This is a genomic window from Marivita sp. (genome assembly GCF_020055635.1).
Taxonomy (GTDB): Bacteria; Pseudomonadota; Alphaproteobacteria; order Rhodobacterales; family Rhodobacteraceae; genus Marivita.
In genome coordinates this window covers 112532-165567 of the sequence record NZ_JAIPUT010000004.1, presented here as the reverse complement: position 1 = coordinate 165567, position 53036 = coordinate 112532, and the positions used below count along the sequence as shown (strand labels likewise).

The window sequence follows — 53036 nt, the reverse complement described above, 5'->3', positions numbered from 1 at the left end:
AAAGTGCATGGTATGACCTTTGGACACCAGAAACAATTCAAGCAATAGAACGTTCTTTAAGAAGTATCGTATTGCCGCAAGAAGCTGGCGATATGGTCGTCTATTCTTCCACCCAGCACCCCACCGAAATTCAGCACAAAGTGGCGGAAGCGCTGGGCAAGCCCATGAATGCCGTGCGCTGCGAAATCCGTCGGATGGGTGGTGGGTTTGGCGGAAAAGAAAGCCAGGGCAATCACTTGGCGGTGTCCTGCGCCGTTGCGGCATCTCTGACGGGCAAGCCCTGTGCGATGCGTTATGACCGCGATGACGACATGATGATCACCGGAAAACGGCATGATTTCCGCATAGACTATCGCGTAGGCCATGACTCCGAAGGTCGCATTTCCGGATTGTCGTTCCTGCAGTTGTGTCGTTGCGGTTGGTCGATGGATTTGTCTCTTCCGGTTGCAGATCGCGCGATGCTGCACGCCGACAACGCCTACTGGCTGCCGGCGGTGCGGATCGTCTCGCACCGGCTGCGCACCAACACCCAGTCCGCCACCGCCTTCCGCGGCTTCGGCGGGCCGCAGGGCATGCTGGGGATCGAGCGGGCGATGGACCAGATCGCCCATGCCCTCGGGCGCGACCCGCTGGGGGTGCGGCGCGTCAACTTCTATGGCGCCATCGGCGGCGGCGCGGGGGGCCAGCCCCCCGCCGGCCCGTCCCGGGCCGACTCCCACCGGGATATTTCCGGCACAATGAAGCAGGGGGCGGAAGCGCTGGCGGCGCCGCAGGACGACCTGACCAGCCGGGGCGCGGTGCAGGCGGTGGCCGAGCCCGCCGCGCCCCGGCGCGAGGTGCCGGGGTGGACGACGCCCTACGGACAGGTGGTGGAGGATTTCATCCTGCCGGAACTGGTCGACCGGCTGGTGGAGACGTCGGACTACCACGTCCGGCGGCGGGCGATCGCGGAGTGGAACGCGGCCGAGCCGGTGTTGAAGCGCGGCATCGCGCTGACGCCGGTGAAGTTCGGCATCTCCTTCACCCTGACGCATCTCAACCAGGCCGGCGCGCTGGTGCATGTCTACGACGACGGTTCCATCCACATGAACCACGGCGGCACCGAGATGGGACAGGGCCTGTTCCAGAAGGTGGCGCAGGTGGCCGCCGACCGGTTCGGCGTGCCGCTGGAGAGGGTCAGGATCACCGCGACCGACACCGCCAAGGTGCCCAACACCTCGGCCACGGCGGCGTCCTCGGGCAGCGACCTGAACGGCATGGCCGTCAAGGCCGCCTGCGACACGATCCGCGACCGGATGGCCAATCATCTGGCCAGCCTGCATCAATGCGATGCGCAGGACGTGGTGTTCGCCGATGGCAACGTGACCGTGATGGGCGAGACCTACAGCTTTGCCAAGGCCGCGCAGCTGACCTACGAGGCGCGCATCAGCCTGTCGGCAACCGGGTTCTACCGCACGCCGAAACTCAGCTGGGATCGGATCAAGGGCCAGGGCCGGCCGTTCTTCTATTTCGCCTATGGCGCGGCGGTGAGCGAAGTGGCGGTGGACACGTTGACCGGCGAGTACCGCATCCTGCGCACCGACATCCTGCATGACGCGGGATCGTCGCTGAACCCGGCGATCGACATCGGGCAGGTCGAAGGCGGCTTCGTGCAGGGCGCGGGCTGGCTCACCACCGAGGAACTGGTCTGGGACGAGGCCGGACGCCTGCGCACCCACGCGCCCTCGACCTACAAGATCCCCGCCTGTTCGGACCGGCCCGACGTGTTCAACGTGGCGCTTTGGGATGGGCGCAACCGCGAGGACACGATCTACCGCTCCAAGGCGGTGGGCGAGCCGCCTTTCATGCTGGGCATGTCGGTGTTCCTCGCGTTATCCGACGCGGTGGCGTCCTGTGGCACCGGCTATCCGGCGCTCAAGGCGCCCGCCACGCCGGAACGGGTTCTGGCAGCCATCGAAAGGGTCCGCGATGGCGTTTGACCTTCAAAGCCTGCGCGCGGCGGTGACGGCACATGGCCGCGTTGCCCGCGTGGTGATCGCCGAGGTGCAGGGCTCCTCCCCGCGCGAGGTGGGCGCGGCGATGCTGGTCTGGGAGGGCGGGCAGTCGGGCACCATCGGCGGCGGCGCGTTGGAGTATCAGGCGGCACAGCAGGCCTTTGCCCGTGACGGGTTCAGCCGCCATCCCTTGGGGCCGGAACTGGGCCAGTGCTGCGGTGGCGCGGTCACTTTGCTGACCGAGGTTTACGATGCCGCGCGGCTGACCGAACTGGAGGATCAAACCGTCATCTCGCGCGGCCCGGGGGACATGCCCTTGGCGGTCAAACGCCTCACCACCTGCGCCCGCAACCAGGGCGTCGATCTGCGCCCGCGCATGGTGCAGGGCTGGTTCGTCGAGCCACTGGCCCGTCCCACCCGCGCGCTCTGGATCTGGGGCGCGGGCCATGTCGGGCGCGCGCTGGTCGATGTGCTGCACCCGATCCCCGAGATCGGCATCACCTGGGTCGACACCGCGCCAAACCGCTTTCCCGACGCCATTCCCGACGCGGTGAACGCCCTGCCCGCCAGCGATCCGCTGCGCGTCGTCCGACATGCGCCGGAAGACGCGGCGCACCTGATCCTGACCTATTCCCACGCGCTCGACCTGAGCCTGTGTGACGCGCTTTTGCGCCACGGCTTCGGCTTTGCCGGGCTGATCGGGTCCGACACGAAAAAAGCGCGGTTTTCGTCACGCCTGCGCAAGATGGGCCATTCCGACGCCCAAATATCTCGCATTTGCTGTCCGATTGGGCAAAAATCCCTTGGCAAACATCCGCAAGCGATTGCCGTGGGGGTTGCCGCACAGCTATTGAGCCTTTCAACGATCAACGCAGGTGTTCAGTGTCCTCCAACACGCCAGACGACCTCCTTCGCCTCTCGGGGCTGACCAAGGCCTATCCCGGCGTCGTCGCCAATGACGAGGTGTCCTTCGACATCCGCGAAGGCGAAATCCACGCTTTGCTGGGCGAAAACGGTGCGGGCAAGTCCACGCTGGTCAAGATGATCTACGGGCTGGTGAAACCGGACAAGGGCAGCATGACCCTGCGCGGTGCGCCCTATGCACCGTCCGAACCAAGTGCGGCGCGCAAGGCTGGCGTGGCGATGGTGTTCCAGCATTTCTCGCTCTTCGATGCGCTCGACGTGGCGGAAAACGTGGCGCTTGGCATGGAAAACCCGCCGCCGCGCCGCGATCTGGCCAGGCAGATCCGCGAGGTGTCGGAGACCTACGGGCTGCCGCTCGATCCGGCGCGCACCGTCGGCACGCTGTCGGCGGGCGAACGGCAACGGGTCGAGATCATCCGCTGTCTGCTGCAAGAGCCGCGCCTGCTGATCATGGACGAGCCGACCTCGGTGCTGACCCCGCAGGAGGTCGAGATCCTGTTCGAGACATTGCGCAAGCTGAAATCCGAAGGCACCGCGATCCTCTATATCAGCCACAAGCTGGAAGAGATCCGCACGCTCTGCGACCACGCGACGATCCTGCGGCTGGGCAAGAAGGTTGCCACCTGCACCCCGTCCGAGACCACCGCACGGGCGATGGCCGAGATGATGGTCGGGTCGAGCTTTGCCGCGCCCGCCGCCAAACACACCACGCCCGGCGAGGTGCTGCTGCGGGTCGACAACCTGACGATGCCCGCGCCGGGCGCCTTCGGCACACCTTTGCGCGGGATCAGCTTTGAGGTCCGCGCGGGCGAGGTGCTGGGCTTTGGCGGGGTTGCGGGCAACGGTCAGGACGAATTGCTGCTGGCGCTTTCGGGCGAACGCACGACACCGCGCGGCACGATCTGGGTCAAGGGTGCGGATGTGAGCCGCGACGGACCGGTCGCGCGCCGCGCCGCCGGGTGCCTGACCGCGCCGGAGGAACGGTTGGGCCATGCCGCTGCTCCGAACATGAGCCTGACGGAAAACGCCGTGCTGACGGCAGGACGGCGTCAAGGGCTGGTCAAGAACGGCTTCATCAATTGGAAACGCGCCGATGGGTTTGCGGGCGACGTCATCGAGCGGTTCGACGTGCGCACCCCCGGCACCCATGTGGCGGCGCGCGCGCTTTCGGGGGGCAATTTGCAGAAATTCGTCATCGGGCGCGAGGTGGCGCAGAACCCCGACATCCTCGTGGTCAACCAGCCGACCTGGGGCGTCGATGCCGCCGCCGCCGCCGCGATCCGGCAGGCGCTGCTGGATCTTGCCTCGAAAGGCGCGGCGATCCTGGTGGTCAGCCAGGATCTGGACGAACTGCTGGAAATCGCCGACCGGTTTGGCGCACTCAATGAAGGGCGGTTGTCCTCGTTGAAGCCGGTTGCGGATCTGAACATGGAAGAGATCGGCCTGATGATGGGCGGCGCACATGACATGGAGGTGGCGCATGTCGAGGCGTGACGCGTTTTCCCGGCGGCTTTGCAAACTTGCAAAACCGGATTTGCATATTTTTGAAGAGAAGAAGCCGGGATGGGGTGCCGACCGGTCCGCTTCTTCTCTTTCCAAATATGCCCTTGCCGCGGCATGCCACACGCGACGCCGCGAGGGCGTCGCATGATCCGGCTGGAAAAGCGGCCGCAGCCCTCGAAGGCCTGGACGGTGGCGACGCCGATCCTGGCGGTGATCCTGACGATGCTCTTCGGTGGCATCATGTTCGGGCTGATCGGCACCTCGCCTTTCGAGGCGATCCGCACGATCTTCTGGGACCCGCTGTTCCATCCGCAATTCGCGGCGTTCTCGCGGCCGCAACTGCTGGTGAAGGCGGGGCCGCTGATCCTGATCGCCATCGGCCTGTCCATCGGGTTCCGGGCCGGCATCTGGAACATCGGCGCCGAGGGGCAATACATCATGGGCGCGATCTGCGGGGCCGCGGCGGGGCTGGCGCTCTATCCGATGGAGTCGGTGCTGATCCTGCCGCTGATGATCGTGGCGGGCGCCCTTGGCGGCTGGGGCTGGGCGATGATCCCGGCGCTTCTGAAGGTGCGCTTCGGCACCAATGAAATCCTCGTGTCGCTGATGCTGGTCTACGTCGCCGAGAACCTCTTGGCGTCGGTGTCGTCGGGCCTCTTGCGCAATCCCGAGGGCATGGGCTTTCCCGGATCGCGCAACCTGTCGCAATGGTCGTCGTCGCAGAACCTCGAGCTGATCCCCGGCACCGGCATGCATCTGGGCGTGCTGACCGCCTTCATCGCGGTGATCCTCGCCTATGTGCTGCTGACGCGGCACATCCAGGGCTACAACATCCGCCTGACCGGCGAAGCCGCGCGGGCCGCAAAATTCGCCGGTGTGTCGCCGGCCCGCACGATCCTGTTCTGCCTCGGCCTTGCAGGCGCCTTGGCCGGGATGGCCGGTCTGTTCGAAGTGACGGGGCCTGCGGGCCAGGTCTCGATCGATTTCGGCTCGGGCTACGGCTTTACCGCGATCATCGTGGCCTTTCTTGGCCGGTTGCATCCGGTGGGCATCCTGCTGGCGGGGCTGTTGATGGCGCTGACATATATTGGCGGCGAACTGGCGCAGTTGATGCTGGGGGTGCCGGGCGCGTCGATCCAGCTGTTCCAGGGCATGCTGCTGTTCTTCCTGCTCGGGGTGGACGTGTTGACGAACTACCGGGTGCGGATCGGCAAGGGAGAACTGGCATGAGACATACGGGCTGGATGCCGATTGGCATGGGAGTCATGATGGGCGCGATGGCGCTGATGATGCTGCACGGTGTTCTGACCGGAGACACTGGCGCGTCGGCTGCTCCGTTCGTTCTGGCCCATGTGGCGGTGATCGCGCTGGCCGCGCTGGGTGTCGCGCTTGGAGTGCACCGGCGCTGGCCCGTACTGGCGCGGGGTCTGGCACACCGTCCGTCGCTGCGGCATGTCGGGCTGATGCTGGCGGTGGCATTGGCAACGGCGGGCATTGTCCATCTGGTCCACGGAGCCCCGACATGGATCTGAGCAACATCAACCCCATCCTGCTGGTCGCCTCGATCATGATCTCGGCCACGCCGATCCTGCTGGCGGCCATCGGCGAGATGGTGGTCGAGAAATCCGGCGTTCTGAACCTCGGGGTCGAGGGCATGATGATCACCGGCGCGGTGATCGGCTTCATCGTCGCCATCAACACCGGGGCGCCGCTGCTGGGCTTTGCGATGGCAGCACTGGCGGGCGCGCTCCTGTCGCTGGCCTTCGGCGTGCTGACGCAGGTCTTCCTGTCCAACCAGGTGGCCACCGGCCTGGGGCTGACGCTGCTGGGTCTGGGCCTGTCATCACTCCTGGGCAAACCCTACGAGGGCATGAAGGCCGAGACCCTGCCAAAGCTCGACATTCCCCTTCTGGGCGACCTGCCCGTGGTCGGCCGGATGTTGTTCAGCCATGACATCATGGTCTATCTCAGCCTGTGCATCGTGGTGGCGGTCTGGGCCTTCCTGAAATACACCCGCGCGGGGCTGATCCTGCGCGCGGTGGGCGAAAGCCATGACAGCGCCCATGCGCTGGGGTACAAGGTGATCCGCGTGCGCCTGCTCGCGATCATGTTCGGCGGGGCTTGTGCCGGGCTTGGCGGTGCCTATCTGAGCCTTGTCCGCGTGCCGCAATGGACCGAGGGCATGACGGCGGGCGCGGGCTGGATCGCGCTGGCCATCGTGGTCTTCGCAAGCTGGCGCGCCGGACGTGTGCTGATCGGTGCCTATCTTTTCGGCGGCATCTCGGTGCTGCAACTCAATCTCCAGGCCGCCGGATTGACCTGGGGCGTGCAATACTTGTCGATGTCGCCATATCTGATAACCATCCTCGTGCTTGTTTTCATCTCGTCCAACCGCAGCCGCAGCAGTCATGATGCGCCGGCGAACCTTGGACAGACCTTCCACGCGACCCGTTAGGAAAACCGGGCGCATCACAACCAACGGGGGCGCTGCCGCCCCTCCAACCGGGAGACTATCTATGATCCGCAGAACCCTACTTGCCACCGCTGCCGCCGGCCTGACACTGGCCTTCGGCGCGCCCGCCATGGCGCAGGACACCACCAAGGCCTGTTTCGTCTATGTCGGGCCCATCGGCGATGGCGGCTGGACCTATCAGCACCACCAGGGCGCGTTGGCCGTCAAGGAAGAATACGGCGACAAGGTCGAGATCGCATGGCAGGAAAGCGTGCCGGAAGGCGCCGATGCCGAGCGCGTGATCACCCAGATGGCGCTGTCGGGCTGCAACATCATCTTCACCACCTCCTTCGGCTACATGGATCCGACCAACAATGTCGCGGCCAAGTTCCCGGATGTGAAGTTCGAACACTCCACCGGCTACAAGCGCGAGCATCCGAATGTGTCGACCTATAACGCGCGCTTCTACGAAGGCCGCGCCGTGGTCGGCCACATCGCGGGCAAGATGACCGAGACCAACAAGATCGGCTATATCGGGTCCTTCCCGATCCCCGAAGTGATCATGGGCATCAATTCGTACTATCACCACGCCAAGCTGGCCAACCCGGATGTCGAACTGGTCGTCACGTGGGCCTACACATGGTTTGATCCGGCGAAAGAGGCCGACGCGGCGCGCGCGATGCTCGACCAGGGAGTCGACGTGATCACCGCGCATACCGACTCCACCGCGCCGCTGGCCGAGATCGCCAAGGAAGGCGGCTCTGCATGGGGTTTCGGCCAAGCGTCCGACATGGCGGCCTTCACCACCAATGACGACGGCACTCCCGGGCCGCGCATCGCGTCGATCATCGACGAATGGTCGCCCTACTACATCAAGCGCGTGGGCGCGCTGATGGACGGCACCTACGAGCAGATCGACAGCTGGGCGGGCATGCCCGAAGGCGAAGTGGTGATCGGCACGATGAACGACGCCATCCCCGACGACGTGAAGGCCGAAGCGCAGGCGATGATCGACGCCATCTCGGCGGGCGAGTACCACCCGTTCACCGGCCCGATCAACAAGCAGGACGGCTCTGCGTGGCTCGCCGAGGGCGAGACCGCCGATGACGGCACGCTGCTGGGCATGGACTTCTACATCGAAGGCATCACCGGCGACATTCCGAACTGATCGCGGTGCAATGTCTCCCTCCCTGGGTTTGACAGGGGTCGGGGGAAAAGAGAACGCCCGGGGGTTTCCTCGGGCGTTTTTTATGTAACAGGGCGAACGCGCGGTCCACAACCTGCGATGCCGGCGAGACAAAGTCATCCGATCGGGGCGTCGCGTTTTTCGTCAGCAAGCCCCGGCCGCGAGATTTCGGCGGTGCCCCAGCGGCTGCCTGACCAGACTGCGGCGTTCTCACACTGCTAGGTCAACACGTGCAAGCTGGTCGAAAACCTTCCCCACAATGGTCGGAAGTTCGCCTGATTTCCCATTCAGATACGTGCCATGAGACATTTGTTGTTCTTCTTTTCGTTCCTCAGCCCTCCGATCTTGTTCGGGGCGACATTGATGCTCGCCATAGGCTTCAAGGGTGATCCGATGAACATGACACTCGCGTTCTACGGGGTAGTGATGATGCTGTTGGGCGCTTTGGCGTTTCCGCGCCAAGGGCACCCGATTTATCGCGCCATCGAACGGATGACCGCGCCATCGAAGCAAGAGCCCGAGGACATGCTGAAACAGATGGTGGACTTCAATATGGCTGCCGTCGATTTTGAGCCGAACGCCCAGCCTTTCCATGCAGGATGGAGCCGGCTTGACCTGATCCTTGTTGCGCCGGAGAATCCGTCAAGCTGGATTGGCGGACTGCCAGAAATGCCGCCAGGTGTCGACTGGCCTCAAACCGACGGGAACGCCGCATTGTTTCTGGCACAGATCGCGCTGTCGGATCTGCCTGACGACATCTGGGGCGGACTGGGGCCAAAATCAGGTTGGTTGCTGTTTTTTCTTGCGCCGCGTGACTGGGGCGGCCTTCGGGTGCTTCATGTCAAGCAACGCGGCGCGCCGCGTCCCTACCCGAATGGAGCGTGCATCGAGAACTATCTCGACCATGATGATCTGGCGGCGATGAAGGAGATCGGGCGCGCCGCAGGCGATTTCCGCCCGCCCAGGATCGCGCTTGCGGTATCGCCGACAAACACTCAGCCGGCGGACTCATATCTTCATATCGATGAACTTCGTGCGCTCCGCGAGCGCCATCGATCAATCGACTTGTCGGATCCGCTATTTGCCCCCTTCGACATCGGGCCAAATCCCACACGCCTTTCCGTAGAGATGCTGGCGCGCCAAACGTATTTTCAGAACCCGGACGACGTTTCCCCCGAAATACGCGAAATCTTCGAGCCGACCTGGACGTTTCAGGCGTCGCTGGAGGCCGCAACCATGAGCGGGCCGGTCAGGGAGGAATTCTTTTACACAGCCCCCGAGGATCCGGTTCTCCTCTTGCAGCTTCACAGTTCGAAATTGCTTGGCTGGACGTTCGGTGGAAATGAGTCGTTGGGCATATTCATTGCGCCCAAAGACCTCAGACGACGGAGATGGCACAAGGCCTGGTTTGACTACACAGGCTGACGAAAGCGGCACATGGGCCTGCAGCTAACGCCAGTCGCCTGACCCCGCGCATCGTGAAAACCCGGCCGCATGTCACAATGACATGGCACAGGCTTGCAACCCCTGTGCCCGCAAGGCGGAACGCGCCGCGCCTCCGGACCGAGCAGCGCGACGGCTATTCCGCGTTCTGGACCGATTGCAGATACACGACCAGGTCGGCCATCGGCTCTGACACCATCATCGGCTGGCCGCTGGGCAGTTTCATGCCGGTATTCGCCACGCCCTCGAAATACGGGCCAAAGACCGGCATCGGGGATCCGTGGCTGACCAGCGGGTCCGTGCCGTCGATCCGCTTGAGAACGCGCTCCAGCGGGAAGATGCCGTCATTGCTCAGGGCCAGCCGGGTCAGATCGGGCGGCTGCAGGACAAGCGCGCCGGCCAGCGGGCCATTGCCCGCCGCGTCGGCGCCGTGGCAGGTTGCGCAATGGGTCTGGAACAGGGATCGGCCTTGATCGACATCCTGCGCCGACACGGATGTCGTCGCAAGGGCCAGGGCCGCGAGGCAGGCGAAAGACGGGCGCATCAGAAGGATCCTTCCATATTCAGGGACCTTCAGTCTGCCGCAAGGTCAGACCCTTGGCGTTGATCCGGATCAATCCTTTGGCACTCGGTCGCTCGCGCCCTAGCTTTACCCAAAGTCACTCACGGAGGACCGCGATGCGTTTTCTGACCTTTCTTGTCACGATGGCCTGGTCCCTGCCCGCCCTGGCGCAGGACACCGATCTCGAACTTGTGCTGCTGGCCGACGCGTCCGGCTCCATCGACCAGCGCGAGATCGACTTTCAACGACAGGGATATGCGCAGGCGATCACCGATCCCGAGGTTCTGGCCGCGATCGCCGATACGGCCTATGGCTCGATTGCCGTCACCTACGTGGAATGGGCCGCCAACCAGGCGGTGGTGGCCGACTGGATGCGGATCGACGGACCCGACAGCGCGGCAGCCTTTGCCGCCGAGCTTCTGGACAAGCCGCGTCAGGCCTATGGCAGCAATGCCATCGGGGCGGCGCTTCTGGAGGGGTTGCGGCTGATGGACACCAATGCGTTCGACGGCTGGCGGCGGGTGATCGACTTTTCCGGTGATAGCGTGCGAAATTATTCAGGCCCGTCCATCGCCGAGGCGCGCGACACCGTTGTCGCTGCCGGCGTGACGATCAACGCCCTGCCGATCCTGCGCCCCGACGATCCCGGCCGCGCCCAGGGCGGGCTGGAGGCGCAATACGAGGCGCGGATCATCGGCGGGCTGGGGGCCTTCGTCGTGACAGCCGAGACCCGCGATTCCTTTGCCGAGGCGGTGAAACGCAAGCTGATCCTTGAGATTTCCGGCAAGATGCCATCACGCGACGTGGCGGACGCGCGCCACGATCTGCCCTGAGCGCGCAAGCCCCTTCGAAGGGGCTTGAAACGCAATTTCCAAATTGCGTGAAAAGCGGTTTCGAAACCGCTTTCCAGCGCTACTCGTCCAGCGATCCGTGAACCGCCAGAAGCGCCATGTCCGCCTCCTGCGGCTCGATCACCCGGTAGCTTTCGCGCACCCCGGCCTCGGTCAGCTCGCGGCTGACGGTGAGCAGCGTGTTCGCTGCGTGCTCTTCGCACAGCTCTGACATATGCGCGATCTCAGCCTCCGCCACCGGGCGCGCGGCCTCGATCGACGGCGCGCCGTACATGTCGACGAAATGTTGCGCCACGCCCTGCACCAGTGCTGCATGTTCCGCCGGTTCGATCTGCGTGACCGCGACGAAACTCACCCGGCCAAAGGTCTCGGCCCCCAGCCAGCCGTTTGTGAACGCCTGTTTCGCCCGCCCCTCCAGATCGCCTTCGGTCCAGTTGGAAAACTCGAACCCGCCCGAGATGCACCATTCGCCGGTGCGCGCCAGGGAATGAAAGACGCGCTGGTCGCTTTCGTCGAAATGGATGGCACGGGCAAGGTTCATGAACGGATCTCCAGAAGGTCGGTCACCGGCAGGAGCATGGTCTGCCCGTCCGTGCGAAGCAAGAGGCCAAGCTTTTCGTCGAGGCCGAGAAACTGGCCCGGCTTGCCCAGCCAGACGCCGTTCTGCCCCATCCCGTGGGCCAGACCCCGCCATTCGCCGTGAAGGGGCCCCAAGCCGTCCTCTTCCCAGCGACTGATCCCGTTGAGCAGATGCCGCGACCAGCTTTCCAGCAGATCGACCGGCGTCAGGTCTCCGCAGCCCTCGCTCATCAGGTCGGTCTCGTCCGGGGTGTCGCCGCCCGCCAGATTGGCGCGGGCAAAGACAAGCTCGAACCCGGTGACAAGCCAGCCGGGCTCCGCCTCCGCATCCGGTATGTCCGTCGCGCCGCGCACATGACCGCAGACCCCGCCGTTGACCCGGATCGCGCCCTCCCAGCACAGGTGCACGGGCAGTTCCGACGGCCCCAGCGCGCCCAGCGCGTTCTGCACCGCGACGCCCGTGAGCGGCAGCATCGCCGCCGCATCTGACAGCGGCACCTCGGGGGCGAGCACGATGGCCGCCCGAAGCCGATCTGGCGCCGCATCATAGAGGATCGTGCCCGCATCGCAGCCCTGCGCGGCCTCGGAACAGGCGGCCTCGAACGGGTCCGCCCCCGCCGTATTGACGCCCTGCATCAGCGGCGGGAACGAGGGTCCGGTGCTCATGCCTTGCCGGCGGCGATCAGCGTGCGGGCCAGGTCGCGGAAAGACTGTGCCTGTGCGCTGTCGGGCTTCGACACCACGATGGGCGCGCCGCCATCGGCGGCCTTGCGGATGTCGAGATGCAGCGGGATTTCCGCCAGCAAGGGAACACCCAGCTTGGCCGCTTCCGCCGCCACCCCACCGTGGCCGAAGATATGTTCCTCGTGCCCGCAATTGGAACAGATATGCGTCGACATGTTCTCGATCAGACCGACAATCGGCACGTTCATCTGGTTGAACATGTCGATCCCCTTGCGCGCATCCAGCAGCGCCACGTCCTGCGGCGTGGACACCACGACGGCACCGTCCACGAACGCCTTCTGCGACAGGGTCATCTGCACGTCGCCTGTGCCCGGCGGCAGATCCACCAGCAGCACATCCAGAGCGCCCCATTGCACCTGCATCAGCATCTGCTGCAACGCACCCATGAGCATCGGCCCGCGCCAGACCACCGCCTGACCTTCGTTGACCATCAGGCCCATCGACATCATCGTCACGCCGAAATTGCGCATCGGCAGGATGATCTTGCCATCCGGGCTGGCGGGACGTCCCGACACGCCAAGCATGCGCGGCTGGCTCGGCCCGTAGACATCGGCATCGAGCAAGCCGACGCGGCGACCCTCGGCAGCCAGCGCACAGGCGAGATTCGCGGACACGGTGGACTTGCCCACGCCCCCCTTGCCCGACGCGATCGCGATGATCCGGTCCACACCGGGGATCTTCTCGGGGCCGGCCGGTTTCGGCTTGGCCCCGCCTTTCAGATCGGGGGGAGCCTTGGGCGCGGAATGGGCGGTCATCACCGCCGACACCGACGCCGCGCCAAGCGCCTTCACCGCGTCCTCGGCCGCCTGTCGCACCGGGCCGTAGGCCTCGGCCTTGTCAGGCGCCACCTCGACCACGAAGCGCACCGCGTCGCCATCGACGTTGAGCGCGCGCACCACGCCGGCGGCCACGATATCCTGTCCCGTCACCGGATCAGTCACGGCTTTCAATGCGGCCAGAACCGCGTCACGATCCAATGCCACGTCAGTCCTGTCCCTTGATGGTGCCGGTCACCACATGCTCGAGATCGAGCCCGTCGATCGTCAGGACCACCTTGGCATCGAACGTCTTGCCGCTGGTGTCGGCATCGCGCATCGCCTCCTCGATGGCCTGCTGGGACGTGACCCCAACCTGCTTGAGGAACTTGCGCATCGACATGTTGAAATCATCGCTCATCGGTCTTCTCCCTTGGGCATCCGCTCGATCTTGGCAAGCTGGAGCGTTGACGGGTGTAAGCCAGCACCTTTAGGCTTTCAAGCGAGGAGGCGCCCGAGATGACACCAGGACGAAAAGAAACAGCCGTCGCGCTGACGCTTCTTCTGGCAGCGCTCACGCCGCTGCCCGTGCTTGCGCAGGACAAGACCTTCACGCTGGCCGCCCCCCAGCCGCTCGTCGACAGCGGGTTGATGCAATACATCCTGCCGCGCTTTTCGCTCAAGACCCAGACCCGCGTGACGCTGGTCGGGACGGAGGCAACCGCCGACGCCCGTTTCGGAGAGGCCGGCCAGATCGCGTTCGAGGGTCTCGGAAGGGTCTGGAAATTCGCCGTCGGCGATGACCCGGACGCCCAGCGCTTTGCCGACTGGCTGCGCTCGGATGTCGGCCGCAACACGGTCGACAGCTACGAGGTCGACGGCGCGTCGCTCTTCACCTCGGAGGTGAAGGTCACGCAGGCGGTGGCCCCGATCACCTATGACGGCGACGCGGTGCGCGGCGAAGACGTGTCGCTGACCCATTGCGGCCGCTGCCATGTCGTGAGCGACAGGAACCGCATGAACTCCATCGGCTCGACCCCGTCCTTTGCCGTGCTGCGCACGCTGCGCGACTGGCAGGACCGGTTCCAGACCTTCTACGTCCTGAACCCGCACCCCGCCTTCACCCAGATCGCCGATGTCACCGAACCCTTCGCGGCGACCCGCCCGTCGCCCATCCACGCGGTCGAGATGACGCTGGACGATCTCGAGAACATCATGGCCTTCGTGCAGGGCATCCCCCCGGCCGATCTGGGAAGGCCGGTGCAGTCGATGCAGGACTGAAGGGGCGGCGAACGCCCTTCGAAGGGCGTTTTTGCCGCGATTTCGAAATCGCGGATCAAGCGCGTTCGAACGCGCTTTGAAAAAGCCGCTTCGAAGCGGCTTCCCCGCTCAATGATCCTTGCGTTTCGAATAGGGTCCATCGCCCAGGTAGTCATCCGTCGTGCGCGGGATGCGTGGCTCGCCCAGCGCGAACGGGTTGTTCTGCGAATGGTACTGCGCCTGGATCCGGCAATTGTCGCACATCTGGATCATCCTGGCCGCGTCGCTCGTGGCGAACATGGAATGCTTGCCCGCCAGTTTCTCGGTGATCTTCTCGATCGTCGATTTCACCCCGAAGAGCGCCCCGCAGTCGATGCAGGCAAAGGGTTCCTCCTCGTTCAGCACAACCTGGCTGAAGGCCGCATCTGTGAGGTTCATGCGCGGCTCCAGCGTGATCGCGGTTTCGGGGCAGATCGTGGCGCAGATCCCGCATTGCAGGCAGGCATCTTCCTGGAACAGCAGCTGCGGCAGGTCCGGGTTGTCGCCCAGCGCACCGGACGGGCAAAGCGACACGCAGCTCAGGCAGAGCGTGCAGGAATCGGTGTCGACCAGAACCGCACCATACGGCGCGCCTTGCGGCAGCGGCAGGATCTCGGCCTCGCGCATCATCGCCTGTGCCGCGACCCGCGCCACCTGACGGCGGGTGCCGATGGGCAGGCTGGGCGTGGCGACCGTTTCGGGGCTATCGGCTCCATAAAGGTGATCGCTCAGCACGTCGGGATCGCTCAGGTCCAGCACCTGCACCCGGCCCCCGCCGGACAGCGCATTGGCCAGCACCGCCTCGTGTTCCGGCGTGTCGCGTTCGGTGCGCGGGGCCAGCAAGACATCGACGCTGGCAAAGCCACAGCTGAGCGCGGCCATCATCTCGGCATGGCCGAAGGCAGCAAGGCTGTCGATCGCGAAGGGGATCACGTCGGCGGGCAGGCCACGGCCAAAGCGCGCGGCAAGGCTGATCATCTCGGTGCCGTGGTCGGCGTCATGCACCAGCAGGCGCGGCGCGCGGCCCCCCGCCTTGCGATAGGTCGACGACAGCGCGTCCAGACGCCGGAACACCGCCGACACCGGCGGCGCGTCATAGGCGATGGCTCCCGACGGGCAGAGCGCCGCACAGGCGCCACAGCCGGCACAGACCATCGGGTCGATCGACACGTGATCGCCATCCGGGATGATCGCCCCCGTGGGGCAGATGTCGAGACACTTGGAACAGCCGGTCTGCCCGGCGCGGCTATGCGCGCAGAGCGCCGGTTCCAGCGCGATGTAGAGCGGCTTTTCGAAGGTGCCCACCATCTGCACCGCTTCGGTCAGAAGCGCCGCCACCGCAGCGGGCTGGCGCGGATCAGCGCGCAGGTAGCCTTCGCGCTTGTGCGGCGCGGGCACCATCGCGGTCGCGCCGGTCAGGTCGATCACAAGGTCGCAGTCCGACACCGCCCCGTCCCTGGGATCACTGAAGGCAAAGGCGCCGCGCCCGCCGGGGTGCAGTTCGCGAAACCCGTCGATCCGCACCTCGAAGCCGCCCAATGCGCCCTTGAGGTTGCGCACCGTCCCGCGCACCACGTCGAAGCGGCGATCGAGCGGCACATCCGACATGTCGGTCTGAAGCACCGTGACGGCGAGTGTCTCGCACAGTTGCTCGGCGGCTGAAAACGCGGTCTCTCCGGCGCCGATCACCAGGCAGGTGCCTTCGCTCACCACGTCCACGGCCTTGGACATCGGCAGGTGCAGCGCTGATTCCGCCGCCAGCGCGGCCTGTTTCGGGCCGGCCCTGGTGGCCTCGTCGCTCCATCCCGCGCGGTCGCGGAGATCGACGACGCCCGGTGCGTCGACACCCAGTTCTTCGGCCAGCATCTCGAAGAACGCGCGTTCCTGCGCGCAGGCGACCATCACGTCGCCCTCGGAAAGCGCACGGGCCGTCACGTCGGCCTGCGTGCCGCAGAGATTCGTGTAGACCTTCGACGGCTCAAGCGACGTCACGTCACCGATGCGCCCGGCATCGACGGTCTGACTGCCAAGGCAGTCGCACAGAAGTAGTTTCGTTCCCATATCGGCCCTTTCGCGGCGTCCGCCGGCGTGGTCTCTTGTCATTGGCTGGATAATTGGACTTACCCAAGGGCTATGCTAGTCAGAAGTCAACCGCGCCCGTGAGGCCGGATCCGGGAGGACACAGCTTGACCACGACCGACAGCCGTTCCATCGAACTGCCCGTAGGTGTTGTACTGCAACGCAGACCGGGCGTCACGCGCTGGCAGAAATGGGCCTGGAGCCCGACCGCGCTCTTGCCCGGCGCAGGTCCCGCACACTGGAAACTGCTGCGCCAGGAGGGCGACGTGTCCGAGTATCACGTCGGCACCCTGCCGCTGAAACTCTGGCGCACCGACGCCGAAGCCTATCGGGTCGGCCTCGCCGAACCCGTGGTCTGCGGCTACGTGATTCTCCAGCCCTCCGAAGACGACTGGCCCTACCGGCTCAAGCTGATCACGGCAAATCCGCACGAGGCGATGCAATATGCCGATGGCGGCGAGGACGTGGTGGAAAAGGTGCCGATGCCGCCCGCGATGGTGGCCTGGCTTCAGGACTGGACCGATCGGCATTTCGTCGAAGAGCCGTTCGTGAAACGCAAGCGCAAGCGCTATCTCGAAGACAGGGTCGAAGACGGCAAGGGCGACGCGCGCATCACGCAGCAAAGCGATGTCTACCGCGCCCCGTCCCGCGACAGAAAGCTGCGACCGTCATGAGCCGCCCCTCCGATTTCTGGTCCCGCCGCAAGGCGCGGGTCGAAGCCGAGCAAGCCGAAGAGGCCCGCCGCGTCGAGGCGGCCGAGGTCGAAGCGACACAGAAGCAGCTCGAAGAAAAGACCGATGCCGAGATCCTCGAAGAATTCGGCCTGCCCGATCCCGACAGCCTCGAGCCCGGTCAGGACATCGCCGGTTTCATGAACAAGGCGGTGCCCGAACGGCTGCGCCGCCGCGCGATGCGACAGCTGTGGCGGCTCAATCCGGTGCTCGCCAATCTTGACGGGCTGAACGATTACGACGGCGACTTCACCAATGCCGCGACCGACGCGCCGGGGGTCAAGACCGCCTACCAGGTAGGCAAGGGATTGCTGCGCCACGTGCAGGCGCTGGAAGAACAGGAGCGGGCCAGGCTTGCGGTGCGATCCGGCGAAGGCATTGATACCCCACAGAATCTGTCGGAAATCGCGACGCGGGAACCGTCAGCTGAAGAATTTTCGGAATCTGCGGAAATTTCGGAAAATATGCATGACAGCGCAAATGCTGCACCTGCATCTACGACCATGGTCGTAGGCGATGGCGACGGCGATCAATATGACGACGGCACACCATTGGATACACTGACCGAGGAACCTGTGCGTCCGCGACGGATGCGCTTCAGAATTGAAAGCGAGACGGAATGACAATGAGCGCGGCTCAGCCCACGCCATCGGTGTCTGAAGAAGACCGCCTGCGGGCGGATCTCTACAATTATCTCGGCCTCATTCTGTCTGCTCCGCCCGATGACATGCTGCTGGCCCAGACCGCCGGGCTCGGGGGCGATGACACCGAGCTGGGACAGGCCGTCGCGCGGCTGGCCGAGTGCGCGGAAACCACGACGTCGAAACAGGCCGAACGCGAATTCAACGCGCTGTTCATCGGCCTGGGCCGGGGCGAACTGCTGCCCTATGCCAGCTATTACCTGACCGGGTTCCTGAACGAGAAACCGCTGGCCGCGCTGCGCAGCGACCTGTCGGCGCGCCGCATCGAACGCGCGCCCAGCGTCTATGAACCCGAAGACAACATCGCCACCCTGATGGAAGTCATGGGCGGGCTGATCGTCGGACGGTTCAGCACCCCGGCGTCGCTTGACGATCAGAAGCTGTTTTTCAACCGGCACATCGCGCCCTGGGCCAGCCACTTCTACGCCGATCTCGAAACCGCCAAGACCGCCATGCTGTACAGCGCGGTCGGGTCGGTCGGAAAGGCGTTCATGGCGATCGAGCGCGAAGCATTCAGACTGTCCGCGACCTGAGATCAGGTCCGGGCGGTCACGCAACTGGCGGGAAACCGTCACGACGCGGCACACTCGCCGCACATACCGAAAGAAGGGAGGAACCTTCAATGACTGAGAAAACAGAGGCGTCCGCAAGCCGCCGTGATTTTCTGAAACTGGCAGGCACCGCAGCCCCCGCGGCCGTTGCGGCCGTCGCTGTTTCCGGCTCCGAAGCCGAAGCAGCCGAGACGCCGAAAGCCGACGGGCGGATGCAGGACACCGCACATACCCGTGCCTACCTTGCCAGTACGCGGTTCTAGAACATCAGACCTAACCCCCTCTGCAAACCGGGTCACTCCGGATGCAGATCGCAACCCAGCCGACGGCGCGATACGCCACAGGTAGCTCAAGAGGGACATCATGCTAAGAAAGAAAACCGGAGGGCTGACACGGCGCGCTGCGCGGACCGGCCTGATTTCGGAAATCTCCAACAAATCCGTCGACAGACGCTCGTTCCTGCGCGGATCGGGCCTTGCGATCGGCGGCCTTGCCGCGATCAGCGCCACAGGCGGCGCGGTCACGCAGGCCAGCGCGCAATCCGCCGTCAATGGCGCGGTCGAGACCGTCAAATCGGTCTGCACGCATTGCTCGGTCGGCTGTACGGTCGTCGCCGAAGTCAGCAATGGCGTCTGGATCGGCCAGGAACCTGGCTGGGACAGCCCGTTCAACCTTGGTGCGCATTGCGCCAAGGGTGCCGCCGTTCGCGAGCACGCCCATGGTGAACGCCGCCTCAAGTACCCGATGAAGAAAGAGGGTGGAGAGTGGAAGCGCATCTCGTGGGAGCAGGCGATCAACGAGATCGGTGACAAGATGCTCGAGGTCCGCGACGAAAGCGGCCCCGATTCGGTCTACTGGCTCGGGTCCGCCAAGCACAACAACGAACAAGCCTACCTGATGCGCAAGTTCGCCGCCTACTGGGGCACGAACAACATCGACCACCAGGCGCGGATCTGTCACTCGACCACCGTTGCGGGTGTGGCGAACACATGGGGCTACGGCGCCATGACCAACAGCTACAACGACATCCACAACAGCCGTGCGATCTTCCTGATCGGTGGCAACCCGGCCGAAGCGCACCCGGTGTCCCTGCTCCATCTCCTCAAGGCGAAAGAGCAGAACAACGCCCCCGTGATCGTCTGCGATCCGCGCTTCACACGCACCGCAGCCCATGCGGACGAATATGTTCGCTTCCGTCCCGGTTCGGACGTGGCGCTGGTCTGGGGCATCCTCTGGCACATCTTCGAGAACGGCTGGGAGGACAAGGAGTTCATCCGCACCCGTGTCTGGGGCATGGACCAGATCAAGGAAGAGGTCGCCCGCTGGAACCCTGAAGAGGTCGAGCGCGTCACCGGTGCACCGGGATCGCAGCTTGAGCGCGTCGCGCGCACGCTGGCCAACAACCGTCCGGGCACCGTGATCTGGTGCATGGGTGGCACGCAGCACACCAACGGCAACAACAACACCCGTGCCTATTGCATCCTTCAGCTTGCACTTGGCAACATGGGCACCGCCGGTGGCGGCACCAACATCTTCCGCGGCCATGACAACGTGCAGGGCGCAACCGACCTTGGCGTTCTCGCCGATACCCTGCCCGGCTACTATGGCCTCGCTCCGGGATCCTGGGCCCATTGGGCGCGCGTCTGGGAGGAAGACCTGGATTGGCTGAAGACCCGGTTCTCGCAGGAAACCGTCGGCGAAACCCCGATGATGAACCTGACGGGCATCCCGGTCTCGCGCTGGATCGACGGCGTGCTCGAGGACAAGGAAAACCTCGATCAGCCGGACAACACCCGCGTGATGGTCCTGTGGGGCCATGCGCCCAACTCGCAGACCCGTCTGCCGGAAATGAAGACGGCGATGGAAAAGCTCGACACGCTGGTCGTGATCGATCCCTTCCCGACCGTGTCCGCCGTGCTGCATGACCGCACCGATGGCGTCTACCTGCTGCCGGCGACGACGCAGTTCGAAACCCGTGGCTCCGTCACGGCCTCGAACCGGTCGCTCCAGTGGCGCGATCAGGTCATGGCGCCGATGTTCGAATCCAAGACCGACCACGAGATCATGGGTCTGTTTGCGCAGAAATTCGGCTTCCACGACAAGATCTTCCGCAACATCGCGCTGGAAGACGATGGCGTGACACCGGTGATCGAGGACATCACCCGCGAATTCAACCGCGGCATGTGGACGATCGGCTATACCGGCCAGTCGCCCGAGCGGATGAAGCTGCACATGGCCAACCAGCACACCTTCGACCGCACGACGCTGCGGGCGAATGGCGGGCCGGCCGATGGCGATTACTACGGCATGCCGTGGCCCTGCTGGGGCACCGCCGAGATGAACCATCCCGGAACGGCGAACCTCTATGACATGTCGCTGCCGGTCTCCAAGGGGGGCCTGACCTTCCGCGCCCGCTTTGGCGTGGAAAAGGATGGCGACAACCTGCTGGCCGAGGGCGTCTATTCGCAAGGCTCCGAAATTCAGGACGGTTACCCTGAATTCACCATGCAGATGCTCATGGATCTCGGCTGGGACGGTGATCTGACCGACGACGAACGCGCGGCCATTGATGCCGTGGCAGGTCCGAACACCAACTGGAAAACCGACCTGTCGGGCGGCATCCAGCGGGTGGCGATCAAGCATGAATGTGCGCCCTTCGGCAACGCCAAGGCCCGCGCGGTCGTCTGGACCTTCCCCGATCCGGTGCCGAAACACCGCGAGCCGCTCTATACCAACCGCTACGATCTGGTGGCCGATTACCCGACCTACGAGGACAAGAAGTTCTGGCGTGTTCCGACGATGTACAAGTCGATCCAGGCCAACGATTTCTCCAAGGACTTCCCGATCATCCTCACCTCCGGCCGGTTGGTCGAATACGAGGGCGGCGGCGACGAGACACGGTCGAACCCGTGGCTGGCCGAATTGCAGCAGGACATGTTCATCGAGATCAACCCGCGCGACGCCAACAATTTGGGTGTGCGGGACGGTGCGCAGGTCTGGGTCGAAGGACCGGAAGGCGGCAAGATCAAGGTCATGGCCATGCTGACCGAACGGGTCGCTCCGGGGGTCGCGTTCATGCCCTTCCACTTTGGTGGGCATTACCAGGGCGAGGACCAGCGGTCCAAGTACCCGGAAGGCGCGGACCCCTATGTCCTGGGTGAATCGACCAACACCGCCCAGACCTATGGCTACGACTCGGTGACCCAGATGCAGGAAACCAAAGCCACACTTTGCAAGATCATGGCAGCTTGAGGAGGACCTGAGACATGGCACGAGCTAAATTCCTTGTCGACGCCGAACGCTGCATCGAATGCAACGCCTGCGTCACGGCCTGTAAGAACGAGCACGAAGTTCCGTGGGGCATCAACCGCCGCAAGGTGGTGACCATCAATGATGGCAAGCCCGGCGAACGATCGATCTCGGTGGCTTGCATGCACTGTTCGGACGCGCCCTGCATGGCCGTCTGCCCGGTGGATTGCTTCTACCAGAACGAAGAAGGTGTGGTCCTGCACTCCAAGGACCTGTGCATCGGGTGTGGCTATTGCTTCTACGCCTGCCCCTTCGGCGCACCGCAATACCCGCAAGCGGGCAATTTCGGCAGCCGTGGCAAGATGGACAAATGCACCTTCTGCGCCGGTGGCCCGGAAGAAAACCACTCCACCGCCGAGTTCGCCAAGTACGGCCGCAACCGCATCGACGAAGGCAAGCTGCCGATCTGTGCGGAAATGTGCGCAACCAAGGCGCTGCTGGCTGGGGATGGCGACGTTGTCGCCTCGATCTACCGCGAGCGTGTCGTGGCCCGTGGCTTCGGGTCGGGCGCCTGGGGCTGGGGCACCGCCTACGACCAGAAGGGCGGCTGATCGTCGTCACGACAGTGGAACAAGGAAAAGCCCCGGAGGAGACTCCGGGGCTTTTTTGTCGGCGCACCGTTCAGCCGCGGAAACGCGGCTTCAGGGCCAGGGCCGGGTCATGAGCACGGGGTCCGGTCGGAGCATCCTCCGCCGGGTCGATCCTGGGCCGGGTCATGGACCGGCATGTCGTTCAGAGAAGAAGCGGCGCCGCCCTTGTGGGCCTGACGGTTCTCTCGAATCCGCGGGTTACCACGGGACCTGTACCCCGGGGGTGCCGGAGCCTTGCAAGACCGGTCTCTCAGGGTCGGCCTTTCGGCCTGCGAGAGAAATGTCAGTGTCGTGTCGCGGCATGGGAGTGACCCTTCCCGCTCAAAGCGCTTTGTGCCGGGCAAGGTGACGCGCACCGGTTAACAGCCTGGAAACACGGCGTTCGGTGGGCGGCCAAGCGGTTTCGAAACCGCTTGGGACCGCGTTTGCAAACGCGGTGAAAAGCCCGTTCAAACGGGCTTCCCGCTCAGACCTCAAGGTCCATCCAGATCGGCAGGTGGTCGGACGCGCGCCGCGCCTCGCCCTGGGCGAACACCCCTGCCCCGGCCACCCGCAGGCCCCGGCCGACGGCAAAGCGGTCAAGCGGCGCAACCGGGCGCGAGGCGTGAAAACTGCGCCCCGGGCTGACCAGGTCGAAGGCATGTTCCAGGATGTCGAAGCCAATGCGCGGCGACCATTCGTTGAAATCGCCGGCGATCACCGCGCGGTTGGTGTTGGCGGCCAGTTCCTCGAGCAGATGCGCCAGTTGCAGCTGGCGGCAGCCGCGGCGCAGACCCAGATGCGTGCCGACCACCGTCAACGGCCCGCCCGGCCCGTCCAGGTCGGCCATCAGCGCGCCGCGCGGTTCGATCCCCGGCAGGCTCATGCGTTCGGTGGCCCCGACCGTCCAGCCATCCCGCACCAGGATCGCGTTGCCATGCCAGCCCGAGCTTGGCCCGTTCGTGACATGCAGCACCCGCAGGCCGGTCTGGTCGTAGAGCTGATCCTGCGGCAGCACCGCCGGGCGCACCCCCAGCCGCTTGTCGGCCTCTTGCAGGGTGACGACATCGGCATCCAGATCCTTCAGCACCCGGATGATCCGCAGCGGATCGCGCCGCCAGTCCAGCCCGACCGCCTTGCGGATGTTGTAGCTCGCGATCCGCATCACAGCACCGGCGCGAAAAGCCGCGCGATCCGGGCCACCATCCCGGTCAGGATCGAGCGATCCGCCAGGTCATGGTCGACGCGGGTGGCATTTGCGAAATCCGTGGTCAGCATGTCCTCGACCTTTTCTACTGCGTCACGTCCCTCCATCAAGACCGTGATCTCGAAATTCAGCAGCCCCGAGCGGATGTCGAGATTGATCGACCCGACCGACACGATGTCGTCATCCACCAGCGCCACCTTCTGATGTATGAACGCCGGATCATAGGTCCAGACTTCGCCGCCCGCCGAGCGCAGATCGTCGAAATAGGCCATCGCGGCGAAATAGGTCAGGTAGTGATCCGCCTTGCCGGGCACGAGGATCCTGACCTCGACTCCCCGCAAGGCGGCAAAGCGCAGCGCGGTCAGCACGTCGCGGTCGGGGACGAAATAGGGCGTTGCGATCCACAGCCGCCGCTCTGCCAGGTGGGCCAGCGCGATGAAATAGAGGTTGCCCGCGGCGATTTCCTCCGCCGGGGACGGTGCCAGCGCCATCGCCTTCAGCGGCCCTACCGCCTGCGGTTCGTCGGCGGCCACCCAGCTCAGGTCTTCGCCGGTCGCCCAGCGCCAGTCAGAGGAAAAATGCAGCGCAAACTGCGACACCACCGGACCCCGACACGCAACAAAGGTATCGCGCCAAGGCCCGATGGACGGATTGCGCCCGAGATAGGTTCTTGACACGTTCAGCCCCCCGGTGAACGCGATCGCGTTGTCCACGATCACCAGCTTGCGGTGGTTGCGGAAATTGAACTGGAAGGGCCCCAGCAGCCGCTTGGGGCCTTTCGGCCGCGCCAGCCGGATCCCGGCCTCCTCGAGCGATGCCTTGAACTTGCGCGGCAGCCCGAAGAACGGCAGCTCGTCATGCAGGACCCAGATCGAAACGCCGGCCTGCGCCCTCTCGACCAGGATGTCACGAAGGATGCCGCCGACCTCGTCATCCTCGATCGTGTAGAATTGCACGAACACCGTCGATTGCGCCGATCGGATCGCCTCGAACAGCGCGTCAAAGGTCGCCTCGCCGTCGATCAGCAGCGACATGTCATTGCCGTCGGTGACCGGAAGACGGGCAATCCGGGCAAAGGCATCCAGCCGCGAGGGCGCGACGGCGATCTGTGCCTCGCTCACCATGTCGAAGGTCTCTTCGTCCGATTCCCGGCGCTCGCGTTCGAACCGCTTGTGATCGGCATAGCCGAAGACAAGGTAGATCAGGGTCCCCATCGCGGGCAGAAGCAGGATCAGGAGAATCCAGGCGGTGGCGCCCTGCGGCGTGCGCGAGGTCAGCAGCGCGCGGTATGCCGCCACAAGCGCCACCAGCCCCAGCAGGACGGCGACCGCCGCATTCGTGATCGTCAGCACTCCGGTCATGCCCGGCTCCTTTTCGGCGCCGCGAGGATCTTGGGACGGTTTGCCGCTGGCATCATCTCGGGTATCCTTCTAAACTCTGGTCACCCAAGGCATTTGGGGGCAAATTGTTGCAAAGACATTTGGTCAAACCTGACCCAACAAGACAGCTGTTCGCAAGACAGAGCGTGACATGGGCGAATGACGGGAGGACGCGGGACAATGCGTGACATTCGGATCTTTCTTTTGGGCTGTATCATGGCAGGACTGGCTTTCGTCTTCCTGGCGACCTGGCTGACCTCGGGTCCGGCCAACGCGCAGGACGCGGCCACGCCCCCCGCCGAGGTCGAGATCGACCGCTCTGCCACCGGCGGGGCGACGACGCTGGAAGACATCCTGCGCCGGCAGCAGGGCCTTGCCTCGGATAACGACTACCGCGCCGGAGAGCTTGGAAATCCCGATGCGGCGGCGGGGATCACCGATCAGCTGGGCACGCTGGGCGGCGCTTCCGATCCGGACCTGTGGCGCGGCATGCGGTTCAACGCGGCGGACATCTCGACCCAGGTGCGCGGGCCCGCCTCGACCGTGCTGATCCAGGATCGCGGCATGTGGTGGCTGCAATTCCGCGAGGGGCCCCTTCTGGTCTATGGCGGATACCTGCTGCTTGGCACGCTGGCGGCGCTGGCGGTGTTCTTCCTGCTCCGGGGGCGCGTCCGGATCGACGGCGCCAAGACCGGGCGGCGGATCGAACGGTTCAAGAATGTCGAACGCTTCGGGCATTGGCTGCTGGCCGGATCGTTCATCGTTCTCGGGATCACCGGCCTGGTGTCCCTGATGGGCCGCAAGTTCCTGATCCCGGTCATGGGACACGATTCCTATGCGTGGATCGCCGGCGCGTCGAAATGGGTGCACAACAACGTGTCCTGGGCCTTCATGCTGGCGCTCGTGATGATCTTCGTGATGTGGGTCGTGCACAATTTCCCCGACAGGACCGACCTCAAGTGGCTGGCCAAGGGGGGCGGGCTGTTCGGCGGCGGGCATCCTCCGGCCAAGAAGTTCAACGCCGGTCAGAAGCTGATCTTCTGGTCGACCATCGTTCTGGGCGCATCCATCTCGGTCTCCGGCATCTCGCTGCTCTTCCCGTTCGAACTGCCGCTGTTTGCAAAGACCTTTGCCATCCTGAACACCACCGGCCTGCCCGAGATGTTCGGCTTCGGCATCCTGCCCGAAACCATGACGCTGCATGAAGAGATGCAATATGCCCAGCTGTGGCATGCCATCGTCAGCTTCGTGCTGATGGCGATCATCCTGGCGCATATCTATATCGGCTCGGTCGGCATGGAGGGCGCGTTCGATGCCATGGGCAGCGGCATGGTCGAGGAACAATGGGCCAAGGAACACCACAGCCTGTGGGTCGCAGAGGTCAAGGAACGCGAGGGCAAGGCGCCCAGCGGCGCCACCCCTGCCGAGTGACATGCGGCTGGTTCTTGCCACCTGCGCCGGGTTGTTCTGCACGGCCCCGGTCGCAGCGGACGAGTTCTTCACGCTTCAAGGCCATGGCGGCCCCATCATGGGGATCGCCGTGTCCGACACCGACCAGATCGCGACCGTGAGTTTCGACAACGCGGTGGGGCTCTGGACGGGGTCCGATCCGCTCTGGTTCGACGGACACGAGGCGGCGGTGAACGCCGTGGTGATCGCGCCGGATGGAACGGTCTATTCCGCCGGGGACGATTTCACGCTGCGCGTTTGGTCGGATGACGGCACCGAGCAAGCCGTCTGGACGGGCCACAAGGGCAAGATCGTGTCGCTGGCCTTGTCCCCCGATGGCGGAACCGTTGCGTCGGCCAGTTGGGACGGCAGTATCGGGCTTTGGTCTTTGGACGGGTCGGAGGCGCAGTTTCTGACCGGACATGCCGGGCCGGTGAACGACGTGGCCTTCACGCGGGATGGCCACGGCCTGTATTCCGCATCCGCCGATGGCAGCATCCGTCTGTGGGATGTCCAAAACGCCCGCGAAACGCTGCGCGTGACCGGGCACGGCTTCGGCGTCAACGAAGTGGAGCTGAACGAGGACGCGGGCTGGCTGGCTTATGGCGCGGTCGATGGCGGGACACGTGTGCTCGATCTGGCGACGGGCGACACGGTGGCCGATCTGACGCTTGACCGTCGCCCGATCCTGGCGATGGCGACCAGCCCGGATGGCGCGCATCTGGCGGTGGGGGATGGAGAGGGCTATATCATGGTGGTGAACACGCGCGACTGGCGCATCACCCGCGATTTCCGCGCCACAGAACGTGGTCCGGTCTGGGCGCTGGCGTTCTCGCGCGATGGCGGCAACATCCATGCGGGCGGGCTGGATCCGCGTCTGTATTCCTGGCCCATCGCCGCGATGGACGCGGCCGATCCGATTGCCACCGGATCGCCCGGCTTTCTGGCCGATGCCGACACGATGCCCAATGGCGAACGCCAGTTCATGCGCAAATGTTCGATCTGCCACACATTGACGCCGGGCAGCGCGCGCCGCGCCGGGCCAAGCCTTTACGACCTGTTCGGGCGGCAGGCCGGCACGGTCGCGGATTACAGCTATTCGGATGCGCTGGACGGGTCGGCCATCATCTGGGACGAAGACACGATTGATGCTCTTTTCGACATCGGCCCGGAGCATTACATTCCCGGAACCAAGATGCCCATGCAACGGATCACGGGGGCGCAGGACCGCGCCGATCTCGTGACCTATCTGCGTCGGGAAACCGCGCCCAAGGAGAGTTCGCCGTGAAAGCCATGCTAGTTGGATTTGTCGCCATCGCCGTGATCGCCGTCGGCGCGGACTACACCCTTGACCAGATGGGGTGGAGCGCCCAGGAACAAGGCGCCTCGCCGTCTTCGGTCCGTCTGGACTGAGCGGTCAGGTTCCGACCCGAAGCACCGCCGTCTTCTGACGCAGGAGCGCAATCACGCTGAGCGCGGTGATCTTGCCCGTGGCGGGGTTTTCGTCGGACGGGCGGTTCTGGATCGTCATTTCGAAATCCGAACTGTCCGACGTCACCCGCACGGTGTGCCTGTTCTTGTCAAGCGCCGGATCGGCCCAGACCTCCATCCGCGTCCTGTCGGGGCCAAAGCCCGCGAGGCTGACCGCGACAGCGACATTGACGTTTGCCGGGAACACCTTGGCCACTTCCGTCACGGCTCCACCCAGCACCAGAACGGGCTCGGACAGGTTGCCGAGGTCGATCTTGTTGTCGATCACGTAGGGTGCCTTGGCAAGTCCCGCGACGGGCTTGCGGGTCTCGATCACAACCGAATGCAGCTCGCCCACTGCGGCGCCCTTTATGGCATCGAGGCCCAGCATCGCCCCGGAAGGAACGGTGATCCTTGCACCGGTTTCTTCCGCCAGATCGAACAGCGCGTCCTGTCCGAGAAGCTGGCTTGCCGACAGCACGACAAGTTCCTTGCCCGCCTGCACCACCGGCGTTGCAAGGTCCATGAAACGCTGCGGCGGCAGGGTTTCGATGATGATGTCGCAATGGGCGGCGATCTCGCTCAGCGCATAGACCGGCGCGGGTTTTGACAGGGTGGCATTCGCCTCTGCCGCGCGGTCGGCGTTGCGGGCGCTGATGCCCGCCAGTTCACAGCCGGGGATGCCGCCCCGGTCCAGTTCCTGCGCAACCCGAAGGCCGATTGCGCCCATGCCTGCGATGCCGATCTTCATGCGCGATACCTTTCGACCATTTCGACAATACGGTGTGCGGCCGCGACCGACGCCGCGTGATCCTGCGAGAAATTGAGCCGCACGCTTTTGGCGGTATGCGGTGCGAATTCAGACCCCGGCGTGACCGTGACCCCGGCCTGAAGGCGCAGGAGGCGGGCGAAATCTTCGGGCGACACCACGAGCTCCGGCAGTTCGGGGAACAGGTAGCTGCCCGCCTGAGGGCAGGCTGTCGGGAACCCGGCGGCGCGAAAGATCGCCAGCAGGTCATCGCGGATCGCCTCATGCTGGGCGATGCGTGTCTCCATCCAGCTCTCGGGTTCATGGAACCACGTCCTGAGCGCCGCCTGGGAATAGCCCGCCGCGCGCAGCGACACGATGGCCTGAAGCTTCTCCATCCGCTCGATCAGGGACGCCGTGCCAAACGCCACGCCTAGGCGGAACCCGCTGAGCGATTCCGTTTTGGACGGACCCATGATGGTGATGAGGTTTTTCGGACGCTCTGCACAGGCGCGCATGTGGGTGTAGCTCTCACCGCTATAAAGCAGGCGGGAATACAGCTGATCGACGATGACGGTGACGTTGTACTGCGCGGCAAGCCGGGCGATTTCGATGATCGCATCGTCCTGGGTGACCACGCCTGTCGGGTTGTTCGGGGTGGAAAACACCAGAACCTCGGCCCCGGCCTCGAACGCGGCCTCCAGCTGGCCAAGATCGGGGCCGCGCTGCGGGGCGTCTTCGTGGTAGTGCAAGGCGACGGGCAGGATCTCACCGCCGAAGAACGTGACCAGTTTGCGGTTTGCAAAGTAATCCGGCTCCATGATGGCGACCTTGGTGCCACGGTCGACGACCGCGCCAAGGGCGAGGAACAGCGCGCCCTGGGTGCCCGGTGTGATGATCAGCTCGTCCACCGGGTCGACCGGCGCGCCCGTAAAGGCGGCGAGGCTGGCAGCGACATCATTGCGGATCGCCGCAGCGCCTCGGTATTCGGTATAGGCCTGCGATGCGCCGGCATCAAAACCCTCTTCCCACGCCGCCCGCGCACCGGGGGTGGGTTCGAACGCATCGACATCGCCATGCGAGAAATCGACCGGGACGCCGGTCAGGATGTCTCCGCGCATCACCGATTTCAGGTCCTCCGCGTTTTGCCGCACCTCCTGCCCCGGTGCGTTGTCGGCCCCAAGCCGTGCGAATTTGGCATCAAGATTGCTCATGTCCCGCTCCCTCATGGTTTGGTTCTGTCTAGCCCGACTTCCGACGTTGCGCCAGTTCAAGCGATCCGGCCGGAATGCAGCTTTGCGGGTGACAAATCGCAGGGAATCAGATAGTTGCCCGCCGACTCGCGCCCTGATTGTGGGAAAGCCTCAGCATGCATGCCAAGATCGGCGCATCTGCGGGACAAGCGCGCGGGTTCGAAACGCGGGTCGCAAGACCTTTTGAGCATGTTCAGAAAGTGCATGTTTATGTCCGAAGGACAGTCACGGGACAGTGGTCGCGTGGCGAAGTGGGTCAACGAGTAGTTCCAAGGTCATCAGACCCGAAAACCGGCCAACGCGGCGGGCACGGAGGCTCGTCACGCGCCGGACATTCAAAATCTGCGTGATCCGAGCAGTTCGCCAAGGACGACGTTTGATGTCATTGAAAGGCAAGTATGGACCTGACTGCGTTGAATGAAGCAATCGCTGAATATCTGACACTGCAACACAAGGTTTACCACAGCGACTGGCCGGCCGACGTGCTCTGCGAGGTGCTGGCGAAGATCGAAGAGGAAAGCGGTCGGCAGGCCGTCATCGGCGTTCTGGAAGCCGCGCTCGGGGTCGCAAAGGCAGGCTGATGCGCGTCTTGCGCCGTTGTTAGCGCTGACGTAAACCTGCGCCATGTTTCTTGGCATCGACATAGGCACGTCCGCGGTCAAGGTGATCTGCACCGACGGCACCGAGATTTTCGCATCGGCGAGCGCCGATCTGACGGTGCAATCGCCGCATTCCGGCTGGTCGGAACAGGATCCGCAGGCCTGGTGGACAGCGACCTGTCACGCCTTGGCCGAGATGGGCCGGACGCAGCCCCTCGCCGCGATCACCGCCATCGGCCTGTCCGGTCAGATGCACGGCGCGGTCCTGCTGGATGCGCGGCACGACGTATTGCGCCCCGCCATTCTGTGGAACGACAGCCGGTCGATCGAAGAATGCGCATATCTGCGCGAGGCCGTGCCGGAGATCGGTGCGATTTCAGGCATCTTGCCCCTGCCCGGCTTTACCGCGCCCAAACTGATGTGGGTGGCACGCCACGAGCCGGACTTGCACAGCCGGATCGCGCATGTCCTCTTGCCCAAGGATTACATCGGTCTGCGACTGCACGGGGGCGTTGCAACCGACCCTTCGGATGCAGCGGGCACGCTGTGGCTGGACCAGGCCGCCCGCGACTGGAGCAGCGTCATCGCCGAAGCCAGCGCAACGGACCCCGATTGGCTGCCGCGGCTCGCGGACGGGCAGGAGGTGGTCGGACAGGTCACGCGGCAGGCCGCCATTGAGACCGGGCTGCGCGCCGGAATCCCGGTCGTGGCCGGGGGCGGAGATGCGGCAACCGGAGCGGTGTCCCTGGGGGCCACCGAGGCCGGGCGCGGCTTCATCTCGTTGGGCACGTCGGGGCAGTTGTTCGTGGCCGGGGAGGCGTATCATCCGAACCCGGACAGGTTCGTGCATGCCTTTGCGCACACGGTGCCGGACCGCTGGTACCAGATGGCGGCCATGCTGAACGGGGCGCGGCCCATCGCGTGGCTGGCCGGGCAGCTTGGCGTCAGCGCCGCAGAGGTCGTGGCCTTGGCCGAACGCGCCGACCCGTCCCGTGTGCCGACCTTCCTGCCCTACCTGACCGGCGAACGCAGCCCGCATGGAGATCCGCATATCCGCGCGGTGTTCTTCGGGCTCGAGGACAGCACCGACCGTGCCGCCCTGTGTCGCGCCGTGGTCGAGGCGGTGGCCTTCACCTTCGCCGATGCGGTGCAGAGTTTCGGCGACACCCTCAGGGATCTGCCCCATCTTTCGGCCATTGGCGGCGGCAGCAGGTCGCCCTTCCTGCTGCAACTGATCGCCAGCGCCACCGGCACGACGATCGCGCGCACCACGGGGTCGGATGCAGGCCCGGCGATGGGGGCCGCGCGTCTTGCCGCCTGCGGCGTCGGGGCAATGCACCTGTCCGATCTGGGCCGGCAGCCCACCCTCTCGGACCGGTTCGATCCGGACCCGTCGCAGGCGCTGGACGAAAGACTGGAACGCTATCGCGGGCTATATCGTACCTTGAAGGGTTTCGCCTGACGCACGAGGGCGCGGGACGTTTGCGAGGACGCGGCATGACCGAGACGATCTACCTGCACGGCGCGGGTCTCAATGCCGAAAGCTGGGGCAATGTGCCGGGCCGCGCGCTCAATCTGCCGGGATACGGAGAACGGCCCCGTGCCTTGGCCCCGACCGTGGACGCGATGGCCGACGCGCTCGAGGATGACATCCCCGCCGGCGCGGCCCTGGTCGGCCACAGCTTGGGCGGCATGGTTGCGCTGACACTGGCGGCCCGCCTGTCCGAGCGCGTCCGCGCGCTGGTGCTGGTCGACACGCCCCTGTCGCTGCGGGCCCCGGGCGCGCAGCGATTCGGGCCGACGCTGGCGCCCTTGTCCGTGCGCTTGCTGGGACCGAAATGGATCGGGCGGCTGGTGTCCTATCGCATCGAGACCCCGTCCAGCCGCGCCGATTTCCACCGCTGGCTGGAAGCGAATGATCCCGACGCCCTGACGGACGCCCTGACCGCCGCCGCCACGTTCGACGGCGAACCGCTGGCGCGCCGGATCAGGATGCCGGTCCTGGCGATCTACGGGACCCAGAGCTTTCTGACCCGCGGGCCGGAAAAGCGCCGCCTGAAAGCAGTCTGTCCCCAGGCCCGGTGCGTGACCTTCGACACCGGTCACATGATCCCGCTCGACCGCCCGGCCGAAATGCAGACGGCGATCACCGACTTTCTGGCGGCGCACCCGTGATGGATGCCGATGGTCGAGGATAAAGTTGGCGATCCCTTGAGGACTCGAACCCCAAACCTGCTGATTAGAAGTCAGCTGCTCTATCCAGTTGAGCTAAGGGACCGCTGAGGTGGGATTACGACAGGCGGAACGGGTCGTCAAAGGGTGATTGGAACCGCGTTCGGAAAGGCTGCGTTTCGATGACAGTCAACCGAACGAAAGGAAACCGTCATGCGACTCACCCTCTTTGCCGCCGCCACCGCCCTGTTGCCCGCCTTGCCGCTCGCGGCGCAGGACGTGGCCACCGCCGACGTCACCAACCGCGACGGCACGTCCCTTGGCACGGTCACGCTGACGCCGCAGCCCTCGGGCACCATGCTGGTCGAACTCGAGCTGGACTCGGTTCCGTCGGGCACCCATGCCGTGCATCTGCACGAAACCGGCGATTGTTCGGCGGATGATTTCACCTCGGCCGGCGGACATATCGCAGGCGACATGCAACATGGCATCAGCGTCAATGGCGGACCGCATCCCGGCGACCTTCCGAACGTGACCATCGGCGACGACGGCAGCCTGACAGCCGATTTCTTCAATCCTCACCTGTCGCTCGACGAGATGATCTTCGACGAAGATGGCGCGGCCTTCATCATGCATGCCGGTGCGGATGACTATACCAGCCAGCCGGCCGGGGATGCCGGGGACCGGATCGCCTGCGGTGCGTTTTCCGGGCCTTGATCAGCCGAGGCGTGTCAGATCGCGCGTGTCATGAAGACGCTGAGCGGGTCATCGACATAGTCCGCGAAGGGCGGGCAATAACCGAATCCCTGGCGCTCGTAGAGGCGGCGCGCCGGGGCGAACAGGTCTTCCGAACCGGTTTCCAGGCTGATCCGCGTCATTCCAAAGGATCGGGCTTGCGTGATCACGTGCTGCACCAGCGCCGCCCCGACGCCCATGCTGCGGGCCTCGGCCTTGGTGTGCATGGATTTCAGTTCGCCATGGGTCGCATCCAGCGGCTTGAGCGCGGCGATGCCCAGCATGTCGCCCGCGTTGCGCAACGCGTAGACATGGGCGCCGGCCGCGAACAGGTCATCGGCCGTCATCACGTGACAGCTTTCCTGCGGCGTCTGCGCCTGCATCATTTCGAAATGTCTGCCGAGCAGGTCCGCAACATCCCAGGTCAAGGCCACGACCGGATCAATGCGGAAGCTGTTCATCAGTGCGTCCAGGCACCCTTGCGGTCGACGGCGAAATTTTCGGCATAGCCGCGCGGGCGGATGTTCGGCTTGCGCTTGTTGGGCTGGAACTGCACCACCTCGATGCCGTGATCCTTGGCATAATCCTTCGCCGCCTCCAGCGTGTCGAACGTGAGCCGCACCTGGCTTTGCGTGTCGGTCGAGGATGTCCACCCCATCAGCGGGTCAATGCCGCGCGGGCTTTCGGGGGCAAATTCCAGAACCCAATGATGCGTCTTCGCGCTGCCGGAAGACATCGCGGTTCTGGACGGCTGGTAAATTCGCGCTCGCATGGGTCTCACCTGATCTGTCTGTCCACTGGATATGGGCAAAAACGGCCCAAGGCGCAAGGCGTTCCAAGTCATCACACTGTCGCAGGGCCGGAGGCAAAAGTGCAAGCAGGGTGCCATTCGCCGACGAACCGCGGGGAGCGAGGGGTGGGTGTATGCGGCCCGAAACAAATTAAACCAACTGCTTGCCGGTAAAAGGTACCCAATTCATGCAAGTTTTAAAGAAAAAAAGCCTCGGGGGGTGCAATTCCCGCCGTTGCGGGCGCAAGTATTGCGTCCGAAAGGCAAGAAAACAGGGCATTTGCAGCCACCTGAGCCAATATGCGACCCAGGTTGCATTTTCGCCCGTCCCGCCCCATTTTTGAGGCTCTGCCTTCTTATCGCACCTGTCCTTGCGGCAGCCTGATTCCGTCCGGAGACCCATGTCCGATACCCAGCTCCTGCATTCCCCCGCCCCCGATGTCCGGGCGCGCGAAAAGCTCGAAGGCGGAATCCGCTTTCGCATGGCGACCGATTTCGAACCGGCGGGCGATCAGCCCAACGCGATCCGGGACCTGTCGGCAGGTGTCCGTGACGGCGAACGCGACCAGGTGCTTCTGGGCGCGACCGGCACCGGCAAGACCTTTACGATGGCCAAGGTGATCGAGGAGACCCAGCGTCCGGCAATCATCCTTGCGCCCAACAAGACACTCGCGGCGCAGCTTTACGGAGAATTCAAAGGCTTTTTCCCGGACAACGCGGTCGAGTATTTCGTCAGCTACTACGACTACTATCAGCCCGAAGCCTATGTCCCGCGCTCGGACACCTATATCGAGAAGGAAAGCCAGATCAACGAACAGATCGACCGGATGCGCCACTCGGCCACCCGGGCGCTTCTGGAACGCGACGACGTGATCATCGTCGCGTCGGTGTCCTGCATCTATGGTATCGGCTCCGTCGAGACCTATGGCGCGATGACGCAGGATCTGCATGTCGGCAAGAGCTATGACCAGCGCAAGGTGATGGCCGATCTCGTGGCCCAGCAATACCGGCGCAACGATCAGGCGTTCCAACGCGGGTCGTTTCGCGTGCGCGGGGATTCCCTGGAGATTTTCCCGGCGCACCTCGAGGATCGCGCCTGGAAACTGTCGTTCTTCGGGGATGAATTGGAGTCGATCACCGAGTTCGACCCGCTGACCGGCGAGAAGACAGACAGTTTCGAACGCATCCGCATCTATGCCAACAGTCACTACGTCACGCCCAAACCGACGATGCAGCAGGCGATGATCGGCATCAAGAAAGAGCTGCGCACGCGGCTGGATCAGCTTGTTGCCGATGGCAAGCTGCTTGAAGCACAGCGGCTGGAGCAGCGCACGAATTTCGACCTGGAGATGCTCGAGGCGACCGGCGTCTGCAACGGGATCGAGAATTATTCGCGGTACCTGACGGGCCGTGCGCCGGGCGAGCCGCCCCCCACCCTGTTCGAGTTCATCCCCGACACCGCGATCGTCTTTGCCGACGAGAGCCATGTCAGCGTTCCGCAGATCGGCGGCATGTACAAGGGCGACTTCCGTCGCAAGATGACGCTGGCTGAACACGGGTTCCGCCTGCCCTCCTGCATGGACAACCGCCCGCTCAAGTTCGAGGAATGGGACGCGATGCGCCCGCAATCGGTCTTCGTGTCCGCCACCCCCGCCAAGTGGGAGATCGAACAGACCGGCGGTGTGTTCACCGAACAGGTGATCCGCCCCACCGGCCTTCTGGACCCGATGGTGGAAATCCGCCCGGTCGAGATGCAGGTCGACGACTTGCTGGACGAGGTGCGCAAGGTTGCCGCCGATGGCTACCGCACGCTGGTCACCACGCTGACCAAGCGGATGGCCGAGGATTTGACGGAATACATGCACGAACAGGGCATCCGCGTGCGCTACATGCATTCCGATATCGACACGATCGAACGGATCGAAATCCTGCGCGACCTGCGGCTTGGCGCGTTCGACGTGCTGATCGGCATCAACCTGCTGCGCGAAGGTCTGGACATTCCCGAATGTGGGTTGGTCGCCATTCTGGACGCCGACAAGGAAGGGTTCCTGCGCTCGGAAACCTCATTGATCCAGACCATCGGCCGCGCCGCCCGCAACGCAGACGGCCGTGTCATCATGTATGCCGACCGGATCACCGGGTCGATGGAACGCGCGCTGGCCGAAACCGACCGCCGCCGCGCCAAGCAGATCGCCTATAACGAAGAACACGGCATCACCCCCGCGACGATCAAGAAGAACGTCGATGACATCCTTCAGGGGCTCTACAAGGGCGACGTGGACATGAACCGCGTGACCGCCAAGGTCGACAAGCCACTTGCCGGCGCAAACCTGAAAACGGTTCTCGACGGGCTGCGGACCGATATGCGCAAGGCCGCCGAGAACCTCGAGTTCGAAGAGGCGGCGCGCTTGCGCGACGAGGTCAAACGTCTGGAAGCCGTGGATTTGGCGATTGCCGACGACCCGCTGGCGCGTCAGTCGGCGGTCGAGGCGGCATCCGATGCGGCGACCAAGGCATCCGGGCGGTCCACGGCCGGACGTCCGGGGCAACGCGGCGGGAATGTGAAGCGGCGGAAGAAGTGACGGCCAGGCGTGCCGATCTACGGCACACCCGAACGATCAGATAAACGGCACAAACGGCACGCCGCAGGCGCTCAGGGCCATCAAGCTCGCAATCGCAATCCAAACACGCATGACCAGGGCTCCTTGCCGGCAGATCGGACATCAACGTCCGACCTGTCGGCACCTTGATCAGAAGTCGAACAGATCCTCAAGGAAGCCGCCACGCTTTTTCTTGCGGTAGCCGCCCTGTCCGGGATATCCGCGCTGGCCTCTCTGATCGCCATATTCGTCCGGATCGCGGGGAAGCGCATGTTGCGGCGGCGACGGCGCGGGGGTGAAATCGGCGCTGCGGTCGATGATCTTGTCGAGTTCACCCCGGTCCAGCCAGACACCCCGGCATTGCGGGCAATAATCGATCTCCACGCCGGAGCGTTCGGCGATCACAAGCTCGGTTCCGTCGATCGGGCATTTCATGGCGGCTCTCCTCTGAGTTACCCTAGGTGAGATATGCATGCGGCGCGCAATTTCATCCCTTTGGCATGCTGTTTTCATCCGAAGGCTGGTGCAGCGCGACCCGGACGCTATCATTAGGGCATGCGCATGTTGACCCTCGCCCTTGCCTGCATGGCCGCGCCCGCGACCGCCTGGGAATTCACCCCGGTTCCGATCTGCACGCTGTTCCATCAGGGTGCGGACATGGCTGTCATGGTGACGTATGATCCCGGCATCGGGGAATACGCGATCCAGTTGTCGCGCGAAGGCGGCTGGCCCGAGGGCGACGTTTTCTCGATGCGGTTCGAAGGCCCGCGCGGCCTGACCATCTCGACCGACAGGCACCGGATCGAGGCCGAGGACACGCGCACCCTGACGGTGCGGGACAGGGGCTTCGGCAACGTCCTGAACGGCCTGCATTTCAACTCCCGCGCCTTTGCGGTTCTGGGCGATCTGGAGGTGCCTTTGTCGCTTGAGGGCGCGGCCCCTGCGGTCGAGGCGTTCCGCAATTGCCCCGCGGATCAGCTTGTGTCGGCCCCGGTTTCGGAATTCTCAGCCAAGTCGTGACACGCGCCCCTGCGCGGCAGGGATCACAGGCTTCGGCCACGCGCCGGCCTGCCAAGTCCATTGCCGACACATCCCCGGTGGGATAGCCTTGGCGCATGCGAGTCCTGATCCCGATCTTCGTTTTGCTGGCCGCCTGCGCCACTCCGCAGGAGCGCTGCATCAACGATGCCGCGGGCCCCTACCGAGCTGCGCTCAAGGAACGTGCCGACATCGCACGATCCCTGTCGCGCGGATTCGATACGGTGACCGAATACGAAACCCGCCGCGTCTTTACCCGCTGCAAGGTTGCGGAAGACAAGTTCGTGCCCTGCTGGGATCGCGAGACCTATCCGGTGACCCGTCGGGTGCCTGTCGACCGCGCTGCGTTGCAGGCCCGCGATGCCCAGCTTGCCCGCGATCTGCCCGGGCTGGAGCGCGCCGCCGAGCGGGGCACGGCGGCCTGTTTGCAAGCCTTCCCCGAAGACGAGGCGTGATCGACTTGCCCACCAGACCCGGCCCGGCCTGGAAGACCGCATGACCCGGCTTCCCATCGAAGATGCCCTGCCCGCCCTTCTGGCGCACCTGTGTGACGTGGGCCGTGCCGTGCTGCAAGCCCCGCCCGGCGCGGGCAAGACGACCCGCGTGCCGCTGGCGATGCTCGAGGCGGGCGTGACGCCGCAGAAGATCGTGATGCTGGAACCGCGCCGCCTTGCCGCCCGCGCCGCCGCCGAGCGGATGGCCCAGACGCTGGGCGAACCCGCCGGCCAGACCGTGGGGTACCGGGTGCGCGGCGAGGCCAAGGTGTCGAAGGCGACGCGGATCGAGGTGGTCACCGAAGGCATCCTGACGCGGATGATCCAGTCCGACCCGGAGCTGCGCGGCATCGGCGCGGTGATCTTCGACGAATTCCACGAGCGGTCGCTGAACGCGGATTTGGGCCTGGCGCTGTGCCTCGAAATCACCGGAGCGCTGCGCAGTGACCTGATCCTGCTGGCGATGTCCGCGACGCTGGATGCGGCCCCGGTGGCAGAGCTGATGCAGGCGCCGATCGTCACCTCCGAAGGCCGCAGCTTTCCGGTCGAGACCCGCTGGCTGGACCGACCATTGCCCAAGGCGATACGGTTCGAGGCCGCGATGGCGGACCTCGTGGCACGGGCCGCGACCGAGACCGACGGCGGCATCCTGGCCTTTCTTCCCGGCGAAGGCGAGATCCGGCGCGTGCAGGCCGTGCTGGAGGGGCGGCTGCCCAAGACCTGCACGATACGGCCGCTTTTCGGGGCAATGCCCTTCAAGGCCCAGCAAGAGGCGATCCGCCCCGAAAGCGGCGGCCGCAAGGTGGTGCTGGCGACATCGATCGCGGAAACCTCGCTGACCATCGAGGACATCCGCGTGGTTGTCGATGGCGGTCGCGCGCGGCGCGCGCGGTTCGATCCGGGGTCGGGCATGTCGCGGCTGGTCACGGAAAAGGTGACCAAGGCCGAAGCCACCCAGCGCGCGGGCCGTGCCGGCCGGGTCGCCGACGGGGTCGCGTACCGGCTCTGGACCAAAGGGGAGGACGGCGCATTGGCCGCCTTCCCGCCAGCCGAGATCGAGGCGGCGGACCTTGCCGGGCTGGCGCTGGAACTGGCGCTCTGGGGGGCGCAACCGGGTGATCTGCCGTTTCTGACCACCCCGCCCGAGGGTGCCTATGCCGAAGCGCAAGCGCTGCTGCGGATGTTGGGGGCGCTTGATCGACTGAACCGCATGACCGATCACGGGCGGGTGCTTTCCGCGCTGCCGCTGCATCCCCGGCTGGCGCATATGCTGAGCGTCGCCGGACCGGAGGCGGCGGCGCTGGCCGCGCTGATGGCGGACCGCGATCCGGTTCAGGGCGGGGGCGTCGACCTTGGCCTGCGGCTGGAGGCGCTGCGCGATCCGAAGCGGTTTACCGACACACGGCGCGCGACGCTGAACCGGGGGGCGCTGGAGCGGATCCGGACCGAGGCCAAACGCCTCGCGCGGGTCGCGCCCGCCCGCAGCGGCACGGACCTTGGCCCGGCAGAGATGGCCGCTCTGGCCTATCCCGACCGGATCGGATTGCGCCGCAAGGGCGACGCGCCGCGCTATCAGCTCTCCGGCGGCAAGGGAGCGGTGATGGACGAGGGCGATCCGCTGGCCGGGGCGCGGTTGATCGTGGCGACCGATCTGGACGGCAATCCGCGTGAGGCGCGCATCCGACAGGCGATGCAGATCCCCGAAAGCGCGGTGCGCGCGCTTTACGCCGACCAGATCGCCTGGGTCGATACCTGCGCCTGGTCGAAACGCGACCGACGCGTGGTTTCGCGACAGCAGGAAAAGCTCGGGGCGATCGCGCTGGACGATCGCATCTGGAAGGACGCGCCGCCCGACGCGGTGGCGGCGGCGATGCTGGACGGCGTGCGCGATCTCGGCTTGGCCCCTGCGATGACGGATGCCGCGCGCCGGTTCGTGGCGCGGGTGACGCTGGCGCGCGAGGCCGGGCACGACCTTCCGGACATGTCGGAGGCGGCACTTCTCGAGACCTTGGAAACCTGGCTGCTGCCGCATCTGACAGGGGTGCGCAGCGCCGAGGACTGGAAGCGGTTCGACCTGCTCAATGCCTTGCGCCTCAGGCTGGACTGGGCCCAGATGCAGGCGGTGGAGAGCGCCGTTCCGGGCAGGTTCACCACACCCCTGGGGCGCGAGATTCCCATCGACTATACCGGCGAACACCCGGAGATCGCGTTGCGCCTGCAAGAGATGTTCGGCCAGAAGACACATCCGATGGTCGGCAAGACGCCCTTGCGGGTGACGCTTCTGTCGCCGGCCCGCCGTCCGGTCCAGACCACGATGGACCTGCCGGGGTTCTGGGCCGGCTCCTATGCCGATGTGCGCAAGGACATGCGCGCGGCCTATCCCAAACATCCCTGGCCCGAGGACCCGACCGAGGCAGACCCGACCCTGCGCGCCAAACCGCGTGCCCGCTGACAGGCCTTGCCGCATCGGACGATCCGCCGTAGACCGCGCCCATGCTTGATGATGCCGACGATATCCACCCGCTGTTCTACGGTGCGCCCAAGACCACCGAGTTCAAGAAGCTGCGCAAGCGGATCGTGCAGAACGTCCGCGAGGCGGTCGAACAATACGGCATGATCGAGCGCGACGCGCGCCATCCCGACGCGCCTCCGGCGCGCTGGCTGGTCTGCCTGTCGGGCGGCAAGGACAGCTATACGCTGCTTGCGGTGCTGCACGAGCTCAAGTGGCGCGGGCTGCTGCCGGTCGATCTTCTGGCGTGCAATCTCGATCAGGGGCAGCCGGGGTTCCCGGCGACGGTCCTGCCGGAATTTCTTGAAAAGATGGGCGTGCCGCACCGGATCGAGTACCAGGACACCTACTCCATCGTTGTCGACAAGGTGCCGCAGGGACGAACCTATTGCGCGCTCTGTTCGCGGCTGCGCCGGGGCAACCTGTACCGCGTCGCGCGCGAGGAAGGCTGTTCCGCGGTGGTGCTGGGCCATCACCGGGACGATATCCTCGAGACGTTCTTCATGAACCTGTTTCACGGCGGGCGGCTTGCCACGATGCCGCCGAAACTGGTCAACGAGGATGGCGATCTGTTTGTCTATCGCCCCCTGGCCCATGTTGCGGAGTCCGATTGCGAGAAATTCGCAAGGGCGATGAGCTATCCGATCATTCCCTGCGATCTGTGCGGCAGCCAAGACGGGCTGCAAAGACAGCAGGTCAAGGCCATTCTGGATGGCTGGGAAAAGAACAGCCCCGGCCGTCGTCAGGTGATGTTCCGCGCGCTGACCAATGCACGTCCATCGCATCTTCTGGACAACGATCTCTTTGATTTCAAGGAACTTTTCACCCAGCCCAAAGAGGATGCAGAGAATTTGACGGACATTCCAAGGCTCCGTTAAACCTTCGGTTACCAACTCCCGCCATCTTGCGTCGAACGAGTTTGGGGCATTGGGGCAAGACCGGGATGCGATCAGGATTTGACCAAAAACACCTTGTTTCGATGCTGGGGCGCGGCCTGCGCGGGCCGCAGATGCTGGCGTTCCTGCCGGCGATCTGCCTTGCGGCCTATTGGGGCGGTGGCGAGGCTCTGCTGGTCTTCTGTGCCCTGACGACGCCGCTTCTCTATGCGCTGACCGGCGGGTTTGGCCGGCTGCCGACGGACCCAACCCGGAGTGTCGGGCACAGGCAAACGGTCGAGTCCGCGGCGCAGGAATTTCTGGAAATCGCGCAGCACAATGGCCAGACAACCGCCTGTTTCCAATTGGGTATCAGCGGTCTGGATGACATCGCCGCAGGCCTGGGTGAAACGGTTGCAGACGAAGCGCGGCAGCTCCTGTCGGCGCGCCTGGCCTCCATGCTGAGGGAAACCGACGAATTGTTCCAGGTCGGCGACAAACGCCTTGCCATCCTGATCGCACCGGGATTTCGGCTCAAGCTCGATACGCTGCTCGATCTGGCCAAACGGATGCGCGACGTCGCGGAAGAACCGCTCTCGCTGTCCGGGACGACACGGTATGTGTCGGTCAGTGTCGGGATCGCGTCTTCGCTGACCTTCGGGCGCAACGCCACGGCGCAGCAATGGCTCAGCTCGGCTGCCTTTGCGCTGGACGAGGCGATAGCGACAGGCGGATCCGCCACGCGTGTCTGGTCCGACAAGCTGTCCAGGCAACGCCAGTCGCGCCGCGACCTGCACCACGACATCATCACCGCGCTGGAAACCGGCCAGATCCAGGCCTTTTTCCAACCCCAGATCCGCGTCAAGACCGGTGACGTCGTCGGGATGGAGGCGCTGGCACGGTGGGATCATCCGACGCGCGGATGCATTGCGCCGTCGGAATTCCTGCAGGCGATCCTCGACAGTGGGCAAATGGACAGGCTTGGCCAGACCATGCTGAGCCAGGCGCTTGGCGCGTTGCAGGGCTGGGATGACGCCGGGCTGGACGTTCCGACGGTCAGCGTGAACCTGTCGGGTGCCGAACTGCGCAATCCCGATCTCGCGGCGCATATCGCGACCGACCTGGATCGCGCGGGCCTCGGGCCCGCCCGGCTTGTCATCGAGGTTCTGGAATCCGTGATCTCGGGTGATACCGACGACATCATCCGTCGCAATCTTGTTGCCCTGGCAGATCTCGGATGCCGGATCGACCTTGACGATTTCGGCACGGGGCATGCCTCGATCACGACGCTTCAGCACTTCCCGATCCAGCGGGTGAAGATCGACCAGAGTTTTGTGCAGCGCGCCGACAGGACCGACGACAAACGCCGGATGCTGGCGGCCATTCTCAGGCTGACGGACACGCTGGAGCTGGACGCTCTGGCCGAAGGCGTCGAAACCATCGGCGAACATGGGCTGCTGCGCGAGCTGGATTGCCGCTTCGCGCAAGGTTTCCTCTTTGCCGAACCCGCGACAGCCGCCGATGTCACAGAGTGGCTGCGCCAGCACCAGGCCCGCGACGCCGCAACCGGCGGCGCCCATCTTCGGCGCGTGAAATAACGCCTTTCGCGACGCCCGCAGAGTGATCAAATTCTGCTGAACAAATGACGCACCGGCCCGTCTTTCCAGTGAATCCGCTTGACCTTCGGAGGCTGTGCCTGTTGAACGCAGCGGTAATCCGAAAACCAAACGCGGCGGTCCCCATGGACGATCAGAACAAGAACCTTCTTATCGCGACAGCGCTCAGCTTTGCGGTCATTTTGGGGTGGTTTGTCCTGTTTCCGCCACCGGACCCGGCGCTTGATCCCGAAACCGATCTGCCGCCTGCCTCCGAAAGCGCGACACCCAACGTGGCCACGACGCCCGAGGCAGCCCCAGCAGACTCGGCTGCCGCCACCCAGGCCGGACCGACCGAAGTGGCAGACGCGCCGCGCGTGCCGATTCAGACCGACCGGCTGCAAGGGTCGATTTCCCTTGCGGGCGGACGACTCGACGACCTGTCGCTGAAGGATTACCAGGTCAGCCTTCGTGAAGGGGCTGATATCGTTCACCTTCTCAATCCGGTCGGATCGGCCAATCCGTATTACGCGCTGTTCGGCTGGGCCCCCGGCGGCGGCCTGACGATCGACGACGTGCCCAGCGTCCTGACCGACTGGACATTGGAATCCGGCGACACCTTGACCCCGGATTCGCCGGTAACGCTCAGCTGGCAAAGCCCCAGCGGCGCCACCTTCCGGCGCACGATCGAAGTTGACGACGACTTCATGTTCACGATCACCCAATCGGTCGAGAACACCAGCGGCAGCGCCATGAGCATCGCGCCCTACGGACTGATCGCGCGCCACGGAGAGCCGGAAGATCTCAAGAACTTCTTCATCCTGCATGAAGGCGTGGTTGCCATGGCCGATGGCACCTTGGCCGAAATCGATTATGGCGACATGACGGATTTTTCCGTCGTCGCCTCGGAAGGCGCGCGGGCCGAGGTCACTCAGGTCAATGAAAGCGGCTGGATCGGGTTTACCGACCATTACTGGATGACCGCCGTGATCCCGGATAGCGGCACCCCCTTCCGCCAGGTCGCCAAGTACAACGACGCCAGCAACATCTACCAGACCGAAGCGGTGCAGCCGACCGTCACGATCGCGCCGGGCCAGACCCAGGAAGTGACCACGCAGTTCTTTGCCGGCGCCAAGGAATGGGAAGCCATTCGCGACTATCAGGAAGCCGGGGTCGATCGGTTCGTCGACTCCATCGACTGGGGCTGGTTCTTTTTCCTGACCAAGCCGATCTTCTGGCTGCTGCATCACCTGAACCTTCTGATCGGCAACATGGGCTGGGCGATCATCGGTCTGACCCTGATCATCAAGGCGGTCCTGTTCCCGCTGGCCTACAAATCCTACGTTTCCATGGCGAAGATGAAGGAACTCCAGCCGGAAATGGAGAAGATCAAGGAGCGGGCGGGAGACGATCGCCAGAAGCTTCAGCAGGAAATGATGGAGATGTACAAGAAGGAAAAGGTGAACCCGGCCTCTGGCTGTTTGCCGATCCTGTTGCAGATCCCGATCTTCTTTTCGCTCTACAAGGTGATCTTCGTGACGCTGGAACTGCGTCATGCCCCCTGGCTTGGTCCGTTTCAGGATCTGTCGGCCCCTGACCCGACCTCGATCTTCAACGTGTTCGGCCTGCTGCCCTGGGCCGCGCCCGAACCGGGGTCGTTGCTGGCGCTGATCTTCATCGGCATCCTGCCGCTGCTTCTCGGGATCTCGATGTGGCTGCAGCAGAAGCTGAACCCGGCGCCCACCGACCCGACGCAGCAGATGATCTTTGCCTGGATGCCGTGGGTGTTCATGTTCATGCTGGGCGGGTTTGCCAGCGGGCTGGTGGTCTACTGGATCGCGAACAACACGATCACCTTCACCCAGCAATATCTCATCATGCGGACGCAGGGCTACAAGCCGGATGTCTTCGGCAACATCAAGTCGAGCATCAAGCGCAACGCCAAGACGGGCGAAAAATGACAGCGCCCGTCCCCGGGACGTGGCTGCCCCCGATCAAGAGCCATGGTCGGGGGCCGCTGTTCCTGACGAGTATGCCGGGACGGGCGATGCCGTCGGACTGTCCGGGCGAGCTGGTTTTCGCGGCTGGGGCCGAGGTGACCGACAGCAGCCCCCTCCCGGTTGGAGCCGAGGTGCCCCGTGTCTGACAAGCAACTTCCCTTCCCGCTTGCCGAAGAGCCTGACGACATGTCCCGCGAGGTCGGGCGCAAGCTTTTCGCGGGCGAGATCGACTTTCTGAAAGGCGTGGTCGCCATGTCCGGTCTGCCTGCCGATGACCGGATCGAGGTCTGTTTCGCGGGCCGGTCCAATGTCGGGAAATCTTCTCTCATCAACGCGCTCACCGGGCGCAAGGCCCTGGCGCGAGCCTCGAACACGCCCGGTCGGACGCAGGAAATCAACTATTTCACGCTGGGGGATGCGCGCTACCTCGTCGACCTGCCGGGCTATGGCTATGCCAATGCGCCGGTGCAGGTGGTCGAGAAATGGCAGGCCCTTCTCAAGCAGTACCTGTCGGGTCGCGCCAGCCTGCGGCGGGCCTTCGTGCTGGTGGACAGCCGTCATGGCGTCAAGCCGGTGGACGAGGAGATCATGACCCTGCTCGACCGAAGCGCGGTCACCTTTCAGGTGGTGCTGACCAAGTGCGACAAGATCAAGCCTTCACATCATGACAGCCTGCTTGACCAGGTGCGCGGCGCGCTGTCCAAGCACCCGGCGGCCTATCCCGAACTGGTCCTGACCAGCAGCGAGAAGGGCGACGGCATCGCCACGTTGCGCAGCATCATCGCCGGGATCAGCTAGGGCGGGTTCGGCAAAACGGCTTGCCTCCGGAGCAGCCATGTCGCACACAAGACCTGCGTCAGACATGACTCTGGCAAGGACAGAAACACGATGAAATCCCGAGATATGAACCACGACTGGATCGCCACCGCCCGCACCCTGTCCGAAGCCCTGCCCTACATGCAGCGGTATGCGGGGGCGATCGTCGTGGTGAAATTCGGCGGCAACGCCATGGGCGACGATGCCGCAATGGCCGAATTCGCGCGCGATATCGTGCTGATGCGACAGGTCGGCATCAACCCCGTCGTGGTGCATGGCGGCGGCCCGATGATCAACGACATGCTGACCAAGCTGGGCATCAAGTCGGAATTCGTGCGCGGCAAGCGCGTCACCGACAAGGCCACGGTGCAGGTTGTCGAGATGGTGCTGACCGGTCTGGTCAACAAGCGGATCGTGCAGGCCATCATGGATGAAGGGGGCCGGGCCGTGGGGCTGTCGGGCAAGGATGACGACCTGATGGTCTGCGAGGCCGACGATCCCGAGCTGGGTTTTGTCGGGCGGCCGGTCGAGATGAACCCTCAGGTCCTGCGCGACCTGTTCAAGGCGGGGATCATTCCGGTGGTGGCGCCTGTCGCCACGGGCATGGGGCCGAACGAGACCTTCAACGTGAACGGTGACACTGCTGCCGGTGCGGTTGCCGGCGCGCTCAAGGCGGATCGGCTCTTGTTGCTGACCGATGTCAGCGGCGTGAAGGATACCGGCGGCAATGTCGTGACCTCCATGACCCCCGAAGAGGTCAGGAGCATGATCGCCGATGGCACCATCGGGGGAGGCATGATCCCCAAGACGGAAACCGCGCTGAAGGCGATCGAGGACGGGGTCCGCGCTGTCGTGATCCTGGACGGGCGCGTGCCCAATGCCTGCCTGCTGGAGCTTTTCACCGAGCATGGCGCGGGTTCGCTGATCCGCGCGCTTCGGTGACGCTCGCCCAGATCGACGCCTCGGCCCGCGCGCTCGGGCTTGCCGTGCGCGGCGCCTTTCACCCCACTGCCGACGACGCCGCGCCGGACGGCACCGGCACGCTGATCCTGCTTGGCCCGGACGAGCCCGCGTTCTGGCGCACTTTTCTGGCATCGCCGGAATATCGCGACGGTGCCCCGCATCGCCTGGATCGCTGGTCAAAGCGTGTGGTCTCAGAATTGGCGCAGCCGCTGCGCGGAGCAGCGATCTTTCCCTATGATGGCCCGCCCTATGCGCCGTTCCTGTGGTGGGCCGAGCGCAGCGGGGAATGCTGGTCTTCGCCGGTCGGGTTGTTGGTGCACGCCACCGCCGGGCTGTTCATCAGCTTCCGCGCAGCGCTGGCGGTGCCGGAGAGGCTGACGCTGGCGTCCGCACCCGACTCCCCCTGCCTGTCCTGCGACGACCGTCCCTGTGAGAGCGCCTGCCCTGTCGGCGCGCTTGGGCCGGGACAGGCCTATGACGTCCCGGCCTGCGTGGCGCACCTGAAAAGCCCTGCCGGTGCGGCCTGCCGGAACGGGTGCCTTGTGCGCCAATCCTGTCCGGTGTCACGCCGGTTTGGCCGGGTGCCGGAACAATCCGCTTTTCACATGCGCGCATTTTTGGGACAGTGAGGCCAATCCAAGGAAAGGCGGGTGTTCGTGAAACGATTGATCCTGATGCGGCATGCCAAATCGGACTGGTCCGCAAGCGGTGACGATCACAGCCGCCCCCTCAACGCGCGCGGGTTCGCCAGTGCTCCGGCCATGGGCGACTGGTTGCGGCGCAGGGGCTGGCTGCCGGACGAGGTTTTGTGCTCGACGTCGACACGCACGCGGCAGACGCTGAACCTGTTGGCCTTGCCGGAGGTCCCGACCCGGTTTGAACGGTCGCTTTACCTGGCTGAACCCGACGACATCCTAGATGTGCTGTACACCGCCAACGCAGACACGATCCTGTTGATCGGCCACAATTTCGGGATCGCCGAATGTGCGCATCAGCTTGTGAAGACACGGCCCGATCATCCGCGCTTCGGCGACTATCCGACCTGCGCCACCAGCCTGATCTCGTTTCCGATCGGCGGCTGGACGGATGTCAGGTGGCATATCGGACACTGCGAGGATTTCGCAATCCCGCGCGAGGTCATTGCCGAAACCACGTCAGACTGAACTCCGACAAAAAAACTCCGGGCCACGGCCCGGAGTTCTGGGGTCTGCCGAAAACGGTCCGGATCAGTGCCCGAGGATCTGGCTCAGGAACAGCTTGGTCCGCTCGTTCTGCGGATTGTTGAAGAACTCTTCGGGTTCGTTCTGTTCCACGATCTGTCCCGCATCCATGAAGATCACGCGGTTCGCCACCTGGCGCGCAAAGCCCATCTCGTGCGTGACGCAGATCATCGTCATGCCTTCCTCGGCAAGGCTCACCATCGTGTCGAGAACCTCCTTGATCATCTCGGGGTCAAGCGCCGAAGTCGGTTCGTCAAAGAGCATGATGCGCGGCTTCATGCAGAGCGACCGGGCAATCGCGACGCGCTGCTGCTGACCGCCGGACAGCTGGCCGGGGTACTTGTTGGCCTGCTCGGGGATCTTCACCTTCTCGAGGAAATGCATCGCGGTTTCCTCGGCCTCGCGCTTGGGCGTCTTGCGCACCCAGATCGGGGCCAGCGTGCAGTTTTCCAGGATGGTCAGATGCGGGAACAGGTTGAAGTGCTGGAACACCATGCCGACCTCGGACCGGATCGTGTCGATGTTCTTGATGTCCGACGACAGGACCGTTCCGTCGACGGTGATCTTGCCCTTCTGGTGTTCCTCCAGCGCGTTGATACAGCGGATCAGCGTGGACTTGCCCGACCCGGAGGGGCCAGCGATGACGATCCGCTCGCCGCGGTAGACGGTCAGGTCGATGTCGCGCAGAACGTGGAACGTTCCGAACCACTTGTTCATGTTCTCGATCTGGATCGCCATCTCGTCCGAGACAGCCAGTTGTGCAGGTGCAGGTTCAGCCATGTTCGGCCTCCTTATCGGTGATCGGTGGCAAGCTGACGCTCGAGCCACTGGGAATACTTGGAGATGGTGAAGCAGACGATGAAGAACACGAAGACCGCAAAGCCCCAGAGTTCCCAGTAGACGCCGTTCCATTCGGTCGAGGCCAGGATCGGACCCCGGATCATGCCGACAAGGTCGAACATCGAGATGATGGCGACAAGCGTCGTGTCCTTGAAGAGCCCCACCGCGACGTTCACGATGCCGGGGATCGAGATCTTCAGGGCCTGCGGCAGGATGATCAGGCGCATGGACTGCGCGTAGTCAAGCCCGAGGCTGTTGGCCGCCTCGTACTGACCGCGCGGCAGCGCCGCCAGACCACCCCGGATCACCTCGGCGATATAGGCCGAGGCGAAGGCCGTGATCATGATGATCACCCGGAGCACGAGGTCGATATTGGAGCCCGGCGGGAAGAAATACGCCAGCACCACGTTGGCCACGAACAGCAGGGTGATGAGCGGCACACCCCGGATGAATTCGATGAAGACAACGCAGATCCACTTGATGATCGGCATCGAGGATTGCCGGCCCAGAGCCAGCAGGATTCCGAAGGGCAGCGACAGCGACACGCAGACGGTGCCGAGGATCATGTTGAGCATGAAGCCGCCAAGATCGCGCGACCGGACCGCCTCGAGAGCAAGGACATCCGGCAAGGCGGCCGGGATGGTTCCGCCCACCCAGATCACGACGACGGTTGCCGCGAACCCGGCAAGCATGCCCATGGCAAAGCTCTGACGTTCGAACTGTTTGAAGGCGAAATAGCCCGCCGCAAAGCCGACGAGAACCATCAGCGGGATCAGCAGCGTACCGCCCCAGATCAGCCAATAGGCCAGGAACGGGTAGATCGCCGTGAAGGCCAGCATGTTGCGCGGCGCCTTGGGATAGAGCACGGGAACAAGCGCGACGATAAGCAGGACGAAGGCCAGGGTCGGCCGCCAATAGGCTTCCGGCGGATAGGTGAAGCCGAAGAGCAGCTGGTTCCAGCGTTCCGTCAGGACCGAGAAACAGGCCCCGGTCATGCCATCCAGCATCTCGCGGCACTCTGCCAACGAACTGGTGTTCCAGATGCCGTTGGCGAACCACGGATATGCCCCGGACACGATCTTGAAGATGATGTAGAGCGACACGATCGTCAGGATGGTATTGAACCAGCCTCGGAACAGGTTCTCGCGCACCCACTTGATCGCGCCCGCTTCGGTGACGGGGGGCGGCTGCTCGGGCAGCATGGTGTCGCGCACGAAGGCAACGGACTGTGCATGTGTGTCGGACATCTCAGCGCTCCTTCAGCTTAACGGAATTGTTGTAGACGTTCATGATCGCCGAGATCGCGAGCGAGATGGTGAGATAGAACAGCATCAGCAGGAAGATCGCCTCGATCGCCCGGCCGGTCTGGTTCAGGGTGATGCCGCCCAGCGTGCCGGTGAGGTCCATGTAGCCCACCGCGATGGCAAGCGACGAGTTCTTGGTGAGGTTCAGATACTGGGAAATCAGCGGCGGGATGATCACCCGCAGCGCCTGCGGCAGGATGACGAGGTTCATGATCCGGCGCGGCCGCAACCCCAGCGAGGCCGCCGCCTCGGTCTGTCCCTGGCTGACGGCAAGGATACCGGCGCGCACGTTTTCGGCGATGAAAGCGGCGGTATAGATCGACAGCGCGAACCAGAGCGAGATCAGCGAGTTCCGCATGAAGATGCCGCCCTGGAAGTTGAAGCCCTGAAGCGCGGGATAATCCAGCGTGATAGGCCGCCCCAGGAGGAAGTAGACAAGGATTGTCGGAACGAACAGGATCGCCAGCGAGGGCCAGAAGGTCGGGATCAGCTTGCCGCGGTCGTAAAGCGATTTCTTGGCGTAGTTCTTGAACGCGAAAATCCCGGCGACCGACGCCACGAACACGGCGATGACAAAGCCGGCCCCGGCACCGAGGATCGGCGCTGGCATGTAGAACCCGCGTCCGGTGAAGGCAAAGGCGCCCAGCACCATCGACGCTTCGGCATCATCCCCGCGGAAATCGCGCGGCTGTGGCAGGACGGCGATGAAGACCGCCATGATGATCAGAATCCAGATCAGCACCGGAACATTGCGGAAAATCTCGACATAGACCGACATCAGCTGGCGCACGAGCCAGTTGTTGCTCAGCCGGAGCACACCCACCACGACACCGATGACGGTCGCCATCAGGCAGCCCAGGAACGCCACGAGCAAGGTGTTCAGCACCCCGACAAGCGCCGCCTGCCAGTGCGAGGATTGGCTCGTGTACGGGATCAGTTTCTGGTTGATGTCATACCCGGCGGGTTCGCCAAGGAACTGGTAGGAAATGTTCAGGCCCGCGGCCTGAAGATTGTCCAGAAGATTGGACCCCAGATAGCCAAACGCCAGCACCAGCAACAAGAGCGCGACGAACTGGAACGTGTAGGACCGGTACCGGGTGTCGTTGATCAGCATGGATAGCCGAAACGACCCCGATGGTGGGTCTGAAATCGATGACATTATGTTATCCCTGTTTTCCCGGAATGCTGTGGCGGCGCTTTACGCGCTCTGATGCCGTATCCGAAGGCCGGTTCGTTGATTTGAAAAAGGGCGCGGAGTGAACCGCGCCCTTTTCCCGGAGCATGTGTTTACCGGAAGGGCGGCGAGTACAGCAGCCCACCCTCGGTCCACTGCGCGTTGAGACCGCGCGCCAGACCGATCGGCGTGTTCTCACCGATGTTCTTTTCGAACAGCTCACCGTAGTTGCCGCCGGCCTTGATGGCACGGACGGCCCAGTCGGCGTCAAGGCCGAGCATTTCGCCCAGAGTGCCTTCGGTGCCGAGCAGACGGTTGATTTCCGGGCTGTTGGTGCCCGAGGCCAGTTCGTCGATATTGGCCGAGGTCACACCCAGCTCTTCCGCCGCGATCAGGGCGTTCAGGGTCCAACGGGCGATATCGCCCCATTCGTTGTCGCCATGACGCACCAGCGGGCCAAGCGGCTCTTTCGAGATGATTTCCGGCAGGACCACGTGATCACCCGGGTTTTCGAATGCCGCACGTGTCGCGGCAAGGCCGGACGCGTCTGTCGTGTAGACGTCGCACGCGCCTTCAAGATAGAGCGGCTGTGCTTCGGCATTGGTCTCGATCGGAACCGGCTCGTAGCTGATGTTGTTCTTGCGGAAGTAGTCGGCAAGGTTCAGCTCGGTCGTGGTGCCGGTCTGGATGCAGACTGTCGCACCATCGAGTTCCTTGGCCGACGAGACGCCCAGTTCCTTCGGGATCATGAAGCCCTGGCCGTCGTAGTAGTTGATGCCGACGAATTCGAAACCAAGGTCGACATCGCGCGAGAACGTCCAGGTGGTGTTCCGGGCGAGCAGATCGATCTCACCGGATGCAAGCGCGGTGAAGCGCGTCTTGCCGGTGGTCGGCACGAATTCGACCGCGGTCGGGTCGCCGAGAACGGCGGCGGCAACCGCGCGGCATACGCCGACATCGAAGCCTTCCCATTCGCCGTTGGCGTTTGGCGCTGCAAATCCGACGAGACCGGTGGTCACGCCACAATTCAGCGTACCACGCGCCTTTACGTCGTCAAGCGTGGCAGCCGACGCAACACCGGCTGATAGGCCAGCCGCAGTCATCGCGCCAAGAATAACGATTCTATTCATTTTTACCTCTTCCTGTTGATCCGCACATCACAGCACGGTTTTTTGTCGAGCGTATCCACGCCCATACGACGAAAGTAGGGATGCCCCGACTTCCAATGCAGAGGATTTTGCGTGGATTCACTTCGATAGGTCAAGCCGATTAGCCTATTTTTTGGTCAATAGGCCCGAGTTTACCCCGCGTCAGCGCGAAGAATGACCATCGATCAGGCGCATGAACGCATCTGCATGAAAAAACGCCGCCTGCTTGTAGGCGACCAGTTCCTGCGCCTCTTCGTCCTTGCCCCATTGTTCTTCCTGCCAAAGCTCGTCGAGCCGCGAAACGATCCAGAGATCCGAGGCAGAACGCGCCTGAAACTTGGCTGCGAAACCGATGACGAGCGACCCGCTGATGGCCACCAGGTCGTGGAACGCGGCGAGTTCGAAAGCCGTCATGGCATGGACTTT

At 64.3% G+C, this 53036-nt stretch carries 52 protein-coding genes, 1 tRNA gene and 1 pseudogene (1 of these 54 cut by a window edge); 35 read left to right on the top strand and 19 right to left on the bottom strand.

Annotated elements, in window-relative coordinates:
• Positions 1-62: 62 nt before the first annotated feature.
• From xdhB to LCF60_RS03875, 8 genes and pseudogenes are all read left to right on the top strand, one after another.
• Positions 63-1979: pseudogene (gene xdhB / locus LCF60_RS03910) on the top strand (xanthine dehydrogenase molybdopterin binding subunit); the annotation flags it as partial.
• Complete coding sequence (gene xdhC / locus LCF60_RS03905; protein ID WP_292289768.1) at positions 1969-2922, top strand: xanthine dehydrogenase accessory protein XdhC; 954 nt, start codon at positions 1969-1971, stop codon at positions 2920-2922. The pseudogene xdhB and the gene xdhC, both read left to right, overlap by 11 nt.
• Entirely contained in the window at positions 2877-4412 is a 1536-nt protein-coding gene (locus tag LCF60_RS03900; protein WP_292289767.1) for an ABC transporter ATP-binding protein, read from the top strand. The genes xdhC and LCF60_RS03900 overlap by 46 nt, the downstream gene beginning before the upstream one ends.
• A 153-nt stretch (positions 4413-4565) precedes the next feature.
• Positions 4566-5651 carry an ABC transporter permease gene (locus LCF60_RS03895; protein ID WP_292289766.1) on the top strand — a complete coding sequence of 362 codons (1086 nt, stop codon included), beginning with the start codon at positions 4566-4568 and terminating at the stop codon, positions 5649-5651.
• On the top strand, positions 5648-5953 hold the full coding sequence (locus LCF60_RS03890; RefSeq protein ID WP_292289765.1) for a hypothetical protein: 306 nt from the start codon (positions 5648-5650) through the stop codon (positions 5951-5953). The genes LCF60_RS03895 and LCF60_RS03890 overlap by 4 nt, the downstream gene beginning before the upstream one ends.
• Positions 5944-6876 carry an ABC transporter permease gene (locus LCF60_RS03885; protein WP_292289764.1) on the top strand — a complete coding sequence of 311 codons (933 nt, stop codon included), beginning with the start codon at positions 5944-5946 and terminating at the stop codon, positions 6874-6876. Before LCF60_RS03890 ends, LCF60_RS03885 begins: the two co-directional genes overlap by 10 nt.
• A gap of 61 nt (positions 6877-6937) precedes the next feature.
• Positions 6938-8041, top strand: a complete 1104-nt coding sequence (locus LCF60_RS03880; protein WP_292289763.1) for a BMP family ABC transporter substrate-binding protein — start codon at positions 6938-6940, stop codon at positions 8039-8041.
• A 318-nt stretch (positions 8042-8359) separates the two neighbouring features.
• Positions 8360-9484, top strand: coding sequence for a DUF1963 domain-containing protein (locus LCF60_RS03875; protein WP_292289762.1), 1125 nt, complete (start codon positions 8360-8362; stop codon positions 9482-9484).
• Positions 9485-9638: 154 nt separating this feature from the next.
• Here LCF60_RS03875 and LCF60_RS03870 read toward each other — a convergent pair whose 3' ends face one another.
• Positions 9639-10046, bottom strand: a complete 408-nt coding sequence (locus LCF60_RS03870; protein ID WP_292289761.1) for a cytochrome c — start codon at positions 10044-10046, stop codon at positions 9639-9641.
• A gap of 134 nt (positions 10047-10180) precedes the next feature.
• Here LCF60_RS03870 and LCF60_RS03865 point away from each other — a divergent pair, with 134 nt between their 5' ends.
• Positions 10181-10897 carry a DUF1194 domain-containing protein gene (locus tag LCF60_RS03865; RefSeq protein ID WP_292289760.1) on the top strand — a complete coding sequence of 239 codons (717 nt, stop codon included), beginning with the start codon at positions 10181-10183 and terminating at the stop codon, positions 10895-10897.
• A gap of 79 nt (positions 10898-10976) precedes the next feature.
• On the opposite strand, the gene LCF60_RS03860 is transcribed toward LCF60_RS03865, so the two are convergent.
• The 4 genes from LCF60_RS03860 to LCF60_RS03845 are packed head-to-tail and all read right to left on the bottom strand — an operon-like array spanning position 10977 to position 13414.
• Positions 10977-11456 carry a DUF6505 family protein gene (locus tag LCF60_RS03860; protein ID WP_292289759.1) on the bottom strand — a complete coding sequence of 160 codons (480 nt, stop codon included), beginning with the start codon at positions 11454-11456 and terminating at the stop codon, positions 10977-10979.
• The gene (locus tag LCF60_RS03855) at positions 11453-12160 is read right to left on the bottom strand and encodes a biotin/lipoate--protein ligase family protein (RefSeq protein ID WP_292289758.1); all 708 of its coding nucleotides are present in this window, start codon (positions 12158-12160) and stop codon (positions 11453-11455) included. Before LCF60_RS03855 ends, LCF60_RS03860 begins: the two co-directional genes overlap by 4 nt.
• The gene (locus LCF60_RS03850) at positions 12157-13221 is read right to left on the bottom strand and encodes an Mrp/NBP35 family ATP-binding protein (RefSeq protein WP_292289757.1); all 1065 of its coding nucleotides are present in this window, start codon (positions 13219-13221) and stop codon (positions 12157-12159) included. The genes LCF60_RS03855 and LCF60_RS03850 overlap by 4 nt, the downstream gene beginning before the upstream one ends.
• Before the next feature lies 1 nt (position 13222).
• Entirely contained in the window at positions 13223-13414 is a 192-nt protein-coding gene (locus LCF60_RS03845; protein ID WP_085636310.1) for a DUF6494 family protein, read from the bottom strand.
• A gap of 98 nt (positions 13415-13512) precedes the next feature.
• Between LCF60_RS03845 and LCF60_RS03840 the strand changes: the two genes are divergently transcribed.
• A complete protein-coding gene (locus LCF60_RS03840; RefSeq protein ID WP_292289755.1) occupies positions 13513-14274 on the top strand; it encodes a hypothetical protein in 762 nt (253 codons plus the stop codon).
• A 108-nt stretch (positions 14275-14382) separates the two neighbouring features.
• Here the strand turns inward: LCF60_RS03840 and LCF60_RS03835 are convergent, their stop codons facing one another.
• Positions 14383-16353, bottom strand: a complete 1971-nt coding sequence (locus LCF60_RS03835) for a 4Fe-4S binding protein (protein WP_292289753.1) — start codon at positions 16351-16353, stop codon at positions 14383-14385.
• A gap of 125 nt (positions 16354-16478) precedes the next feature.
• On the opposite strand from LCF60_RS03835, the gene LCF60_RS03830 reads away from it, so the two are divergent.
• From LCF60_RS03830 to fdh3B, 6 genes are all read left to right on the top strand, one after another.
• Positions 16479-17045 (top strand): DUF3305 domain-containing protein, encoded by a 567-nt coding sequence (locus LCF60_RS03830; RefSeq protein WP_292289752.1) that lies wholly within the window; start codon positions 16479-16481, stop codon positions 17043-17045.
• Positions 17042-17725 carry a DUF3306 domain-containing protein gene (locus LCF60_RS03825; protein ID WP_292289751.1) on the top strand — a complete coding sequence of 228 codons (684 nt, stop codon included), beginning with the start codon at positions 17042-17044 and terminating at the stop codon, positions 17723-17725. The genes LCF60_RS03830 and LCF60_RS03825 overlap by 4 nt, the downstream gene beginning before the upstream one ends.
• 2 nt (positions 17726-17727) lie before the next feature.
• Complete coding sequence (locus LCF60_RS03820) at positions 17728-18336, top strand: molecular chaperone TorD family protein (protein WP_292289750.1); 609 nt, start codon at positions 17728-17730, stop codon at positions 18334-18336.
• A gap of 89 nt (positions 18337-18425) precedes the next feature.
• Positions 18426-18617, top strand: coding sequence for a twin-arginine translocation signal domain-containing protein (locus LCF60_RS03815; RefSeq protein ID WP_292289748.1), 192 nt, complete (start codon positions 18426-18428; stop codon positions 18615-18617).
• A 100-nt stretch (positions 18618-18717) separates the two neighbouring features.
• Positions 18718-21606, top strand: a complete 2889-nt coding sequence (locus LCF60_RS03810; protein WP_292289747.1) for a formate dehydrogenase subunit alpha — start codon at positions 18718-18720, stop codon at positions 21604-21606.
• Positions 21607-21620: 14 nt separating this feature from the next.
• Entirely contained in the window at positions 21621-22214 is a 594-nt protein-coding gene (fdh3B, locus tag LCF60_RS03805; RefSeq protein ID WP_292289745.1) for a formate dehydrogenase FDH3 subunit beta, read from the top strand.
• A gap of 505 nt (positions 22215-22719) precedes the next feature.
• Here fdh3B and LCF60_RS03800 read toward each other — a convergent pair.
• Both LCF60_RS03800 and cls read right to left on the bottom strand, forming a co-directional pair.
• Positions 22720-23397 carry an endonuclease/exonuclease/phosphatase family protein gene (locus LCF60_RS03800; RefSeq protein ID WP_292289744.1) on the bottom strand — a complete coding sequence of 226 codons (678 nt, stop codon included), beginning with the start codon at positions 23395-23397 and terminating at the stop codon, positions 22720-22722.
• Entirely contained in the window at positions 23397-24800 is a 1404-nt protein-coding gene (cls, locus tag LCF60_RS03795) for a cardiolipin synthase (RefSeq protein ID WP_292289743.1), read from the bottom strand. The genes LCF60_RS03800 and cls overlap by 1 nt, the downstream gene beginning before the upstream one ends.
• Before the next feature lie 234 nt (positions 24801-25034).
• Between cls and LCF60_RS03790 the strand changes: the two genes are divergently transcribed.
• From LCF60_RS03790 to LCF60_RS03780, 3 genes are read left to right on the top strand one after another with little or no spacing between them, the layout of a single operon-like run.
• Complete coding sequence (locus LCF60_RS03790; RefSeq protein ID WP_292289776.1) at positions 25035-26249, top strand: formate dehydrogenase subunit gamma; 1215 nt, start codon at positions 25035-25037, stop codon at positions 26247-26249.
• 1 nt (position 26250) lies between these two features.
• A complete protein-coding gene (locus LCF60_RS03785; RefSeq protein ID WP_292289742.1) occupies positions 26251-27555 on the top strand; it encodes a c-type cytochrome in 1305 nt (434 codons plus the stop codon).
• Positions 27552-27680 (top strand): hypothetical protein, encoded by a 129-nt coding sequence (locus LCF60_RS03780; RefSeq protein ID WP_292289778.1) that lies wholly within the window; start codon positions 27552-27554, stop codon positions 27678-27680. Before LCF60_RS03785 ends, LCF60_RS03780 begins: the two co-directional genes overlap by 4 nt.
• A 4-nt stretch (positions 27681-27684) precedes the next feature.
• Here the strand turns inward: LCF60_RS03780 and LCF60_RS03775 are convergent, their stop codons facing one another.
• Together LCF60_RS03775 and LCF60_RS03770 are read right to left on the bottom strand one after the other, a co-directional pair.
• Positions 27685-28488, bottom strand: a complete 804-nt coding sequence (locus LCF60_RS03775) for an aspartate dehydrogenase (protein WP_292289741.1) — start codon at positions 28486-28488, stop codon at positions 27685-27687.
• A complete protein-coding gene (locus LCF60_RS03770) occupies positions 28485-29699 on the bottom strand; it encodes a pyridoxal phosphate-dependent aminotransferase (protein WP_292289740.1) in 1215 nt (404 codons plus the stop codon). Before LCF60_RS03770 ends, LCF60_RS03775 begins: the two co-directional genes overlap by 4 nt.
• A gap of 437 nt (positions 29700-30136) precedes the next feature.
• On the opposite strand from LCF60_RS03770, the gene LCF60_RS03765 reads away from it, so the two are divergent.
• The 3 genes from LCF60_RS03765 to LCF60_RS03755 are packed head-to-tail and all read left to right on the top strand — an operon-like array spanning position 30137 to position 32512.
• The gene (locus LCF60_RS03765; protein WP_292289739.1) at positions 30137-30319 is read left to right on the top strand and encodes a hypothetical protein; all 183 of its coding nucleotides are present in this window, start codon (positions 30137-30139) and stop codon (positions 30317-30319) included.
• 43 nt (positions 30320-30362) lie between these two features.
• On the top strand, positions 30363-31799 hold the full coding sequence (gene xylB / locus LCF60_RS03760) for a xylulokinase (protein ID WP_292289737.1): 1437 nt from the start codon (positions 30363-30365) through the stop codon (positions 31797-31799).
• A gap of 35 nt (positions 31800-31834) precedes the next feature.
• On the top strand, positions 31835-32512 hold the full coding sequence (locus LCF60_RS03755) for an alpha/beta hydrolase (RefSeq protein ID WP_292289735.1): 678 nt from the start codon (positions 31835-31837) through the stop codon (positions 32510-32512).
• 26 nt (positions 32513-32538) lie between these two features.
• On the opposite strand, the gene LCF60_RS03750 is transcribed toward LCF60_RS03755, so the two are convergent.
• Positions 32539-32615: transfer RNA gene (locus LCF60_RS03750), tRNA-Arg, on the bottom strand.
• A gap of 107 nt (positions 32616-32722) precedes the next feature.
• Between LCF60_RS03750 and LCF60_RS03745 the strand changes: the two genes are divergently transcribed.
• Positions 32723-33226, top strand: coding sequence for a superoxide dismutase family protein (locus LCF60_RS03745; RefSeq protein ID WP_292289734.1), 504 nt, complete (start codon positions 32723-32725; stop codon positions 33224-33226).
• Positions 33227-33240: 14 nt separating this feature from the next.
• Here the strand turns inward: LCF60_RS03745 and LCF60_RS03740 are convergent, their stop codons facing one another.
• Entirely contained in the window at positions 33241-33705 is a 465-nt protein-coding gene (locus LCF60_RS03740) for a GNAT family N-acetyltransferase (protein ID WP_292289732.1), read from the bottom strand.
• Positions 33705-34016, bottom strand: coding sequence for an ETC complex I subunit (locus tag LCF60_RS03735; RefSeq protein WP_292289731.1), 312 nt, complete (start codon positions 34014-34016; stop codon positions 33705-33707). The genes LCF60_RS03740 and LCF60_RS03735 overlap by 1 nt, the downstream gene beginning before the upstream one ends.
• A 419-nt stretch (positions 34017-34435) precedes the next feature.
• On the opposite strand from LCF60_RS03735, the gene uvrB reads away from it, so the two are divergent.
• Positions 34436-36616, top strand: a complete 2181-nt coding sequence (gene uvrB / locus LCF60_RS03730) for an excinuclease ABC subunit UvrB (protein ID WP_292289729.1) — start codon at positions 34436-34438, stop codon at positions 36614-36616.
• Positions 36617-36784: 168 nt separating this feature from the next.
• Here the strand turns inward: uvrB and LCF60_RS03725 are convergent, their stop codons facing one another.
• Positions 36785-37069, bottom strand: coding sequence for a zf-TFIIB domain-containing protein (locus LCF60_RS03725; RefSeq protein WP_292289728.1), 285 nt, complete (start codon positions 37067-37069; stop codon positions 36785-36787).
• 126 nt (positions 37070-37195) lie between these two features.
• On the opposite strand from LCF60_RS03725, the gene LCF60_RS03720 reads away from it, so the two are divergent.
• The 11 genes from LCF60_RS03720 (at position 37196) to LCF60_RS03670 (ending at position 48087) form a co-directional block, all read left to right on the top strand.
• Positions 37196-37654, top strand: coding sequence for an excinuclease ABC subunit B (locus LCF60_RS03720; protein WP_292289727.1), 459 nt, complete (start codon positions 37196-37198; stop codon positions 37652-37654).
• A 95-nt stretch (positions 37655-37749) separates the two neighbouring features.
• Positions 37750-38127 (top strand): excinuclease ABC subunit B, encoded by a 378-nt coding sequence (locus tag LCF60_RS03715; RefSeq protein WP_292289726.1) that lies wholly within the window; start codon positions 37750-37752, stop codon positions 38125-38127.
• Between the two features lie 40 nt (positions 38128-38167).
• Positions 38168-40618 carry an ATP-dependent helicase HrpB gene (gene hrpB, locus LCF60_RS03710; RefSeq protein ID WP_292289725.1) on the top strand — a complete coding sequence of 817 codons (2451 nt, stop codon included), beginning with the start codon at positions 38168-38170 and terminating at the stop codon, positions 40616-40618.
• Positions 40619-40659: 41 nt separating this feature from the next.
• Positions 40660-41553 (top strand): tRNA 2-thiocytidine(32) synthetase TtcA, encoded by an 894-nt coding sequence (gene ttcA, locus LCF60_RS03705; protein WP_292289723.1) that lies wholly within the window; start codon positions 40660-40662, stop codon positions 41551-41553.
• Positions 41554-41654: 101 nt separating this feature from the next.
• Complete coding sequence (locus tag LCF60_RS03700; protein WP_292289722.1) at positions 41655-43148, top strand: GGDEF domain-containing phosphodiesterase; 1494 nt, start codon at positions 41655-41657, stop codon at positions 43146-43148.
• Between the two features lie 143 nt (positions 43149-43291).
• Entirely contained in the window at positions 43292-45106 is a 1815-nt protein-coding gene (gene yidC / locus LCF60_RS03695; RefSeq protein WP_292289721.1) for a membrane protein insertase YidC, read from the top strand.
• Positions 45103-45291 carry a hypothetical protein gene (locus LCF60_RS03690; RefSeq protein WP_292289719.1) on the top strand — a complete coding sequence of 63 codons (189 nt, stop codon included), beginning with the start codon at positions 45103-45105 and terminating at the stop codon, positions 45289-45291. The genes yidC and LCF60_RS03690 overlap by 4 nt, the downstream gene beginning before the upstream one ends.
• 40 nt (positions 45292-45331) lie before the next feature.
• Positions 45332-45943 (top strand): ribosome biogenesis GTP-binding protein YihA/YsxC, encoded by a 612-nt coding sequence (yihA, locus tag LCF60_RS03685; protein ID WP_292289774.1) that lies wholly within the window; start codon positions 45332-45334, stop codon positions 45941-45943.
• Positions 45944-46033: 90 nt separating this feature from the next.
• Positions 46034-46903 (top strand): acetylglutamate kinase, encoded by an 870-nt coding sequence (gene argB / locus LCF60_RS03680; RefSeq protein ID WP_292289717.1) that lies wholly within the window; start codon positions 46034-46036, stop codon positions 46901-46903.
• Entirely contained in the window at positions 46900-47553 is a 654-nt protein-coding gene (locus LCF60_RS03675; RefSeq protein WP_292289715.1) for a ferredoxin, read from the top strand. Before argB ends, LCF60_RS03675 begins: the two co-directional genes overlap by 4 nt.
• A gap of 27 nt (positions 47554-47580) precedes the next feature.
• A complete protein-coding gene (locus LCF60_RS03670; RefSeq protein WP_292289714.1) occupies positions 47581-48087 on the top strand; it encodes a histidine phosphatase family protein in 507 nt (168 codons plus the stop codon).
• A gap of 63 nt (positions 48088-48150) precedes the next feature.
• Here LCF60_RS03670 and LCF60_RS03665 read toward each other — a convergent pair whose 3' ends face one another.
• The 5 genes from LCF60_RS03665 to LCF60_RS03645 form a co-directional block, all read right to left on the bottom strand.
• Positions 48151-48924, bottom strand: coding sequence for an amino acid ABC transporter ATP-binding protein (locus LCF60_RS03665; protein ID WP_292289712.1), 774 nt, complete (start codon positions 48922-48924; stop codon positions 48151-48153).
• A gap of 11 nt (positions 48925-48935) precedes the next feature.
• Entirely contained in the window at positions 48936-50231 is a 1296-nt protein-coding gene (locus LCF60_RS03660) for an amino acid ABC transporter permease (protein ID WP_292289711.1), read from the bottom strand.
• A gap of 1 nt (position 50232) precedes the next feature.
• A complete protein-coding gene (locus tag LCF60_RS03655) occupies positions 50233-51447 on the bottom strand; it encodes an ABC transporter permease subunit (protein WP_292289709.1) in 1215 nt (404 codons plus the stop codon).
• Positions 51448-51575: 128 nt separating this feature from the next.
• Positions 51576-52592, bottom strand: coding sequence for an amino acid ABC transporter substrate-binding protein (locus LCF60_RS03650; protein ID WP_292289707.1), 1017 nt, complete (start codon positions 52590-52592; stop codon positions 51576-51578).
• A gap of 180 nt (positions 52593-52772) precedes the next feature.
• A protein-coding gene (locus LCF60_RS03645; RefSeq protein WP_292289705.1) for an ATP12 family protein crosses the window boundary here: on the bottom strand, positions 52773-53036 show its 3' end. It continues 459 nt past the right edge of the window; only the last 264 of its 723 coding nucleotides appear in the window; its start codon lies off the right edge, out of view; it ends in the stop codon at positions 52773-52775.

Coding starts and splice junctions, on each gene's coding strand:
- xdhC (WP_292289768.1), top strand. CDS start 1,969: ATGGCGTTTGACCTTCAAAGCCTGCGCGCGGCGGTGACGGCACATGGC.
- LCF60_RS03895 (WP_292289766.1), top strand. CDS start 4,566: ATGATCCGGCTGGAAAAGCGGCCGCAGCCCTCGAAGGCCTGGACGGTG.
- LCF60_RS03890 (WP_292289765.1), top strand. CDS start 5,648: ATGAGACATACGGGCTGGATGCCGATTGGCATGGGAGTCATGATGGGC.
- LCF60_RS03885 (WP_292289764.1), top strand. CDS start 5,944: ATGGATCTGAGCAACATCAACCCCATCCTGCTGGTCGCCTCGATCATG.
- LCF60_RS03880 (WP_292289763.1), top strand. CDS start 6,938: ATGATCCGCAGAACCCTACTTGCCACCGCTGCCGCCGGCCTGACACTG.
- LCF60_RS03875 (WP_292289762.1), top strand. CDS start 8,360: ATGAGACATTTGTTGTTCTTCTTTTCGTTCCTCAGCCCTCCGATCTTG.
- LCF60_RS03870 (WP_292289761.1), bottom strand. CDS start 10,046: ATGCGCCCGTCTTTCGCCTGCCTCGCGGCCCTGGCCCTTGCGACGACA.
- LCF60_RS03865 (WP_292289760.1), top strand. CDS start 10,181: ATGCGTTTTCTGACCTTTCTTGTCACGATGGCCTGGTCCCTGCCCGCC.
- LCF60_RS03860 (WP_292289759.1), bottom strand. CDS start 11,456: ATGAACCTTGCCCGTGCCATCCATTTCGACGAAAGCGACCAGCGCGTC.
- LCF60_RS03855 (WP_292289758.1), bottom strand. CDS start 12,160: ATGAGCACCGGACCCTCGTTCCCGCCGCTGATGCAGGGCGTCAATACG.
- LCF60_RS03845 (WP_085636310.1), bottom strand. CDS start 13,414: ATGAGCGATGATTTCAACATGTCGATGCGCAAGTTCCTCAAGCAGGTT.
- LCF60_RS03840 (WP_292289755.1), top strand. CDS start 13,513: ATGACACCAGGACGAAAAGAAACAGCCGTCGCGCTGACGCTTCTTCTG.
- LCF60_RS03835 (WP_292289753.1), bottom strand. CDS start 16,353: ATGGGAACGAAACTACTTCTGTGCGACTGCCTTGGCAGTCAGACCGTC.
- LCF60_RS03825 (WP_292289751.1), top strand. CDS start 17,042: ATGAGCCGCCCCTCCGATTTCTGGTCCCGCCGCAAGGCGCGGGTCGAA.
- LCF60_RS03820 (WP_292289750.1), top strand. CDS start 17,728: ATGAGCGCGGCTCAGCCCACGCCATCGGTGTCTGAAGAAGACCGCCTG.
- LCF60_RS03815 (WP_292289748.1), top strand. CDS start 18,426: ATGACTGAGAAAACAGAGGCGTCCGCAAGCCGCCGTGATTTTCTGAAA.
- LCF60_RS03810 (WP_292289747.1), top strand. CDS start 18,718: ATGCTAAGAAAGAAAACCGGAGGGCTGACACGGCGCGCTGCGCGGACC.
- fdh3B (WP_292289745.1), top strand. CDS start 21,621: ATGGCACGAGCTAAATTCCTTGTCGACGCCGAACGCTGCATCGAATGC.
- LCF60_RS03800 (WP_292289744.1), bottom strand. CDS start 23,397: ATGCGGATCGCGAGCTACAACATCCGCAAGGCGGTCGGGCTGGACTGG.
- cls (WP_292289743.1), bottom strand. CDS start 24,800: ATGACCGGAGTGCTGACGATCACGAATGCGGCGGTCGCCGTCCTGCTG.
- LCF60_RS03790 (WP_292289776.1), top strand. CDS start 25,035: ATGGCAGGACTGGCTTTCGTCTTCCTGGCGACCTGGCTGACCTCGGGT.
- LCF60_RS03785 (WP_292289742.1), top strand. CDS start 26,251: ATGCGGCTGGTTCTTGCCACCTGCGCCGGGTTGTTCTGCACGGCCCCG.
- LCF60_RS03775 (WP_292289741.1), bottom strand. CDS start 28,488: ATGAAGATCGGCATCGCAGGCATGGGCGCAATCGGCCTTCGGGTTGCG.
- LCF60_RS03770 (WP_292289740.1), bottom strand. CDS start 29,699: ATGAGCAATCTTGATGCCAAATTCGCACGGCTTGGGGCCGACAACGCA.
- LCF60_RS03765 (WP_292289739.1), top strand. CDS start 30,137: ATGGACCTGACTGCGTTGAATGAAGCAATCGCTGAATATCTGACACTG.
- xylB (WP_292289737.1), top strand. CDS start 30,363: ATGTTTCTTGGCATCGACATAGGCACGTCCGCGGTCAAGGTGATCTGC.
- LCF60_RS03755 (WP_292289735.1), top strand. CDS start 31,835: ATGACCGAGACGATCTACCTGCACGGCGCGGGTCTCAATGCCGAAAGC.
- LCF60_RS03745 (WP_292289734.1), top strand. CDS start 32,723: ATGCGACTCACCCTCTTTGCCGCCGCCACCGCCCTGTTGCCCGCCTTG.
- LCF60_RS03740 (WP_292289732.1), bottom strand. CDS start 33,705: ATGAACAGCTTCCGCATTGATCCGGTCGTGGCCTTGACCTGGGATGTT.
- LCF60_RS03735 (WP_292289731.1), bottom strand. CDS start 34,016: ATGCGAGCGCGAATTTACCAGCCGTCCAGAACCGCGATGTCTTCCGGC.
- uvrB (WP_292289729.1), top strand. CDS start 34,436: ATGTCCGATACCCAGCTCCTGCATTCCCCCGCCCCCGATGTCCGGGCG.
- LCF60_RS03725 (WP_292289728.1), bottom strand. CDS start 37,069: ATGAAATGCCCGATCGACGGAACCGAGCTTGTGATCGCCGAACGCTCC.
- LCF60_RS03720 (WP_292289727.1), top strand. CDS start 37,196: ATGTTGACCCTCGCCCTTGCCTGCATGGCCGCGCCCGCGACCGCCTGG.
- LCF60_RS03715 (WP_292289726.1), top strand. CDS start 37,750: ATGCGAGTCCTGATCCCGATCTTCGTTTTGCTGGCCGCCTGCGCCACT.
- hrpB (WP_292289725.1), top strand. CDS start 38,168: ATGACCCGGCTTCCCATCGAAGATGCCCTGCCCGCCCTTCTGGCGCAC.
- ttcA (WP_292289723.1), top strand. CDS start 40,660: ATGCTTGATGATGCCGACGATATCCACCCGCTGTTCTACGGTGCGCCC.
- LCF60_RS03700 (WP_292289722.1), top strand. CDS start 41,655: ATGCTGGGGCGCGGCCTGCGCGGGCCGCAGATGCTGGCGTTCCTGCCG.
- yidC (WP_292289721.1), top strand. CDS start 43,292: ATGGACGATCAGAACAAGAACCTTCTTATCGCGACAGCGCTCAGCTTT.
- LCF60_RS03690 (WP_292289719.1), top strand. CDS start 45,103: ATGACAGCGCCCGTCCCCGGGACGTGGCTGCCCCCGATCAAGAGCCAT.
- yihA (WP_292289774.1), top strand. CDS start 45,332: ATGTCCCGCGAGGTCGGGCGCAAGCTTTTCGCGGGCGAGATCGACTTT.
- argB (WP_292289717.1), top strand. CDS start 46,034: ATGAAATCCCGAGATATGAACCACGACTGGATCGCCACCGCCCGCACC.
- LCF60_RS03665 (WP_292289712.1), bottom strand. CDS start 48,924: ATGGCTGAACCTGCACCTGCACAACTGGCTGTCTCGGACGAGATGGCG.
- LCF60_RS03660 (WP_292289711.1), bottom strand. CDS start 50,231: ATGTCCGACACACATGCACAGTCCGTTGCCTTCGTGCGCGACACCATG.
- LCF60_RS03655 (WP_292289709.1), bottom strand. CDS start 51,447: ATGTCATCGATTTCAGACCCACCATCGGGGTCGTTTCGGCTATCCATG.
- LCF60_RS03650 (WP_292289707.1), bottom strand. CDS start 52,592: ATGAATAGAATCGTTATTCTTGGCGCGATGACTGCGGCTGGCCTATCA.